The organism is Pseudomonas sp. SMN11 (genome assembly GCF_052041945.1).
Lineage (GTDB): Bacteria > Pseudomonadota > Gammaproteobacteria > Pseudomonadales > Pseudomonadaceae > Aquipseudomonas.
Map to the genome: position 1 here is coordinate 56920 of NZ_JBKGGW010000011.1, position 57038 is coordinate 113957.

The 57038-nt window shown below is 62.1% G+C and carries 51 protein-coding genes and 1 pseudogene (1 of these 52 running past the window's edge); 26 read left to right on the top strand and 26 right to left on the bottom strand.

Annotated features, from left to right (window positions below; genetic code table 11):
- The first annotated feature begins 108 nt into the window (after positions 1–108).
- Complete coding sequence (locus tag ACLEJU_RS12440) at positions 109–1008, top strand: FRG domain-containing protein (protein WP_435422670.1); 900 nt, start codon at positions 109–111, stop codon at positions 1006–1008.
- Positions 1009–1076: 68 nt separating this feature from the next.
- A complete protein-coding gene (locus ACLEJU_RS12445) occupies positions 1077–2246 on the top strand; it encodes a hypothetical protein (RefSeq protein WP_435422669.1) in 1170 nt (389 codons plus the stop codon).
- Positions 2247–2342: 96 nt separating this feature from the next.
- Here the strand turns inward: ACLEJU_RS12445 and ACLEJU_RS12450 are convergent, their stop codons facing one another.
- From ACLEJU_RS12450 to ACLEJU_RS12505, 12 genes are all read right to left on the bottom strand, one after another.
- Positions 2343–2942, bottom strand: coding sequence for a tail assembly protein (locus ACLEJU_RS12450; protein ID WP_435422668.1), 600 nt, complete (start codon positions 2940–2942; stop codon positions 2343–2345).
- Positions 2942–3301, bottom strand: coding sequence for a hypothetical protein (locus ACLEJU_RS12455; protein ID WP_435422667.1), 360 nt, complete (start codon positions 3299–3301; stop codon positions 2942–2944). The genes ACLEJU_RS12450 and ACLEJU_RS12455 overlap by 1 nt, the downstream gene beginning before the upstream one ends.
- Positions 3302–3559: 258 nt before the next feature.
- Complete coding sequence (locus ACLEJU_RS12460; protein WP_241804165.1) at positions 3560–3757, bottom strand: hypothetical protein; 198 nt, start codon at positions 3755–3757, stop codon at positions 3560–3562.
- Positions 3758–3887: 130 nt separating this feature from the next.
- The gene (locus ACLEJU_RS12465; RefSeq protein ID WP_435422666.1) at positions 3888–5048 is read right to left on the bottom strand and encodes a phage major capsid protein; all 1161 of its coding nucleotides are present in this window, start codon (positions 5046–5048) and stop codon (positions 3888–3890) included.
- An 81-nt stretch (positions 5049–5129) separates the two neighbouring features.
- Entirely contained in the window at positions 5130–5360 is a 231-nt protein-coding gene (locus tag ACLEJU_RS12470) for a helix-turn-helix domain-containing protein (protein ID WP_081874717.1), read from the bottom strand.
- A gap of 3 nt (positions 5361–5363) precedes the next feature.
- The gene (locus tag ACLEJU_RS12475; RefSeq protein ID WP_435422665.1) at positions 5364–6653 is read right to left on the bottom strand and encodes a tyrosine-type recombinase/integrase; all 1290 of its coding nucleotides are present in this window, start codon (positions 6651–6653) and stop codon (positions 5364–5366) included.
- A 250-nt stretch (positions 6654–6903) separates the two neighbouring features.
- Positions 6904–7197, bottom strand: coding sequence for a hypothetical protein (locus tag ACLEJU_RS12480; protein WP_177010920.1), 294 nt, complete (start codon positions 7195–7197; stop codon positions 6904–6906).
- Complete coding sequence (locus tag ACLEJU_RS12485) at positions 7197–8726, bottom strand: DUF3631 domain-containing protein (RefSeq protein WP_435422664.1); 1530 nt, start codon at positions 8724–8726, stop codon at positions 7197–7199. The genes ACLEJU_RS12480 and ACLEJU_RS12485 overlap by 1 nt, the downstream gene beginning before the upstream one ends.
- Positions 8719–9750, bottom strand: a complete 1032-nt coding sequence (locus ACLEJU_RS12490) for a toprim domain-containing protein (RefSeq protein WP_435422663.1) — start codon at positions 9748–9750, stop codon at positions 8719–8721. Before ACLEJU_RS12490 ends, ACLEJU_RS12485 begins: the two co-directional genes overlap by 8 nt.
- Positions 9751–9752: 2 nt before the next feature.
- Positions 9753–10055 carry a hypothetical protein gene (locus tag ACLEJU_RS12495; protein ID WP_435422662.1) on the bottom strand — a complete coding sequence of 101 codons (303 nt, stop codon included), beginning with the start codon at positions 10053–10055 and terminating at the stop codon, positions 9753–9755.
- Positions 10056–10550: 495 nt separating this feature from the next.
- Positions 10551–10769, bottom strand: coding sequence for a helix-turn-helix transcriptional regulator (locus ACLEJU_RS12500; protein ID WP_435422661.1), 219 nt, complete (start codon positions 10767–10769; stop codon positions 10551–10553).
- Positions 10770–11901: 1132 nt separating this feature from the next.
- Positions 11902–13323: a site-specific integrase gene (locus ACLEJU_RS12505; protein ID WP_435422660.1), complete on the bottom strand. Its 1422-nt coding sequence runs from the start codon at positions 13321–13323 to the stop codon at positions 11902–11904.
- Positions 13324–13639: 316 nt separating this feature from the next.
- Here ACLEJU_RS12505 and ACLEJU_RS12510 point away from each other — a divergent pair, with 316 nt between their 5' ends.
- From ACLEJU_RS12510 to ACLEJU_RS12565, 12 genes and pseudogenes are all read left to right on the top strand, one after another.
- Positions 13640–14101: an Lrp/AsnC family transcriptional regulator gene (locus tag ACLEJU_RS12510; protein ID WP_435422659.1), complete on the top strand. Its 462-nt coding sequence runs from the start codon at positions 13640–13642 to the stop codon at positions 14099–14101.
- Positions 14102–14270: 169 nt separating this feature from the next.
- A pseudogene (locus ACLEJU_RS12515) lies at positions 14271–14632 on the top strand (toxin).
- Positions 14610–14924, top strand: a complete 315-nt coding sequence (locus ACLEJU_RS12520; RefSeq protein WP_435422658.1) for a helix-turn-helix domain-containing protein — start codon at positions 14610–14612, stop codon at positions 14922–14924. Before ACLEJU_RS12515 ends, ACLEJU_RS12520 begins: the two are co-directional and overlap by 23 nt.
- Before the next feature lie 161 nt (positions 14925–15085).
- On the top strand, positions 15086–16768 hold the full coding sequence (locus ACLEJU_RS12525; RefSeq protein ID WP_435422657.1) for a flavin monoamine oxidase family protein: 1683 nt from the start codon (positions 15086–15088) through the stop codon (positions 16766–16768).
- A gap of 15 nt (positions 16769–16783) precedes the next feature.
- A complete protein-coding gene (locus tag ACLEJU_RS12530) occupies positions 16784–17578 on the top strand; it encodes a carbon-nitrogen hydrolase family protein (protein ID WP_435422656.1) in 795 nt (264 codons plus the stop codon).
- Positions 17579–17746: 168 nt separating this feature from the next.
- Positions 17747–20026, top strand: a complete 2280-nt coding sequence (gene pqqF, locus ACLEJU_RS12535; protein ID WP_435422655.1) for a pyrroloquinoline quinone biosynthesis protein PqqF — start codon at positions 17747–17749, stop codon at positions 20024–20026.
- 169 nt (positions 20027–20195) lie between these two features.
- Positions 20196–20267, top strand: coding sequence for a pyrroloquinoline quinone precursor peptide PqqA (gene pqqA, locus ACLEJU_RS12540; RefSeq protein ID WP_003243383.1), 72 nt, complete (start codon positions 20196–20198; stop codon positions 20265–20267).
- An 80-nt stretch (positions 20268–20347) separates the two neighbouring features.
- Positions 20348–21259 carry a pyrroloquinoline quinone biosynthesis protein PqqB gene (pqqB, locus tag ACLEJU_RS12545; protein ID WP_435422654.1) on the top strand — a complete coding sequence of 304 codons (912 nt, stop codon included), beginning with the start codon at positions 20348–20350 and terminating at the stop codon, positions 21257–21259.
- A gap of 27 nt (positions 21260–21286) precedes the next feature.
- Entirely contained in the window at positions 21287–22024 is a 738-nt protein-coding gene (gene pqqC / locus ACLEJU_RS12550) for a pyrroloquinoline-quinone synthase PqqC (RefSeq protein ID WP_181004558.1), read from the top strand.
- On the top strand, positions 22021–22296 hold the full coding sequence (gene pqqD / locus ACLEJU_RS12555; RefSeq protein ID WP_103448706.1) for a pyrroloquinoline quinone biosynthesis peptide chaperone PqqD: 276 nt from the start codon (positions 22021–22023) through the stop codon (positions 22294–22296). Before pqqC ends, pqqD begins: the two co-directional genes overlap by 4 nt.
- Positions 22268–23416: a pyrroloquinoline quinone biosynthesis protein PqqE gene (gene pqqE, locus ACLEJU_RS12560; protein WP_435422653.1), complete on the top strand. Its 1149-nt coding sequence runs from the start codon at positions 22268–22270 to the stop codon at positions 23414–23416. The genes pqqD and pqqE overlap by 29 nt, the downstream gene beginning before the upstream one ends.
- The gene (locus ACLEJU_RS12565) at positions 23382–25205 is read left to right on the top strand and encodes a S9 family peptidase (RefSeq protein WP_435422652.1); all 1824 of its coding nucleotides are present in this window, start codon (positions 23382–23384) and stop codon (positions 25203–25205) included. The genes pqqE and ACLEJU_RS12565 overlap by 35 nt, the downstream gene beginning before the upstream one ends.
- Positions 25206–25237: 32 nt before the next feature.
- Here ACLEJU_RS12565 and ACLEJU_RS12570 read toward each other — a convergent pair whose 3' ends face one another.
- Both ACLEJU_RS12570 and ACLEJU_RS12575 read right to left on the bottom strand, forming a co-directional pair.
- Complete coding sequence (locus ACLEJU_RS12570; protein WP_009681539.1) at positions 25238–25396, bottom strand: YqaE/Pmp3 family membrane protein; 159 nt, start codon at positions 25394–25396, stop codon at positions 25238–25240.
- A 140-nt stretch (positions 25397–25536) separates the two neighbouring features.
- Complete coding sequence (locus ACLEJU_RS12575; RefSeq protein WP_435422651.1) at positions 25537–26817, bottom strand: aspartate aminotransferase family protein; 1281 nt, start codon at positions 26815–26817, stop codon at positions 25537–25539.
- 212 nt (positions 26818–27029) lie between these two features.
- On the opposite strand from ACLEJU_RS12575, the gene ACLEJU_RS12580 reads away from it, so the two are divergent.
- On the top strand, positions 27030–27953 hold the full coding sequence (locus tag ACLEJU_RS12580) for a LysR family transcriptional regulator (RefSeq protein WP_435422650.1): 924 nt from the start codon (positions 27030–27032) through the stop codon (positions 27951–27953).
- A 237-nt stretch (positions 27954–28190) separates the two neighbouring features.
- Here ACLEJU_RS12580 and ACLEJU_RS12585 read toward each other — a convergent pair whose 3' ends face one another.
- The 10 genes from ACLEJU_RS12585 to bioB form a co-directional block, all read right to left on the bottom strand.
- Entirely contained in the window at positions 28191–29969 is a 1779-nt protein-coding gene (locus ACLEJU_RS12585) for an acyl-CoA dehydrogenase C-terminal domain-containing protein (protein ID WP_435422649.1), read from the bottom strand.
- A 123-nt stretch (positions 29970–30092) separates the two neighbouring features.
- Positions 30093–31376, bottom strand: a complete 1284-nt coding sequence (locus tag ACLEJU_RS12590; RefSeq protein WP_435422648.1) for a diguanylate cyclase — start codon at positions 31374–31376, stop codon at positions 30093–30095.
- 273 nt (positions 31377–31649) lie between these two features.
- A complete protein-coding gene (locus tag ACLEJU_RS12595) occupies positions 31650–33725 on the bottom strand; it encodes a cytochrome-c peroxidase (protein ID WP_435422647.1) in 2076 nt (691 codons plus the stop codon).
- A 581-nt stretch (positions 33726–34306) separates the two neighbouring features.
- Positions 34307–36112, bottom strand: coding sequence for a phenylacyl-CoA dehydrogenase (locus ACLEJU_RS12600; RefSeq protein WP_435422646.1), 1806 nt, complete (start codon positions 36110–36112; stop codon positions 34307–34309).
- Positions 36113–36414: 302 nt separating this feature from the next.
- Positions 36415–36711, bottom strand: coding sequence for a pyrroloquinoline quinone biosynthesis protein PqqE (locus ACLEJU_RS12605; RefSeq protein WP_435422645.1), 297 nt, complete (start codon positions 36709–36711; stop codon positions 36415–36417).
- 124 nt (positions 36712–36835) lie between these two features.
- On the bottom strand, positions 36836–37516 hold the full coding sequence (gene bioD, locus ACLEJU_RS12610; protein WP_435422644.1) for a dethiobiotin synthase: 681 nt from the start codon (positions 37514–37516) through the stop codon (positions 36836–36838).
- A gap of 10 nt (positions 37517–37526) precedes the next feature.
- Positions 37527–38345, bottom strand: coding sequence for a malonyl-ACP O-methyltransferase BioC (gene bioC, locus ACLEJU_RS12615; protein ID WP_435422643.1), 819 nt, complete (start codon positions 38343–38345; stop codon positions 37527–37529).
- The gene (locus ACLEJU_RS12620; RefSeq protein ID WP_103448694.1) at positions 38338–39069 is read right to left on the bottom strand and encodes an alpha/beta fold hydrolase; all 732 of its coding nucleotides are present in this window, start codon (positions 39067–39069) and stop codon (positions 38338–38340) included. Before ACLEJU_RS12620 ends, bioC begins: the two co-directional genes overlap by 8 nt.
- The gene (bioF, locus tag ACLEJU_RS12625; protein ID WP_435422642.1) at positions 39062–40234 is read right to left on the bottom strand and encodes an 8-amino-7-oxononanoate synthase; all 1173 of its coding nucleotides are present in this window, start codon (positions 40232–40234) and stop codon (positions 39062–39064) included. Before bioF ends, ACLEJU_RS12620 begins: the two co-directional genes overlap by 8 nt.
- A 1-nt stretch (position 40235) precedes the next feature.
- The gene (gene bioB, locus ACLEJU_RS12630) at positions 40236–41294 is read right to left on the bottom strand and encodes a biotin synthase BioB (RefSeq protein WP_060512169.1); all 1059 of its coding nucleotides are present in this window, start codon (positions 41292–41294) and stop codon (positions 40236–40238) included.
- An 89-nt stretch (positions 41295–41383) separates the two neighbouring features.
- Here bioB and ACLEJU_RS12635 point away from each other — a divergent pair, with 89 nt between their 5' ends.
- The 4 genes from ACLEJU_RS12635 (at position 41384) to rarD (ending at position 44926) form a co-directional block, all read left to right on the top strand.
- Complete coding sequence (locus tag ACLEJU_RS12635) at positions 41384–42121, top strand: ComF family protein (protein WP_435422641.1); 738 nt, start codon at positions 41384–41386, stop codon at positions 42119–42121.
- 27 nt (positions 42122–42148) lie between these two features.
- A complete protein-coding gene (locus tag ACLEJU_RS12640) occupies positions 42149–42913 on the top strand; it encodes a TOBE domain-containing protein (RefSeq protein WP_435422640.1) in 765 nt (254 codons plus the stop codon).
- A gap of 86 nt (positions 42914–42999) precedes the next feature.
- Positions 43000–43974, top strand: coding sequence for a serine/threonine protein kinase (locus ACLEJU_RS12645; RefSeq protein WP_435422639.1), 975 nt, complete (start codon positions 43000–43002; stop codon positions 43972–43974).
- Positions 43975–44038: 64 nt separating this feature from the next.
- Entirely contained in the window at positions 44039–44926 is an 888-nt protein-coding gene (gene rarD / locus ACLEJU_RS12650) for an EamA family transporter RarD (RefSeq protein WP_435422638.1), read from the top strand.
- 333 nt (positions 44927–45259) lie between these two features.
- On the opposite strand, the gene ACLEJU_RS12655 is transcribed toward rarD, so the two are convergent.
- Positions 45260–45778, bottom strand: a complete 519-nt coding sequence (locus ACLEJU_RS12655) for a glycine cleavage system protein R (RefSeq protein WP_435422637.1) — start codon at positions 45776–45778, stop codon at positions 45260–45262.
- A gap of 451 nt (positions 45779–46229) precedes the next feature.
- Between ACLEJU_RS12655 and ACLEJU_RS12660 the strand changes: the two genes are divergently transcribed.
- Entirely contained in the window at positions 46230–48407 is a 2178-nt protein-coding gene (locus ACLEJU_RS12660; RefSeq protein WP_435422636.1) for a malate synthase G, read from the top strand.
- Between the two features lie 120 nt (positions 48408–48527).
- Here the strand turns inward: ACLEJU_RS12660 and ACLEJU_RS12665 are convergent, their stop codons facing one another.
- Positions 48528–48971: a response regulator gene (locus ACLEJU_RS12665; protein WP_400723919.1), complete on the bottom strand. Its 444-nt coding sequence runs from the start codon at positions 48969–48971 to the stop codon at positions 48528–48530.
- Between the two features lie 213 nt (positions 48972–49184).
- Here ACLEJU_RS12665 and ACLEJU_RS12670 point away from each other — a divergent pair, with 213 nt between their 5' ends.
- The 6 genes from ACLEJU_RS12670 to ACLEJU_RS12695 all read left to right on the top strand — a co-directional run.
- On the top strand, positions 49185–51122 hold the full coding sequence (locus ACLEJU_RS12670; RefSeq protein WP_435424972.1) for a DUF294 nucleotidyltransferase-like domain-containing protein: 1938 nt from the start codon (positions 49185–49187) through the stop codon (positions 51120–51122).
- Positions 51119–51829 carry a 3'-5' exonuclease gene (locus ACLEJU_RS12675; protein WP_435424971.1) on the top strand — a complete coding sequence of 237 codons (711 nt, stop codon included), beginning with the start codon at positions 51119–51121 and terminating at the stop codon, positions 51827–51829. Before ACLEJU_RS12670 ends, ACLEJU_RS12675 begins: the two co-directional genes overlap by 4 nt.
- A gap of 122 nt (positions 51830–51951) precedes the next feature.
- Positions 51952–52470 (top strand): RNA polymerase sigma factor, encoded by a 519-nt coding sequence (locus ACLEJU_RS12680; RefSeq protein WP_159408610.1) that lies wholly within the window; start codon positions 51952–51954, stop codon positions 52468–52470.
- On the top strand, positions 52467–53423 hold the full coding sequence (locus tag ACLEJU_RS12685; RefSeq protein WP_435424970.1) for a FecR domain-containing protein: 957 nt from the start codon (positions 52467–52469) through the stop codon (positions 53421–53423). The genes ACLEJU_RS12680 and ACLEJU_RS12685 overlap by 4 nt, the downstream gene beginning before the upstream one ends.
- Before the next feature lie 235 nt (positions 53424–53658).
- Positions 53659–56091 carry a TonB-dependent siderophore receptor gene (locus tag ACLEJU_RS12690; protein ID WP_435424969.1) on the top strand — a complete coding sequence of 811 codons (2433 nt, stop codon included), beginning with the start codon at positions 53659–53661 and terminating at the stop codon, positions 56089–56091.
- Between the two features lie 82 nt (positions 56092–56173).
- Positions 56174–57038, top strand: the 5' portion of a protein-coding gene (locus ACLEJU_RS12695) for a PepSY-associated TM helix domain-containing protein (protein WP_435424968.1). Its footprint extends 248 nt past the window's final position; 865 of the gene's 1113 nt are visible here — the first part of the coding sequence; the start codon lies at positions 56174–56176; its stop codon lies off the right edge, out of view.

Consider the following 57038-nt stretch of genomic DNA (forward strand, 5'->3'; position numbering starts at 1 on the left):
GGAAGCCTCAACCGACAGCACGCGTGCGCTTCCAGCCATGAGTGTTACGTGGATACAAACGAATCCCCGCCATACATCCTAGCGGGGCTTTTTTGAGCCGGAGGTGACATGCCAAGGAAGCATCTCGCGTTTGTTGAGCGTCATTACGAAACTGCAGACGAGTTGTGGCTCGCTGTCTCACCCACATCAAAGCTAGACACTGGTCCAGAGGACCTGATCTATCGCGGCCAGTCTGATGCGCGCTGGCCGCTAGTGCCATCGATCTTGAGGCCTCGCCAGCATCCTCCAATCTTCTCCAAGCCCGGGCTGGTAGATGCGACTGAGATGGTTTTTTACGAAATCATGATGCTCAACGAGTATGCCCGCCACTGCGATGCTATTGGGATAGCAGTACCTAATGACTCTCCGGGTTTCAGGAGAGATGTAATCGAAGCCCAAACCGCAGACCGTTATTTCAAGAATCCCTCGCTTTGGCCTAATCCTGAAGTACTTGACTTGATGGCGATGGCTCAACATCACGGGGTACCCACCAGGTTGTTGGACTGGACAACCAAGCCTTTCACCTCGCTTTATTTTGCAGCCAGCTCAGCTCTTGCCAGCAATGACACATGGATCCCGGGGCAACGCCTAGCTATTTGGGCAATCAATCGAGCTAAACTTGGGCTACACCCAAAAATAAAGCTTCACACGTCACCTGGCGTCATTAGCAAGCACTTGGCGGCCCAGGGAGGGCTTTTTACCGTACACCCTCACTCGGGATCACGACGCAGCGTGTTTGAGGTGCATGGTCTCGAAAGCTACTTCGAAGACCTCCCGCCTTCCCTGTTTAAGTTAACCCTGCCCGTATTCGAAGCTGGTCGACTTCTAACCTTGTGCTGTCGAGCTGGCTTCAGTGGTGCTGAGATATATCCCACCCCCGATGGTGCTGGGAAAGCAGTGATCGATGGACTTAATATTGAAGGCGCCAGATATCGCTGGAACACTAATGAGATTCACGTTCGAATCTAGTGTTGCATTCCGACTAGACGAATTCCACACCCTAAATATTCCATAGCCCAACCAATGGTGCCATTGCCATGACTCAGAGAGAAGCTCTTCCCACATGCGTTCAAGGCAGTCCAGCACCAATGTTTGCAGGTGATGGGCCAGTGGATCTGAAATGTCGATGCGGCCAAGTTCTCGTTAGCGGCTACCGCCCTCGTCAGCTTTCAGGAATCGCTCTAGAGTGCTTTCAGTGCGGCGCCACTACACTCAGCGAATTTTGGCCCTCCGGCGAACCGCTGCCCCGCACCATCGTTACGCTCGGTAGAACTGGACGCTACCGACTAGCTGGCACTGTTGACATTCGTGGAAAGGCCGGCTTCACGACCGATCAGGAAATCGAGAGGATAGGGCTAGAGACCTCTCCGCGCCCTCACTCAGAAGTTCCCTTAGAGCTATCCCATGAAGCTCTTCATGCTTTTGAGAATGATATTGACTCCATAGCAAATGGCGCGCTAAAAAAGAGCATGGAATCCACCACCCGAGCATTTAAGGGTGGCAATAAGCGTTTCCTCAATTCGCCGCTCGCATGGGCCCTCTGCCACCTGCATCGCTGTATCGACAAAGGTGAATTCGACTTGGATGACGAAGATAGCAGAGTCGCAATATCGTACATCCAGATATCCAAACACCTGATAAGCCGATGGCAGCATCATCCTCTATTTCATACAATGTCTAAAGCATTAGTCCTGGAATTCCCACATTGCATAACACAACTACTAGCGGCCACATATCTGACAGAGCACGGTAATCCAATAGGATTCAATGATCACGTTAAGTTTGATGGGCAGTCCCCTGACCTATTTCTAAATGCCAACATTTTCGAGACTATTTCCATTGAAGTAAAGGCCCCACAAGACCTCCAATGGCCTAATGCAGTTCCAAGTGTGGCTAGCCTCGAAAAGATAATTTGCAAGCAAATTCAAAAAGCCAGCTCACAAATTACCGGGGCACTTGGAGGCGTGGTAGTGATAGGAGCATCTTGGGCGAAGCCTGAGGGGGAGGAAAATTTTGCCAAGGCCCTTTCAAATCTAAACGAACGGAAGAAAATCTCAACAAAGGTGGCTGGAGTTGTCGCGGTTTGCATTAGAATTATGGGTGATTACTATTGGTCGCCTATGCAGCCTATGAGAACTTCTATATCAAGCAACATATTTACCCAAATTAATTTGCGCTTCGCCGGGGAACAGTTTTTGAAGGGGTGAATTCGGTAAGTTAAAACTAATATGAGAGTGTCCTCAGATTTGAGGACACTCCTACATACCCGGGATTCGGAGTATGTAAAGTGATCCAGGCTCACTTTAGGCCTTGTCCTGCGCCTCGATCGATGCCGAGATGATGGCTCCACCCCAGCGGCGATGGCCGATGCAGATCGGTACCGGTAGACCGCTAGCTGTAGTGTTTTTGGCACTGCCGAAGGCGTAGCTCGCCAGGTTCTCGGGCGAGCCGCTATGGCTTAGCCCGCTGGCTTGTGGGCTGAGCATCTGCAAAACCCCTCCCGCCACATTGGCAATGCCGGCTCCCATCAGGCCAGCAGCAAGGCCGCCTGAGGCGAACGAAGCGGCGACGATCAGCGCTACGCCGAGAACCGTCTGCAGTAGACCGCCCCGCTTGCTGCCGTGAATGACTGGGACAAACCAGAGCTCCCGGGCGCCGCCTCGATCGAGGTCACCTTCACCAATGTTCTTGCCGTTCTTGAAGACGGCGAAGCGCAGGCCACGACCCTCTGCTTCAGCCAGGTCGCGGGCGAAGCCAGGATAGTTAGCATCCAGCGCTTTGGCGGCCTCTTTTGCGTCCCCGCGCTCCAGCAGGAAATGATGGTGCTTGCCGTATTTCTTGCCCAAGAAGCCACCCAGGCGGATCTTGGTCTTTGGTGAGTAATCAATCGCGGTCGCAGCCATCACACGGCCTCCTGTGGCATAGCCAGGTGCACGCCCAGGCGACGAGCAAGCATCTCGCGACACTGCAAGGCTTCCAAGCGAATAGCGGCCTCTCGGGCTGGGTCAGGGTTCCAGTGGGGCGCATAGCTCGACATGGAAGCGCGAGCGCCGCGCAGGGTGCCACGCAACAAATCAGCGGATATGCGTGCCTCCTCCTCGGTAAAGAACACGCCATCGAGCTTGACCCTTTGGCCGGCCTGTACATGCTCGACTTCCCACAACAGGTAACAGGGGCCGCCTTTGTCCAGGGTGAAGGTGGCCACGTCGCAGGCTCGGGCGAAACGCTCTTGAAAGGTAGGTGGATCTGGTTGGATGATCACTGCAGGTAGCCTCCAGGTGTTAACTCGTGGGTGTTAAAGCGTTAACTTTTCGAGGTTAAAGGTGTTAACTCGGTTAACACTCAATGAGAGGCTGAACTGACCTCTACGCCGCTATGTACGTGGCTTTCAGCCTCATGCATGTTCGGCATGGTGTTAACGTCGGATTAACATTTTTTGTTAAAGGGGGAAAAAATCTGTACGTGGGGTCGATAGCGGTCTAGGTCTGCGGACCCTCCAAACTTTCGACCCGCCCCCCCCTCAGTAGGTCGGCGCGGTGTACGGCGGCGCCGACCGGATCTGCTCCAGCGCTTCTGCTGCGCTCAGGCCGCTGGCCAACAGTCGATCGATCTCTTTGCTCAACCGCTCACGCTCCTCCATCTGGCGCAACAAGGCGCGGCTGTGGGCGATCTGGTTAAGGGCTCGTTGAACTGGCTTGGGTAGATGGGTATGGCTCATGGTCTTCTCCGTTGTGAATGAAAAGGCCCGCGAGTGCGGGCCAGTGCCGGATCACCCCAGAAAGGAAAGAAGGGCTCCGACTGCTGCGGTTAGGGGCTACGTGGCACTCACAGCTAACCCACGCTTGCGCTTACGGAGTCGGCGCACCGGTCAGCGTCACCAGGCGGGTGGCCGTAGGAGCGAACACCGCCAGGCCGGCGCGCAGCTCGGCCAGAATGGTCACCAGGTTGCGGCGGAAGTTGTCACCGTCGTGGCGGCTGGCCTCGACAGTTACCTGCTGGCGGTCCAACAGCGCGGCGGTGGTGGTGTCGAGGATCAGCGCTTTGCCCTGCGGCATGCCATTGGTGACGACAACTGGTGTACCCCACAGGCTGGGCGGCGCGGGATCGCGTGGCGTGCCGATCACATACTGGCCATCACCATCCTCGGCTCGCTCGCTCTCGATTGCGAACCAGTCACGCGGGTTCATCACGATAACGTTCGGATTCCAGCCTTCGGCCTTGAGGTCAGTGAGCGCGGCGCCGATGCGGTCAACTGGCTGGCCGGTGGTGATCTCTGCGTCGGTGGCCTGGGCGTTGAAGCCGAGGATCTCGCCATCGCCGCCAGCGCCGGTAATCAGTTCAGCCTCCAGCTTCTGACGCACACCCACGCCCAGCAGCAGATCCACTTGGCCACTGAGCTGATCGTTGTCCTGCAGCACCTGCAGGCTTGCTGGAATCCAGGTGGCGATGGTGGCGATCTCAGCGCGCACGGGTTTACCCGCTACTTCACCCTCGGCCTTCTCGTCGCCTTCTTTCTTCTGGTAGGCCGCACCGTTCAGGTAACCATCGAGACGTACGAATTCGTAGGTGGCGCTGGTCACAGGGATGACTGGCAGAACGTCGAGCAAGGTGAGGCGCGGCTGGGGAATGCCACGGATGCCAGCACCGTCACGCTGTGGTGCGGTTGGATAGCTAGTGGAATCGGCACCGCCCTTGTTCGGGTTGGTGATCGCCGCGCGGATGCCCACCTCGCAATTGATTTGGCCGGTGGATTTCTGGCGGCCATTGCGCATTTCGCCCACGCCATCTGCTTCAAGAACGCTAGCGGTGACGACGTTGCGATCAGTGACGCCACCAGGGGCCGCGCTGCCGTGGCGACCAGAAGCGAGCTTCTGCTCAGTTTCGAGCAAACGGGCGCTGAGCTCGGCCTGTTTGGTGTTGAAGCCGTCTTTGAACTCGGTGATCTGCGCACCGATCTTGGTGATGGCTTGATTCAGCTGGGTCATGTCCTGCTGATAGGGATCTGGCATGGGGTTCTCCGGGGTGTGTAAACGATGCCGTCTACCCTATGCGCGCACGCACACCCCGGTCAGCGGTTAACTTCGACGTCCTCAGTCGGTATCCGTCGCAAAGCGCACTATGTCGGCTATTTTGTAGAACCGCCGATTGCCACGGCGCACGAATGGCAGCGGTGACCGACCCTCGGCAGCCAGGCGGCGGAGGTAGCTGGGGGCATAGCCCAGCAGGTCTGCCGTGGCTGGCTCGGGCACCAGGCCACCAATCAGCGGCGTGATGCCGGCCTGGGCTAGCCGCTCGGTAACGTCCTGTTCAACGTCCACCATGATTTACATGCTCCTCTGTGATGCATCCTGAATTTCGCCAGAGGCCGCGTGGTCTGTGGCCTGTGTCAGATTCTGTGAAAATTCGTATCTCGGGTATGTCTCGCCTGTGAGTGAGCTCAACCCGAGCCCGTCTAAATGGTCATGCCAGCGTTCCAGTGCTTGGCGCTTGAGGGCTTCGGCGGTGGTGTGGATGTAGGTGGCGTCCATGTTGCGCAGGGCGTGGTTCACCAGCATCTCGCCCACCAGGTAATCCACGCCCAGGTCCATCCAGCAGGTGCGGGCGACCTTGCGCACGTCGTGGCTGGTCCACTGGCGGTCGCTCAGCTCGGCAAACACCTGGCTTGCTGCCGTGGCACCGAGTGGCCCGCGCCGGCTGGCCGGGAACAGGTAGACCCCTTGGTAGCCTTGGGCGGTCTGCTGGCCCTTATAGCGGCTCAGCAGTGCACAGGCCTGGCGGGTCAGCGGCAGGGTGTGGTTCTGCTTGGTCTTGGTGTCGTCAGCGGGGATGAACCACTGGCCGGCCTGCAGATCGACGTTGCGCCACAGCGCGCTGCGCGTCTCGCCCAGACGGGTGCCGTGGCACAGCATCATCAGCGCCAGCAGGGCGTCACCGGGCCGCGCCTCGCTCCAGCCTGCCAGCTTGGCCAGCAGATCGGGCAAGTCTCGCTCCCGCAGCCGTGACGACTTCGGTTTGATCCGTACCCCGACGAAATCCCCGAAGCGCAGCGAGCCCATGGGGTTCTGCTCGATCATTCCCAGCCGGTGTGCCTTGCGCATGGCCACTGCCAGCACGTTGAACACCAGGCGCACGAACGACAGTGCATAACGCTCTTGCAGTGGCCACATCAGCCGCTGATCGAGCGTGGCCTTGCTCACCTCGGCCAGCAGTAGGTCATGCAGCCGCGGCGTCAGGTGGCAGGTGATGGCCGACTTTGCCCCGGCTTTGCGCTTGGCCGACAGGTTGCGGTCACGCAGCATGCGATCCAGGTACCAGTCCAGCAACTCACCGGTACGGCTCCAGGTGCTGGTCAGCGAGGTGGCCTCGGCGTCGGCGGCACGGCGCCCGAGGATGGCCGGCAGCGCGGTCAGCATGGCCTTGGTGGTCAAGCTTGGGAAGTCGCCGGCCTTGCCCCACTTGCCCCTGACGACAACGTGCCAGGCCCCCCGGGTGCGGTCGACGGTGGAATAGCGGAATCGCAGCTCGGGATAGCGCGGGTCACGCAACTGGCGCACCGGCTGGCCCGCCTGCTTGCGTATCTCGGCGTCACTGAGGGTGATGTGTTTGGTAGTCATGCTTGCTCCTCAAACTGAGGGTGCGGTTTCACCGAACCAGGCCAGATGATCCGAATCAGACCAAATGAGCCGATTCGGATCAGGGCGCCACTGTGTAGAAAGCAACACACCGTGGCGTTTCCTACACAGTGGCGGACGTGGTCAGGCGATCCGGTACGGTGGGAAAATCCCGTGTTTTGCCAAAGCGGGAATTCCCGCCCACCTCGTCGAGCGCTCGCCGATTGCTCGTCTAGGTGTTCACTGAACCTCGTCACGGTCCTACCTCCGCACCTGGCCAGCGCACACGAACGTCGGCCAGCGCTTCGTCGCGGGTGATCGGCTCACTGATCATCGTGAACGGTCGGCACCCAGGCACCAGCACCGTCCAATTGCAGCGGCGCTCTAGGCCGTCATTCGCTGCCAGTTCCGCCAGCAGCGCCAGCCGGTGTGCTTTCACGTACCTACGAATGTCGTCGGTTATCAGCGCCTTGGGGCCGATGATCACGCGCATACCGCGCTTGCGGACTGAAAGGCCCTGATCCCGGAGATAGTCGATGGCAGCCATCACACCTCCTCCTCTTCCGGCCCAGCGGCGTCCTCCACACCCAGCGGGAGGGGTGTTTCATTCGCGACAACGCGACACCCTGCATAGTCCGTGGCTTGCAGCTTTTTTTCATCCGCGACGCGGGGAAAGCCTGTCGCGGGGGAAAAATCGCTAGAAGCCGCATGGCCATTGGGTTGTCGCGCTGTCGCACATGCAACTGCGGATTCGGCGGAAAGGTATCTGGTGAAGGCTTCCGAAAAATCGGCTCGGTCGTACCCTTTCTTGTTGATGGCGCCGATCCGAATGTCCTTCGACTTGATGCCGAACTCGCCCAATTTCGTGGAGAGCTGACGCGCCGTCATCGGCTTGCCACGGTTCCAGGTAGGCCACGGTGCCTCGTCATCCGCCATCAGATGTTCCAGCAGGCCGGCGCTGAACATCTTGTTCGCCTGCTTGCTGTCGAGGATGGTTTTGATATCGTTCAGCAGTTCCACGCCCACGCTCGGGCTATCGTCCTCGATCTCATGTAGTGAGCGCGCCGCCTGGCGAGCGACGGCAGGCCATTCCCCGCCTGCTGCTTCCGCGATCGCCAGCAAAGGCTCCCAGCAGTCGTTAGCGCGGTCGTTCAGCCCGTTGATTGTGGCCGGCCTGGCCTTGCCAATTTGTTCGGCGTGGTCCTGGGCGAAGCGCATCATTCGTGACCGCAGGTTGATCCACAGGTCGGGGTCGGAGTGACGCAATACCTCCGTGGCCTCACCAGGCAGCTTGCGCCGGAGTCGCAGAGGGATGCTCCTATCTGCCAAGGTGTCGGCAATCTTGCCGATACCACAGAGCGCCTTAGCGCCCCACACCCTGAAAGGCGTGGGCATGTGATCATCACCCACACAGCGAATCACTACGGCACTGTCACGAGTGAACCCTGCGTTGAGGATGCCTCGGGCTTCCTCATTGTCACGCAAAAAGGCGTCCACCTCGTCAATCAGCAGCGTGGGTGACCAGAGCTCGATAGAGCGAAACAGCGCAGCGGGCGCGATGTTCGATACTTGCAGCTTGCGGTTCACCAGATTCCCTAGTGCAGTGAGCATGATCGACTTGCCGCACCGCTTCTCCGGGGCCGTGATGTTAGCGATCGGGGCGACCTGTACAGAGTCGATCAACCAGGTGAAGGTCGCCCATAACGCCGCTGCCTGGATCGTGGCTGCGTCGGCAATCACATAGCGCCTGATGGCGCCTGCAATGTCGTCCAGAAGCTCCGCGCCACCGACAGGGCTTGGCCAAGACTCGACCTCGGGAAAGATGCCACCGCCGGCGGAAGCCTTCTCTTCGTCGTCCTGAGCCGTGAGACGGTCGAAGTCGACCATGGACAGAACCTTGGTGTCCTTCACCTGCTGCCGGATTCTCGCCCAAGTGGCTGGCTCCTTGGCACGGACCCGCTTCAGCTCCATGAGAATGATGGGCTCGTAGAGCGCGCCAGCATCGGAGCCTAGGCGCTTGATGGCTTCTTGAACTGGGCTCTTGCTCATCAGCGTGATGACCTTCCCGTCACTCATGGCCCGCACTCCAGACATGCAGGTCGTTGAAGTCGCTCAGCGCCAGCGGGGCATCCTCTGGCCACTCCGGGAAGCTGACTTCGGCACCTGCCGCCAACGCGGCAGCCATGGCCGCCGTGCGTCCTGGATTACCCTGCGTCTGGCGGTCGTCGTCTCCGGCGATCACCAGCTGCGCATCGGGGTACTTCGCCTTCATGGCGAGGGCGACAGGCTTGAGGTTTCCGGCATTCATAGCAGCCGCCACGGCGCAGCCGGTCAGGGCGTAGATAGTGCACGCCGTTGCCCAGCCCTCGGCCAAATAGAGGCGAGCCCCAGGCGCGGGCCTCCCGATCGGGCAGTACGCACCTTTGACCCGGCCGCCAGGAAAGAAACGCTTATCCCCTCTGGCATTGATGCGCTGAAGGTTGACCATCACGCCTTCGGCATACAGAGGAACCAGCAGGTCCTGGCCACGCTGACGGATGCCCCGTGGAGCAACTTGCTTGCGCATCAGGTAGGGGTGGCGAACGTCTGCAGTGAATGCCTCGCTCCACATCGTGATGGCTCGCCCGGCAGCCGCACGCTGGCGGGCCTGGGCTTGCTGTGCTGCTCGCTCTGCCTTCGCAGACGCCTCCTGCGCAGCCTTCTCCAGCCACTGTTGGAGTTGCGCTGACGGCATGCCTGGGCGCCCTTCAAGAATCGGAATGTCGAGGCAGAGGCGCCGGGCGATCCAAGCGGCAGCATCGCTCTGGCTCATGTGCAAAGCCAGAGCCGTTAGGCTGACCAAATCGCTGCCTCGATCGCCGCTGGCGAAGTCGCTCCAGCAGCCATCTTTGAGGTTTACGGAAAAGCTGCCCGCATTGCGGTCTGCTCGCGCAGGGTTTTTAGCCCACCACTCATCACCTCGCCGCCAGCCTTCAGGAAGAAGCTCAGCAACCAACAAATGCGCTCTCGCTTGAGCGAACGCGGCCACTTGGCGGATAGCTTCTACTTTCTTTGGGCAAGCCGATCCCGTCGGCGCAAATGCACCGTTTTGGATTTTCATGATCATGCCCTCGGGAGTTTGGCTTGCAGGTGGTACTCGGCAGCTGCTTGTGTATCGACTAAGTTGCTGATGAGCGTACCCATGCTTTCAAGCATCCAACCGACGCTAGTCACGGCCTGATCGCTCAGGCCGCTTTCACCGTTCGAAGCAGTGCATGCAAGCAAATTACCAATGCCAGATATCCCGTGCGCTAGCGTGCAGGCGTACTCTTTCGTTGAGTCGGCAGTCTTCCGAAGATCATCGATCGACATTTCCTTGATCGCTTCGTGCTTGGGAAGCAGGCCATTCCAATTGCCAAGGCTCATTGGGCACCCCCTTGGGCTTCAAGGGCGCGAGCCTGATCCATGTGGTGGTTGTAGCGCTTCAAGCGGACGGAGAGGGACGAGCTGGCGCGAAGGGCGCTGAGGGCCATCTTGCGGTGGGCAAGGGCGCGGAATCTGGACGGAATGAGGGCGGTCATCGGTGAAGCTCCTATGCAAAGTTGGAGCTGCCACTGATCGTCGCCAAACGATTTAGGGTGGCAGCTGTACGCAGGTTGGCGAACCGGGGCATAGGAACCCGGCAGACCCGAAGGTCTCCCGCGCACAGCCGCCATAACACAGGACGACAGGCACAAAAAAAGCGCCTGCTGTCGAAAAATGGGCGCTTGTGCGCCTATGCATGTCGGGTCGCCAAACCCGGTCGCTGAATTTGCAGCGACACGGCGAAGATACCTCCCGAGTAAGGATGAAACAAGCGCTTTTTTCGGGCCAGCCGTGCCCGTGCCCGCAACAGCGCAGGCGTGATTGGTCATCATGAGGTTACGCCTCCTGGCTGCGCAGGAAGCTTTCGACGGAATCGGGCTCCCAACGCACGGAGCGACCGAAACGGATCGGCTCAGGGAAGCCGGGCGTCTTGGACCAGCGCCACCAGGTCGAACGGCTTACCTGGTACTTGGCGCAAAGCTGAGCAGCGGTTGCGCGGGCGCCTGGGATTGGCAGGCTGGGTGCATCGGTGTTGCTGATGGCGGTTTGGGCCATGTTCGATTTCTCCTTATGAGGAAAAACCGAGGGGATAGACCTGCAAATCATCGGGAACAGGGCAAATGTATGCATACCCAGTGTTGCGCATTATTCCCGTTGGTACTACAGTCCGCCCGAGTTTACCGTTATCGGTAAACCTCTGAAGCCGTCTCAAAAGCTTCTCCCCTCGGGGTTTGTGTGCTGGCCTGGCTGGTATACAGAGGACGTTCCACCGTCCTTTCCCGAATAGGCCCTCGGTATTCCACTACCGGGGGCTTTTCTTTGGTTGCAAACTAGCGATCGCCATTCTGCTTCCATCGTCACAACTTTCATAAGGCAGCAGGATGTCGCAGGCGTGGCCGCATAGTAACGGCTAGATTTGTGATGGCGCAACACCCAAAGAGGCAAATTCGGCAACTCTTCTGGCTATGTACGTGCCTACAGACGTACATAACTATCGAGGTCGAAATGTAATATGGGGGCTCTAGGGGTTTCTAGGGGGCTCCTGCGTACTCATGCGTAGTCATAGCGAAGCGCTGAATCATGACGACCGACTGCCATGACCGTTCATCAGATAAGCTCAAGAGCCCGTAGTACGGGGCCTCAAGGGTCCCTATTGAGGCCCTACTGAGGCCCTATTGAGTCCCCTGCTCATCAATCGCACCGACCAAGCATGCATTGATCTGACGCGTCAGTTTTAGCGGCTAAACAAAAGCTGACGCGTCAGGCACACTTTTTCTGTCAGCCCTATCGGTTGATAGCATGGTGCTCACGACTTCACAGATCGTGAACTTTTCCACTTTAAGTGTAAAAACCAAAAATCCTGTTCGACTGAACAAAAAGTCTGTTCCGCCAAAATGGATTAACTTGTGTTTTTGCAATAGTTTTGGAATCGATAACAGCTATAAGCCTTGTCGTTGCTGTGTTTATACACGGTCTTACGAAGCAAGCCTTCTTTATGAAACCGCGACAGCGCGACACCCCATTAGATTCGCGGCTTCTAGCGATTTTCCTCCCGCGACAGGAAACTACTGCGTCACGGATGAAAAAACACTACAGCCCCCGTATTACGCTGGTTGTCGCACTGTCGCGCATGGAACACCCTGCCAGCGCAACACTGGCCCCCGCCAGAGCATGGGATTCTGTGCGCTCAGTCAGCCGATTTCTTTTTCCGGCGCGAAAGCAGCACCACGTTGTCAGCCTCCCCCTCACCGCTTGCCAGCTTGTCTAGGTAGCGGCCCCACTGCTCCAAGGCAGCGCGTTTCTCAGGCAGGTAGCTGTATCGGTCGTAGTGCTTGGCCTGCACACCGCTACGCCCGTGAGAGAGCAGCCAGGCCCGAACCTCGGCGGACACGCCTTGGTGCGCCAGCAGTGTTTCAGCCGTGACGCGCACGTTCTTCCAACTGAATGGCTGGGTCTTGCCCGATGCCGACAATACACGGCCTGCCTCTACGAACAGTCCGCTGAAGGTGTCAGGGCTGGCGGTGCTGCCGGACGTTAGCGAGAACGGACCAGGGGCGATCCGGTCATCTAGAAGCGGCTGAATGACTTCCCTGATTCGATCAGTGATTGGCAGCAGGTGGTCCCATGCCTGGGCCTTGCGCCCCTTGGCATCGACTAGGCTGATCGTGCTTTCGGTGACGGCATCCCAGGGCACAGCGCAGAACTGGGTGAGCCGCTGGCCACCAAAATAGATGAGTGCCTTGGCGATGGCCGCATATCGAAGCGGCAATGTGTCCAGGTAGCGCAGAAGCTCGCCAAGCTCATCGGGCCTCAGAGACTCAGTGTGGCCACCGCCAGTGCCTTGGGTGACGGGAATGTCGCGCACTGGGTTGCTGCTGATCGCAAACACCTTGCCGTCCTGCGCCAGCCGCTCCGGTGCCAGGTGGGCCTTGGCCGCGTGGCTGAATGCAGCTCGCAGGTATCGCCGAAGCTTGTCGCAGGTGGTCCGCATTCCGTTGAAGGAGCTACCAGGCGCCTTGTTGCCGATACCACGCCCCTTTGGCTTACGCCCCAGCACACCGGCAAGGATCAACTGTATATCTTCTGGCTGAATCTCCGCCGCTGGCCTGGCCACCAGGTCGGGGTGATAGGTCTTCACGTGGAGCTGGAACATTCGGCCAATCTCCTTTGCGCTCACGCGGCCAGCCTCGACCATGCTGGCGGTGTAACTGTCCATCAGATCGGCAAAGGAGCCGCGTCGAGCAGCAACCTCGGCTGCCCGCTGCGCACGCTGCTCCGCTTCGACCTGGGCGGCTTTCTGTCGCTCGGACTGGGCCAGGTAGGCAGCAATACCGCCAGCGGCCTCGACCTCAATCGACAAGCTCATGGCGCGGTGCCGTAAGTCGCTCAGGGAAAACTCATCTGCCCCCGGCCTAGGGCGCTTAGCCAGGGCGCCCAGGGGAAGACGCTGGTCAGTGGTGGGGGTGCGCTCGCGGTAGTAGGCCATCACGACCCCAGACGCCTTTCGCTCGAGCAGCAGCGTGCCCTTGCCACGGGACCCAACCGGCTCAGATTTTCGGGTCTTGACCGCGTGTGCTTCCAGGTCAGTCAGCCGCGTGCGCTTCGCCATGATTTTCCCCGTTCGTTCCCCGTTTCGAGTGAGAACTCAGGGTATCTAGTGAAACGTAGAAAAACAAACGAACCAGGCAACCAACTGATATTGCTGAATTTTATGAATATTGGTGGCTACCCATGAAACGCCCCGAAACCCCTCAAATGATCACTCATAATCCTTTGGTCCACGGTTCGAGTCCGTGTGGGCCCACCAGCTATGACGAAAGCCGCGCCTATGCGCGGCTTTTTTGTGCGCGAAGGATGACAGTTTTGGGGCTTGCCCTGCTTGTCTACGGCTGGCTAGGCTAATGAACCCTCCGTAGAGACTCACCATGTCGGACTCCCGCCCCATCACCCTCGACGAAATCGACCGCCAGCTGATCGCCCTGCTGCAGATCAACGCCCGCGAAAGCGTCGCCACCCTCGCCCGCCAGCTCGGCATCGCCCGCACCACGGTCAACTCGCGCCTGGAACGGCTGGAAAAGAACAAGGTCATCACCGGCTATGGCGTACGCCTTGGCCAGCGCCTGATTGGCGGCGGGCTGCAGGCCTATGTCGGTATCAAGGTGCAGCCACGCTCCGGCAAGGAAGTAGTGCGTCGCCTGGGTGCCATGGGACAGGTGCAGCAGCTGTGCGCGGTGAGTGGCGAGTTCGATTACGTGGCCTGGTTGCGCAGCGATTCGCCAGAGCAACTCGACCAGCTGCTGGACCAGATTGGCAGTGTCGAGGGAGTGGAGAAGACCACCACGTCGATCATCCTCAGCAGCAAGGTTGATCGCGGGCAGCCTGTCTGATCCATCAGACTACCGAAGTCTTACAAGGTGATGCCGACACTTCCTACAGACGTTACAAGCTGCAATTCAATGACGCTCCCTCAGCGCGCCGACGCGTATAGGCTGGAAAGAAAGCCCATTGATGGGCTCCTCCTACCCATCCAAACTATACGCAGATTACGTATACGAAATGGACGCGATTTTTGTTGAGTTGCCACCTTTTGAACGCCACCGTGCCGAGTTTCTCAGCGAAGAACAGTTCCGCTGCCTACAGCAGATCTTGTTGAGCTGCCCAGATGCAGGCGAAGTCATCAGAGGAACCGGAGGGCTTAGAAAATCCGATTTTCTGATCCGCATCGGCACAAGGGAAAACGGGGCGGCATCCGCGTCATTTACTACTACTGGCTATCGGGCATGCAGTTCTGGTTGTTCACTCTTTACGGGAAAGACATGCAGGATGATCTGACAGATCAACAGCGAAAAACGCTGAAAACGATGCTCGAACGCGAATGCCTGATGAGGACACACCATGCCCCGCAACCTCTTCACTGAGCTCAGCGAAGGCTTCGACGCCCTGGCCGAGGAGCGTGCAGGAAAAATGACCCTTCGCTCGCACAAGGTTACTTACCAGGAACTCGCACCACTGGCTCCCAACGAGCTGCTTGAGCTGCGCCAGCAACTGAACATGTCCAGAGCGCTCTTCGCGAACTATCTGCGAACCAATGCCCGAACGCTTGAGAACTGGGAGCAAGGTCGCTCCAAGCCGAATGCCCAAGCCATTGCCTTGATCCGCTTGGTACAAAAATTCCCGGAAACGGTGGAGCACCTTGCCGCTCTAAGCTAATCGACAAAATTGATGCAGCCTTCATCATATCTACGATAAAAACTACATTCCGCCATCATTCTGCATCTTAATTACGAACACCCCGCTTCATAAAATGACCCCCAGCCATCTCCTATACTCAGGCTCCGCCCCTCGCGCAGCCGTTCTGGCAAGGTCACTTCATGAACAAGAAAAACCGCCACCCCGCCGACGGCAAACAGCCCATCACCATCTTCGGCCCGGACTTCCCCTTCGCCTTCGACGACTGGCTGGAACATCCGGCCGGCCTGGGCAGCATTCCAGCCGAGCGCCATGGTGAGGAAGTCGCCATCGTCGGCGCCGGTATCGCCGGCCTGGTTGCGGCCTACGAATTGATGAAGTTGGGCCTCAAGCCCGTGGTGTACGAAGCGTCGAAGCTCGGCGGGCGGCTGCGTTCGCAGGCCTTCAACGGCACCGACGGCATCATCGCCGAACTCGGCGGCATGCGCTTTCCGGTGTCCTCCACCGCCTTCTACCACTACGTCGACAAGCTGGGCCTGGAAACCAAGCCCTTCCCCAACCCGCTGACGTCCGCATCGGGCAGCACGGTGATCGACCTTGAAGGCCAGACCTACTACGCCGAGAAGGCCAGTGACCTGCCGAAACTGTTCCACGAAGTGGCCGACGCCTGGGCGGATGCGCTGGAAAGCGGCGCCAGGTTCGCCGATATCCAGCAAGCGATCCGTGAGCGCGACGTACCTCGGCTGAAAGAGTTGTGGAACAAACTGGTACCGCTGTGGGACGACCGCACCTTCTACGACTTCGTCGCCACCTCGCGCTCGTTCGCCCAGCTGAGCTTCCAGCACCGCGAAGTGTTCGGCCAGGTCGGTTTCGGCACCGGGGGCTGGGATTCGGACTTCCCCAACTCGATGCTGGAAATCTTCCGCGTGGTAATGACCAACTGCGACGACCATCAGCACCTCATCGTTGGTGGCGTGGAACAGGTGCCACAGGGTATCTGGCGCCATGTGCCGGAGCGTTGCGCCCACTGGCCGGCAGGCACCAGCCTCAGCTCGCTGCATGGCGGCGCACCACGCACCGGGGTCAAGCGCATCGCCCGCGCGGCCGACGGGCGCCTGGCGGTCACCGACAACTGGGGCGATACCCGCCACTATGGTGCGGTACTCGCCACTTGCCAGAGCTGGCTGCTGACCACCCAGATCGACTGTGAAGAGTCGCTGTTCTCGCAGAAGATGTGGATGGCCCTGGACCGTACCCGCTACATGCAGTCATCGAAGACCTTCGTAATGGTCGACCGGCCTTTCTGGAAGGACAAGGACCCGCAAACCGGCCGCGACCTGATGAGCATGACCCTCACCGATCGCCTCACCCGCGGGACCTACCTGTTCGACAACGGTGACGACAAACCGGGGGTGATCTGCCTGTCGTACGCCTGGATGAGCGACGCCCTGAAGATGCTGCCTCATCCCGTGGAAAAGCGCGTGCAGCTGGCTCTGGACGCGCTGAAGAAGATCTACCCCAAGACCGACATCGCCGGGCACATCATCGGCGACCCGATCACCATTTCCTGGGAAGCCGACCCGCACTTCCTCGGCGCGTTCAAGGGCGCGCTGCCGGGCCATTACCGGTACAACCAGCGCATGTACGCGCACTTCATGCAGCAGGACATGCCTGCCGAGCAGCGCGGCATGTTCATTGCCGGTGACGATGTGTCGTGGACCCCGGCCTGGGTCGAAGGTGCGGTGCAGACGTCGCTGAATGCGGTGTGGGGTATCATGAACCACTTTGGTGGCCACACCCACCCGGACAACCCAGGCCCGGGCGATGTGTTCGACGAGATCGGGCCCATTGCCCTGGCTGACTGAAACCAAGGAGGCAGCATGCGCATCGCTCTGTTCCAGGGCGCACCCAACCCGCTGGACGTGCCCGGTAACCTGCAACGGCTGCGCCACCAGGCGCAGTTGGCGGCCGAGCGTGGCGCGCAATTGCTGGTGTGCCCGGAGATGTTCCTGAGCGGCTACAACATTGGCCTGGCGCAGGTCGAACGGCTGGCCGAAGCCGACGATGGTCCCTCGGCCATGGAAGTGGTGGAGATCGCCCAAGCGCACCGTATCGCCATCGTCTACGGCTATCCGGAGCGCGCCGATGACGGGGCGATCTACAACAGCGTGCAGTTGATCGATGCCCATGGCCGGAGCCTGTGCAATTACCGCAAGACTCACTTGTTCGGCGAGCTGGACCGGGCGATGTTCAGCCCCGGCGCCGACCATTTCCCGGTGGTCGAGCTGGAGGGCTGGAAGGTCGGCATGCTGATCTGCTACGACATCGAGTTCCCGGAGAACGCCCGGCGCCTGGCGTTGGCAGGTGCCGAACTCATCCTGGTGCCGACGGCGAACATGACGCCGTACGACTTCGTCTGCCAGGTGACCGTGCGCTCGCGGGCGCAAGAGAACCAGTGCTACCTGGTGTATGCCAATTACTGCGGGGCCGAGGACGAGATCCAGTATTGCGGGCAAAGCAGCATCATCGGGCCCGATGGCAGCCTGCTGGCAATGGCCGGGCGCGATGAGTGCCAGTTGCTGGCTGAGCTGGAGCATGAGCGGGTGGTGCGGGGGCGTGAGGCGTTTCCTTATCTGACCGATCTGCGTCAGGAATTGCACCTGCGTCAGGGCTGACAGGGGCCGCCTCGCGGCCCATTCGCGGGCACGCCCGCACAGAGACCGCGTGATCGTGTGGTCAACGCTATTGCTTCGGGAGCGGGCGTGTCGGGACGCCGCACCGCCGCGAATGGGCCAGACCTGCCTTGTAAATGGGTTAGCATGAACACCTGCCCCGGAGTTCCCATGCCTGACACCACCCGCCACCTCACCCTCGCCAACGGCTTGCAGCTGACCCTGCGCCATGCACCGCGCCTGAAACGCTCGGCGGCCGCCTTGAGGGTGCATGGGGGAAGCCATGATGCCCCAGCCGCATGGCCGGGCTTGGCCCACTTCCTGGAACACCTGTTCTTCCTCGGCACCGCACGCTTCCCTCTGGAAGATGGCCTGATGCGCTACGTCCAGGCCTTGGGTGGCCAGGTCAATGCCTCCACCCGCGAGCGCACCACCGACTTCTTCTTTGAAGTGCCGCCCGCCGCATTGGCCGGTGGTCTGGAGCGCCTGTGCCAAATGCTTGCCGAACCGGACCTGAGCATCGAACGGCAAAGCCGCGAGCGGGAAGTCATCCACGCCGAGTTCATTGCCTGGTCACGCAACCCGCTGGCACAGCAGCAATTTGCCTTGTTGCAATCGGTGGTCGGCGATCATCCGCTGGTCGGCTTTCATGCAGGCAACCGCTATTCCCTCGTTTTGCGCAATATTGCCTTCCAGCAAGCGCTCACGGGCTTTCACCAGCGCTTCTACCAGGGCGGCCAGATCACCCTGAGTCTCGGTGGCCCGCAGTCACTGGATGAACTGGAACAACTCGGCAGGCAATACGCCGGGGTCTTCGAAACGGGCGCTCCCGTGCAACAAGCCTTGCCACCCGCCCTGGCCGCCAGCAAACCGCTACTGTTCGCCCACGAGGGCCTGCCCGCAGGTGCAGAGCAGGCGCTGGAGCTGCTGATGGTCAACCTCGGTGACAACCGCCCCGGCAGTTGGCTGGATGCATTGGAGCGACGCGGCTGGCTCAAAGGGTGCAAGATCGAGAAGCTGTATGCCTTCGCCGGGCAACTGCTCTGGCACATCGACCTGAAGCTCACGCCCAATGCCGATCCCGATGAAGCGCTGAAGCTGCTGCACGGCTGGTTCGACTTCATCCGCCAGACAGACCCTGCCCAACTCAACAGCGCGTTTGGCCACTTGCAACAACGTCGCGAACGCAGCGCCAGCGCACTGGAACTGACCCGCCACGACAGTGCCGGGCAGCCGTTTGCAGCGCTGGATACTCAAGCGCTGGGCGCGCTTGAAGCACTGCTTGGACAACTGCCACGTCACGCATACCGGCAATGGCACCTACCTACGCCGGAGTCCTTGTTGTTCGATGAACTGCCCACTGCTCGAACTGCAGAACTGCCGCGTGCGATGGGCATCAGCGACCTGCTTCCACCCGAAAGGCAATACGCAGCACTTTACCTACGGTGGCACGTGCCATCGACCTTGCGCCAGCGTCTGCAGGGTGTACTTGAACGCACCCTGCACCCCATGCAAGTACGTTGCGAGCAGGCCTGCGTGCAACTGCAGTTCAACGCGTCAGGCGAATACTGGCAGCTACACTGCGCTGGCCATCCGGCAGCCGTGGTACGCGCCACAGGCCAGGCCCTGGCGCTGATGCAGGCGCCCTCCAACTGGCAGCCATCGCCAACTGAGGCGATCGCTCTGATACCGATCAGGGCGCTAATCAATCAGCTACCTGACGCCGTGCTCGGCACTCGCCCCGCCCAAACGCCTTCCTGCACACTCGATCAGGCGCTGCTCGACGACGCCTGGCAGCACAGCCACTGGCAGGGCCTGGCCGTGGGCTTCGACACCAGCGCCGTGCAGGCATTGAGCTCAGTGCTGCAGAGCTGCCCAGGACAAGGCGCGGTGCCCAAGCCTGCCGCCCTCTGGACCGCCCATCGCTGGCACCATGCCAAGGTGCCGGGCAGTGAACATGCCCTGCTGCTGTTCTGCCCACTACCCGCCGGGCAGCAAGCCAGTGGTCGCCTGCTGGCCCAGCTGCTGCAAGGCCCGGTGTATCAACGACTGCGGGTCGAGTTGCAACTTGGCTATGCCGTTTTCAGTACCTTCCGTCAGATCGAAGGCATCGGTGGCCTGCTGTTCGGTGTGCAGTCGCCACATGCCAGCCAGGGCGAAATCCTCGATCACCTGCGCGAGCTTCTGGGCCAGGGTGTCACCCTCGATAGCCGTGCTCGCCAGGCACTGGCCGAGCAGTTCGACGAGCCTGCCATGGCCAACGCCGAGGTCGCCGAATGGGCATGGCAGACACACCTGGCCACACAACCCGGCGACCTGCTTGCGCTGCAGCGGTCTATTCTGATGACGCAACAAGCGGATCTGGACGACCTGCTTTGCGACCTGCTCGGCTCCGATTGCGCCTGGCTTTGCCTGGCCAACAGCGCCGCGCCCGATGTGTCCTGGCACTGATCTCGCGGGGATTGTTACGTTTACTGCAAGGGCGCTTATCAAAGAATTAACCTTTCAGTACAAAATTTTCTTGTAAGATAACGCTATCTCAGCCAATGGAACCTCCAGCTCCAGCTGGCACCCAATGAGTAGCTGAAGCACCCCAACCCCATCCGGAAGGAGAACGCCCATGTGGACCAAACCTGCATACACTGACCTGCGTATCGGCTTCGAAGTGACCATGTACTTCGCCAACCGCTAAGCCCTGCTTTGCGGTTCGACGCCTCGGCCCGCCGGGGCGTCGTCGTTTTTCCGATACGGCTTTTCGCAGAAGGAGTGGCCATGTACATCCAGATTCTCGGTTCCGCCGCCGGCGGTGGTTTCCCGCAGTGGAACTGCAACTGCGTCAACTGCAAGGGCTATCGCGACGGCAGCCTGCGTGCCACGGCGCGCACCCAGTCGTCCATCGCCCTGTCCGACGACGGAGAGCACTGGATCCTGTGCAATGCTTCGCCCGACATCCGCGCCCAGCTCCAGGCCTTCGCACCGATGCAGCCGGCGCGTGCCCTGCGCGACACCGGCATCAACGCCATCGTCCTGCTCGACAGCCAGATCGACCACACCACCGGCCTGCTCAGCCTGCGCGAAGGCTGCCCGCACCAGGTCTGGTGCACCGACATGGTCCACCAGGACCTGACCACCGGCTTTCCGTTGTTCAACATGCTCAGCCACTGGAACGGTGGCCTGCAGTGGAACCGCATCGAGCTTGAAGGCAGTTTCGTCATCGATGCCTGTCCCAACCTCAAATTCACCCCCTTCCCGCTGCGCAGCGCCGCGCCGCCCTACTCGCCGCACCGCTTCGACCCGCACCCGGGCGACAACCTCGGCCTGCTGGTCGAGGACACGCGCACTGGAGGCAAGCTGTTCTACGCCCCTGGCCTTGGCCAAGTCGATGCCCAACTGCTGCAGATGATGCACGGCGCCGACTGCCTGCTGGTCGACGGCACGCTGTGGGAGGATGATGAAATGCAGCGCCGCGGTGTCGGTACCCGCACTGGCCGCGAAATGGGCCACCTGGCGCAGAACGGCCCCGGTGGCATGCTCGAAGTGCTCGACGGCTTCCCGCGCCAGCGCAAGGTGCTTATCCACATCAACAACACCAACCCGATCCTCGACGAAGATTCATCCGAGCGCGCCGAAGTCCAGCGCCGCGGCGTCGAAGTCGCCTTCGATGGCATGAGCATCGAGCTGTAAGGAGGCCCCGTGAGCGACGCACTGCCAATGTCACCTGCCGAATTCGAGCAGGCCCTGCGCGCCAAGGGCGCATACTATCACATCCACCATCCGTACCATGTGGCGATGTACGAAGGCCGCGCCACCCGCGAGCAGATCCAGGGCTGGGTGGCCAACCGCTTCTACTACCAGGTCAACATCCCGATGAAGGATGCCGCGATCCTGGCCAACTGCCCGGACCGCGAAATCCGCCGCGAGTGGATCCAGCGTCTGCTCGACCATGACGGCGCGCCCGGCGAGGACGGCGGTATCGAAGCCTGGCTGCGCCTGGGCCAGGCAGTCGGCCTCGACCCCGACCAGTTGCGCTCCCAGGAGCTGGTGCTGCCCGGCGTGCGCTTCGCCGTCGATGCCTATGTCAACTTCGCCCGCCGTGCCAGCTGGCAGGAGGCGGCCAGCAGCTCGCTGACCGAGCTGTTCGCTCCGCAGATCCACCAGTCGCGCCTGGACAGCTGGCCGCAGCACTACCCGTGGATCGATCCCGCCGGCTACGAGTACTTCCGCACCCGCCTGGGCCAGGCCCGGCGCGACGTGGAACACGGCCTGGCGATCACCTTGCAGCACTACACCACCCGCGCGGGCCAGGAGCGTATGCTGGAGATCCTGCAGTTCAAGCTGGATATCCTCTGGAGCATGCTCGACGCCATGAGCATGGCCTACGAGCTGAACCGCCCGCCCTATCACACCGTCACCCAGCAACGGGTCTGGCACAAGGGGATTGCCCTATGAGTTTCGACCGCAAGCAAGTGCCGAACTGGCGCCCCGGCTACCGCTTCCAGTACGAACCGGCACAGAAAGGCCATGTGCTGCTGTACCCCGAGGGCATGATCAAGCTCAACGACAGCGCCGGCCTGATCGGCGGGCTGATCGACGGCAAGCGTGACGTGGCGGCGATCATTGCCGACCTCGAACAACAATTCCCTGGTGTGCCCGAAGTCGCCGACGACATCGAGCAATTCATGGAGGTGGCCCGTGCCGAACACTGGATCACCCTCGCCTGAGGTGCCGGTCGGCCTGCCGCTTTGGCTGCTGGCCGAGCTGACCTACCGCTGCCCGCTGCAGTGCCCGTACTGCTCCAACCCACTGGACTTCGCCGCCCAGGGCCAGGAGCTGAGCACCGAGCAGTGGTTCAAGGTAATGGCCGAGGCCCGCGAGATGGGCGCTGCGCAGATAGGCTTCTCCGGTGGCGAACCGCTGGTGCGCCAGGACCTCGCCGAGCTGATCGGCGAGGCCCGTCGGCTGGGCTACTACACCAACCTGATCACCTCCGGCATCGGCCTGACCGAAGCGCGCATCGCCGCCTTCAAGCAGGCCGGGCTGGACCATATCCAGATCAGCTTCCAGGCCAGTGACGAGCAGGTCAACAACCTGCTGGCCGGCTCGAAGAAGGCCTTTGCGCAGAAGCTGGAGATGGCCCGGGCGGTGAAGGCCCACGGCTATCCGATGGTGCTCAACTTCGTCACCCACCGGCACAACATCGACAAGATCGACCGCATCATCGAGCTGTGCATTGCACTTGAAGCCGACTTCGTCGAGCTTGCCACCTGCCAGTTCTACGGCTGGGCGCACCTCAACCGCCTGGGCCTGCTGCCGACCCGCGCGCAGCTCGAACGTGCCGAACGCATCACCAACGAGTACCGGGAAAAGCTCAAGGCCGCAGGCAGCCCGTGCAAGCTGATCTTCGTCACCCCGGACTACTACGAGGAACGCCCCAAGGCCTGCATGAACGGCTGGGGCAGCCTGTTCCTGACCATCACCCCCGACGGCACTGCCCTGCCTTGCCACGGCGCCCGGCAATTGCCGGTGCAGTTCCCTAACGTGCGTGACCATGACCTGCAACACATCTGGTATGACTCGTTCGGCTTCAACCGCTTCCGCGGTTACGACTGGATGCCCGAGCCGTGCCGTTCGTGCGACGAAAAGGAAAAGGACTTCGGCGGCTGCCGTTGCCAAGCCTTCATGCTGACCGGTGATGCCAGCAAGGCTGACCCGGTGTGCGCCAAGTCGGCCGACCACGGCATCATCCTCAAGGCCCGCGAGGAAGCGGAGACCGCCCAACTCGCCATCGAAGAGATGACCTTCCGCAATGAGCGTAACTCCCGTGTCATCGTCCGCGGCTGAATTCAGCGCCGCCCAGGCCGTTGCCGCCGGCACCGACTTTGCCGAACTCAAGGTCAGTGCCGAGGGGCTGTACTGGAACGAATTCCGCCCGGCCGATGGTGCCTGCCGCATCTGGCAGTGGCGTGACCAGCAGGCGAGCTGCCTCACGCCCGATGGTTTCAGCGCGCGCAGCCGGGTCTACGAATACGGTGGTGGTAGCTTCTGCCTGGGCGGTGATGGGTTGCTGTTCGTCAATGAAAAGGATCAGCAGGTCTATACCCAGCGACTCGAAGGCAGTGCACCACGCGCCCTGACCGACCAGCCCGATTGCCGCTATGGGGATGTGCAGTGGCACGACGGCAAGGTGCTGGCAGTCGAAGAGCGCCATAGCGAAAGTGTCGAACATCGCCTGGTGGCACTGGACGGTTCCACACGCGAGGTGCTCGCCGAGGGCGCCGACTTCTATTCCTCGCCAACGATCAGCGCCGATGGCCAACGCCTGGCCTGGATCGAATGGGACCGTCCGGCGCAGCCTTGGACTGTTACCCGGCTGATGTGCCGAGAACGCAGTCTCAGCGGCAACTGGGGAGCGGTACGCTGCATGGCGGCTGATGACGAATCACTGCAACAGCCCCGCTTCGATGCTCAAGGCCGGTTGTATTGCCTGTCCGATCGCAATGGCTTCTGGCAACCGTGGGGCGAAATCGACGGCCGCTGGCAAGCCCTCCCAGCAGAGCCAGCAGACCACGCCGCTGCACCCTGGCAACTGGGCACCAACACCTGGCTGCCCATGGGGCCGCAGAGCTACCTGGCCAGCTGGTTTGAAGGTGGCTTCGGGCAACTGGGCCTGCGCTCCGACGATGGACGGGTGGAGCGATTCGCCAGCGCCTATACGCGCTTCCGCAGCCTGGCCATGGATACCGAATACCTCTATGCCGTCGCGGCCTCACCGATCAGCCCGCCAGCAGTTATTGCCATTGCCCGCGCCAACCATGAGGTCAGCGTGCTGGCCGGTGGCGCAGAAGTGCTACCTGCAGCGCACATCAGCCTGCCGCAGTCGATCCATTACAAGAGCGGCGACGCGTTTGCCCATGGCTTTTTCTATCCAGCAACCGCCACCAGGGGCCCTGCACCTTTGCTGGTATTTATTCACGGCGGCCCGACTTCGGCCTGCTATCCGGTGCTCGACCCGCGCATCCAGTACTGGACCCGACGCGGTTTCGCCGTGGCCGACCTGAACTACCGAGGCAGCACCGGCTATGGCCGGGCATATCGCCAGGCGCTGCACCTGCGTTGGGGCGAAAGCGATGTGCAGGATGCCTGTGCCGCCGTCGAGTATCTGGCTGGGCAAGGGCTGATCGACCCCGGCAAAGCCTTCATTCGCGGCGGCAGTGCCGGTGGCTACACCACGCTGTGTGCCCTGGCTTTCCACGAAGTGTTCCGTGCGGGTGCCAGCCTTTACGGGGTCAGTGATCCGATTGCCCTTGGCCAGGCCACGCACAAGTTCGAAGGTGATTACCTGGACTGGCTGATAGGTGACCCGCAGAAGGATGCCGAACGTTATCGACAGCGCACGCCGCTGCTGCATGCCTCGCAAATCAAGGTGCCGGTGATCTTCTTCCAGGGTGAACTGGATGCAGTGGTGGTGCCGGGGCAGACGCGCTCGATGCTGGCCGCGTTGCAAGCCAATGGCATCGTGGCCGAAGGGCATTTCTATGCAGAGGAACGGCACGGGTTCCGCAAGGCCGAGAACCTGGCGCACGCGCTGGAGGAAGAGTGGAAGTTCTATTGTAGGGTGTTGGAGGGCTGACAGCCTGGGGCCGCTGTGCGGCCCCGGCATCCTCAGCGTTTGGCGATAATGTAGACCGCATGCACGATCCCGGGAATGTAACCCAGCAGGGTCAAAAGAATATTCAGCCAGAACGCCCCGCCAAACCCCACCTGCAGAAACACGCCAAGTGGCGGCAGGATGATGGCGATGATGATGCGAATGAAGTCCATGCGGGTCTCTCCTGAAGGGGTTACAAGGAAGACCCGTTGCGCTTGCTGGAGGTTCCACAGGCAAAAAAAAACGCCCCGGGCCAAATGAAACAGGCACGGGGCGATGCGCAGAAACGCCAGACGGTTCGTAGAATTCTTGATCAGGCCGGCATTTCGCGGCGGGCCTGTTGTTGCGTATGCAAGCGGGCAAAGGCCCGGGCCAGGCGAAGGAGCATTTCGTCGATGTTGCCCTTGCTCACGGTCAGCGCCGGCGAGAAGCGCACGACATCAGCCTGCGGCGCGTTCAGCAGCAAACCTTCGTGCAAGGCAGCCTCGACCAGTTCCTTGGCCAGGTTTTCCTGCAACTGCAACGCCCACAACAGCCCCTGGCCACGCACTTCGCCCTGGCCATAGCGGCCGGCCAGACGGCTCAGGCCATCACGCAGATGACGACCACTGTCCTGCACTTGCCCGAAGAAGCCGGGCTCCAACAGGGTTTCCAGCACGGCCAGACCCGCGGCGCTCATCAGGGCATTGCCGTGATGGCTGCCCTCCAACTCGCCCGGCTCGGCGCAGCAGGCTGTCCCGCGAGCGAGCAAAGCCGCCAGGGGCACACCGCCACCCAGGCCCTTGCCCAGCGTGATGATGTCGGCACGTACACCGTAGGTCTCTTCCGCCAGCAATGCCCCACAGCGGCCAATACCCGTCTGCACTTCATCGAGAATCAGCAGGATGCCCAGTTCCCGGCAGAGCTTTTCCACGCCTTGCAGGTACTCACGTGTCGCCGGGATCACCCCCGCCTCACCCTGAATCGGCTCGAGCATGATCGCCACGGTGCGCGAATCGACCTCGGCATGCAGCGCCGCCAGGTCATTGAACGGCACCTTGCTGAACCCCGGCAGGCCCGGCTCGCAACGGTTGCACGGCAGTGGATCGGAGGCCGACAGCGCGCCAAGGCTGCGGCCATGGCAGGCCTGGCTGGCAGTGATGATGTGGTAGGCGCCGTTGCGGTGCAGCTGGCCCCACTTGCGCGCGAGCTTGATCGCCCCTTCACAGGCCTCGGCACCGCTGTTGAGCAAGTAGGCCTGGTCGCTACCCGTGCTCTGGCACAGGCGGTGGACCAGCGCTAGCAGGCCACGGCTGTGGTAGCCCGCACCCGGGTTGATCAGCGCCTGGGCCTGATTGCTCAGCGCCTTGACCAGTGCCGTCGGGCTGTGACCAAGGCTGTTGACCGCGCCGCCCTGGGTGAAGTCCAGGTAGGCATGCCCTTCGTTATCCCACAACCAGGAGCCCTGACCCCGTACGAACACTTGCACTGCACGTTCGGTGCTCGGCATAAGGTGCTCGCGCGACAACTGCGGCGCATCCGCCACGATCACCGGCGCACGCTTGGGCTCGGCAACCGCGGCAGAGGCCGAACGGCGCAGGTTGAACAGGTTCATCGGGGCTCCAACCAATCACGGTAAAGGGCGGCCAGGGGTCCGGTCTTGGCGCCGGCGCTGGATAATTTTGCCTTGCCTATCAAAAGTGTTTTTCAAACGCGGTAACAATGAGCTGATTGTTCGCTGTAACCCGTTGGAATACGGCGATAGACTAGGCTTCGGCGGCGTTCGCGGCCATTTCGTTTTCCCAGCTTTTTCGATAAGTGTTACTTATGGATTTTCGCCAACTGCGTTATTTCGTCGCGGTGTATGAAGAAGGCCACGTTGGCCGCGCCGCCGAACGCCTGTCGCTGTCGCAACCGGCTCTGTCACAACAGATTCGCCAGCTTGAGCACAGCCTCGACCTGAGCCTGTTCGAACGCAGCAACAAGCGCCTGCTGCCGACCCTGGCTGCACACACCCTGTACAACCATGCCCTGCCGCTGCTGGATGGCCTGCAACGTGCCCATGAGGCCATGCGCAACTTCAAGGGCCAGTCCTTGCGAACCCTGGCCATCGGGGTGCTGCAGACCGTGCGGCCAAGCCTGGTGCCACAGCTACTGGAACGCGTGCGCAAGGCCCAGCCGCATCTCGTGGTGCAGATCTATGAACTGTCGGGGCTGGAGATCGAACGGCGGCTGCTCAATGGCAACCTGGACATCGGCATCAGCTACCTGCCACCGCGCCAGCCAGGCCTGCACGGTTCGCTTCTGTACGAAGACGAGCTGCAGGTTGTCATCCCGGATACTCACCCTCTGAAGGACTTCAAGAAAGTCTCCATCAAACAGGCTGCTGAATTGCCGATGCTGATGCTCGGCGAGGAGTTCCAGATCCGCCAGATCTGGAAGGAGCAACTGGCGGCACAAGGCCGCAGGCCGCAGGTGCAAGCCGAGATGAACAATATGGCGGGGATTCTCGACAGCCTGGCGCACACCGCATTGGCGACCATCCTGCCTGGGCGGGCCAAGGATGCCGCCGAGCATGACCAGGGTTTGCTGTGGAAACCGTTGAGTGAGCCGCGCGTGCCGCTCAAGGTCGGCCTGGTGTTCCGTGATGCCCAGCGCCAGCAGGCGTCGGTGGAACTGCTGCGCACGTTGCTGGAGGAAGAGGCTGACGCCCGGCAATTGGGTGCTGCGCCGCTGGATGTGCTCGGCTAAAAAACGCAGACAAAGAAAACCCCGCCGAAGCGGGGTTCTCTAGACTGTTTCCCTGTGACATCCCTATCGCCCCGCCATCCTGGCAGGAAATCCTTCGTTGTCCCTGTTCTGTCCTTTGCGCTTCCTGCGCAACGTCCATGTAGAAAGATTAACTGTGGATCCAATCTGGCGCCAGTGGCGAAAAGTCACCACGTCATGTAGGAAAAGGCTTACAACAAGTAATCTTTCGCAAACACTTCAAAACTGTTCGGCATCCAGCAGGTACAGCGACTCACTGCCCGCCTTCACCGAAGCCACCAACGAATTCACCCGTGGCAGCAAGCGCGCGAAGTAGAACCGCGCCGTGCCCAGTTTGGCCGCATAGAACGCCTCGTCGCCTTCACCGGCCTTGGCCGCCCGCGCCATCAGTGCCCACATGTAGGCATAGGCTACATAGCCGAAGGCCTGCAGGTACTCGACCGACGCGGCACCGATCTCGTTCGGATTGCCCTTGGCCTGCTCCAGTACCCACTCGGTCAGCCCGTCGAGCTGATCCAGGTAGGCGCCCAGTGGCTTGGTAAATTCGCCCAGCTGGCCATCAGCGCTGGCGATGAACTGGCGAATCTCGTCAGAGAAGAGCTTGTAGTACGCACCACCGCTGGCCACCACCTTGCGCCCCATGAGGTCCAGCGCCTGGATACCGTTGGTGCCTTCGTAGATCTGGGTGATACGCACATCGCGCACCAGTTGCTCCTGGCCCCACTCGCGAATGTAGCCGTGGCCACCGAATACCTGCTGGCCATGCACCGTGCACTCCAGGCCAAGGTCGGTGAGGAAGGCCTTGGCCACCGGAGTCAGCAGCGCCACCAGCTCTTCGCTGCGTTTGCGCGTGACCGGGTCTTCGCTGTACTTGGCGCTGTCGAGCTGCATCGCCACATAGGTGGAGAAGGCACGACCGCCCTCGATCAGCGCCTTCATGGTTAGCAGCATGCGCCGCACATCCGGGTGGACAATGATCGGGTCGGCGGCCTTGTCCTTGGCCTGCGGCCCGGTCGGGGCGCGGCTCTGCAGGCGATCACGGGCGTACTCCACAGCGTTCTGGTAGGAACGCTCGGCCGACGCCAGGCCCTGGATACCTACGCCCAGGCGTTCGTAGTTCATCATGGTGAACATGGCCGCCAGGCCCTTGTTCGGCTCGCCGATGATGTAGCCGACGGCCTCGTCGAAGTTCATCACGCAGGTCGCCGAAGCCTGGATGCCCATTTTGTGCTCGATCGAGCCGCAGGTGGCCGGGTTGCGTGCGCCGAGGCTACCGTCTTGGTTGACCAGGAACTTCGGCACCAGGAACAGCGAGATGCCTTTGGGCCCTGCCGGTGCGTCCGGCAGTTTGGCCAGCACCAGGTGAATGATGTTCTCGGTCAGGTCATGCTCGCCGCCGGTAATGAAGATCTTGGTACCGCTGACCTTGTAGCTGCCATCGGCCTGGGGCTCGGCCTTGGTGCGAATGATGCCCAGGTCGGTGCCGGCATGCGGTTCGGTCAGGCACATGGAGCCGGCCCAGACGCCGGCGTACATGTTCGGCAGGTACTTTTCCTTCAACGCCTCACTGGCGTGGGCGTTGATCGACAGGCAAGCACCAGCGGTCAGCATCGGGTACAGGCCGAAGGCCAGGCTCGAGGCGTTGACCATTTCCTCGACCTGCGCCGAGATCGCCTTGGGCATGCCCATGCCACCGAATTGCGGGTCACCGCCCACGCCCACCCAACCGCCTTCGGCGTAGGTGCTGTAGGCCTCGATGAAGCCGGCAGGCGTACGCACGGCGCCGTTGTCCCAGTGGCAGCCTTCTTCGTCGGCGGCGCGGCTGAGGGGGGCAATGGTCTTGCTGGTGACCTTGCCGGCTTCTTCCAGCACAGCCATGGCAGTGTCCGCGTCGACCGCCTCGGCCAGTTCGGGCAATTGCGCCCACAACTCGGCCACATTGAAGACTTCATTCAGTACGAAGCGCATGTCGCGCAGGGGCGCTTTATAGTCAGCCATGACAACCTCTCGCTGGTCGGGTCGGGGCGGCTCGTGAAAAAAGCAACCCGGGGTTGAATCCAGTGTAACCGAACAACTTTTGCGAGACATAGGGTCATCACGCGACCATATAGTCTGTTTTGGTCACGCCATCCGCACTGCCCCGCGCTGGGATTGTTGACCATAAACCATTACACAGTTGCGCCCTGCACCCTTGGCGCTGTACAGCGCCTGGTCGGCGGACTTGAGCACTTCTTCCGGGTTGCGATGATCGACCAACCGCTCGGCGACGCCGATGCTGATGGTTACCGAGACCGTACCGCCGGCGCTGCCGCTGCGACGCTGACGCCCGGCGGAATCGTCCTGCGGGCGGCTGTTTTGATCACGCAGGTGCATGGTGTAGTTGGCGATCATCTCGCGTACCGCTTCCACGTGCGGTACGCACTCTTCGGCGGTCTTGCCGGCAAACACCAGGGCGAACTCCTCGCCACCGTAACGATAGGCGCGGCCACCGCCAGTGACCTTGGACAACCGGCTGGCGACCAGCCGCAGCACCTGGTCACCGACATCATGGCCGTGGGTGTCGTTGAATTTCTTGAAATGGTCGACGTCGGTCATCGCGATCACGTAATTGCGACCCAGGCGTTGCATGCGCTCGTTCAACGCACGGCGCCCAGGTAAACCGGTCAGTTCGTCACGGAAGGCCATCTGGTAGGCCTCGTGCGATACCGCGGCGGCAATCATCAGCATTACCTGGCTGCACATGATGTTCAGGGTAAAAGGCAGGATGAACGTCTTGGGCAGCATCCAGAAGATACCGACCAGGCCGATCAGCTGCGCCGCATGCAAGGGCCGGGGCTTGCGCAGGTATTGCACGACCAGCAGCACGAACACCACGAAGAACACTGGGTACACCATCTGGATCAGACTCATCCACTGGCCATGCAGCGACGGCCAGCGGATCTCCGCCAGCCAGGCTAGCAGCGCCTGCGGGAAGCTCTGTTCCAGGGCCACAGCCACGCTGCCGACGGCGAACAGCACGGCGAAGCGGGCCAGCAGGTCCTGGGCCAGGTGAGTACGTTCCTGCCAGGCGCCAAACAGGCCGTACAAGGCAGGTAGCAACAGGCACACCAGGTGGAAGATCACCGCCGCGTCCTCGCGCACGCGGCCGTTGTCACGGTAGTAATCGGTCTGGGTGTCGAGCAGGAAATAAGCGATGTAAACCGTGACCATCAGGAACAGCTCACGCTGGCGTCGATACACGGCGCAGTAGGCACCGCCCAGCAGCAAGACCAGGGTGGGAAGGACGTTGAACAGGGATGTGAAGAAGACACTGAGGTCTCTTACATAGGCCGCCGCAAGCCCAGCCAGCAGCAAAAACAGCGAAGGCAGGAAATGGCTCGCGCGAACAGCGTTTAGACGAAACAAGGGCAATCTCCGACCCGGCAGATCAATAATAGCATTGTGCCTCTACTTCATCGGCAGCACACGTGAATAGATGAGTACACCGGTGGGTTAACGGCAGCGGGCGTGGCGGGCTTGAGCTTTTCTTGTATCAAAAAGCCACCGCGATCCCTGCAGGAGCGGCCTTGTGTCGCGAAAGGGCTGCAAAGCAGCCCCCGGATTTCAGCATTCAGGCTGATAATGCCGGGGCTGCTGCGCAGCCTTCGCGACACAAGGCCGCTCCTACAGGGGACCGTGTTACAGGTCGTTGTTGAATGGCTGCAGTGGCCCCTGCGCAGTCGAGCGACCTGATGCACCCACCGCATTGAGCTGGAATTCCGCATCCAGTGCTTGCCGCGAGGTACTGCCCGGTTTTTGCGTAACCGCGTTTTCATCGCCCTTCTCACCCTGTGGCAGCACCAGTGAAGGGTGATCGAACGGTGCCCGCTCCCAGGCGACGCGCGGGTCGGTCAAGCCCACCTCCATGAACTTGACCAGTGCCTCCACTTCATCGGGGGTCAGGTTCAGCGCGGTCATGTCCGGATCAAGGTTGGAGCCATTGTGTTGATTGACTGCCGGGTGCTCGAAGCCGCTGGTGTTGCTGGCGTCCTCGCCACGCCGGTCACCGCCGCGGTTGTAGAACTCCATCACCTGCTGCAGCGTTGCCCGGCTGCCGTTGTGGAAGTACGGCCCGGTCAAGGCGATGTTGCGCAGGGTCGGGGTCTTGAAGGCGCCATCGACCGAGTCGCGGAAACCGACATTGGGCTTGAGGGTCGGGTCGCAGGGGACCGCTGCGCTCAGCGGCGCCTCGAAGGTGCACACATCGACTTCCAGTGGGTCAGGAATATTCCCGCCCTGCAGCTGAGTGTTGTACTGACGGGTGAAGGACAGAGGATTGCCCCAGGCATCCGAGCCGCCCAGCGCCAGGTCTTCGGAAGTCGGGCGCACACCGGTGTTGTAGAACCCGTTGTCGTAGAGCGTGGTCAGGCCGTCGGCCATGACCATGCGCTCGATGCGCTCATGAGGCTGGAACAGCAGCCGGCTGCCCGCGTTGGTCAACTCGGCACCCCCATGGCAGGCGACACACTTGCCCTTGCCCAGGAACAGCTCCATGCCTTGTACCTGCTGAGCGTTCATGGCGGTATGGTCGCCCTGCAGGTAGGCATCCAGTGGCGCCTGGTCGGAGATCAGCGTGGACTCATACATCTGGATCGCCAGCCCGAAGAACAACGGGAAGTTCGCTTCCATCTGGGTGTAGGGCTCACTGCCCAGCAGAACCTGCTGCGTGGCATTCCACAGGCGGGGCTGGAAGGCGTTCTTGATCAGTTCGCGATAGGTCGGCCGACGGGCACTGGAAACCGGCCCGAGTACCGAGTCGGTCGGCGAGATCTTCTGCCCTTTGAGCATCATGGTGTCGAGCATGCGCCGGCCAATGTCGGCGAAGGTGCGCCCGCCACAGGACATTTCCACCGCGCTGCCGGGAGGCCCGACAGCTTGCGAGGCGGCCGAGGCATCCTTGAGGGCCAGCCGCACCTTGACCGCCACGCCACTGGCATCCTTGGTCACGAAGATCCCTGCGTCAGGGTCGCGGTTACCGAACGGCGAGAAGCCGTTGAACACGTTGTTGGCCCGCCCATCCCAGAAGTTGCGCACATTGAATGCCGCATTGATCACCGACGGCGCGTTGCGCCCGGTGGCGCGGCGTACGTTGATGCCGCCCACCTGGAAAACGCCGTCCCCTTGCTGGGTGCACTTGTCGAAGCGCGATTGACGGGGTTTGACGAAGTTGGCATCGAACACACCTTGCGAGCCGATGACGTCATCACTCGAGTAGACGATCGCCGAGTTGCGATCCAGAGGATTGGCCAGCACGTGGGTCGGGAAGTCGCCTTTTTTCAACGTGTAGTTCGGGCCGCCCTTGCCACCGGAGCGCATGGCGTAGCTCGGCATGTCGCCGGGAATATCAGCGGCCGTGAACGGCTTGTTGAAGATCGACGCGACGTTGGCATTGGTGTTGGCCTGGCCGGGGTTGATCTGATTGGTGACCCGGTGATCGACACCCGCGTGGTAGTGGCAGGAAGCGCAGGCGGTGGCGCCATCGCTGCCGATCGCCATGTCCCAGAACAGGGCCTTGCCCAACAGCACCACCGCCCCGCGGTTGATCACATAGTCGGACATCAGGTCGACCTTGCGGCCACCTTCGGTGCCCGAGGGGTCTGGCGGCGTCATGCCACGCAGTGACTGCAGGCTGGGCACATCCGGCACCACTGGAGCGGTCCCGGCCGGGTCTGCAGCCCGAGCGCTGATCAAAGGAAGGCCGGCGGCGAGCGTCATCGCTATCGCACAGGCCATACGGGGGATTCGCAAGTTAATCAGATAGTCGACCATGATGGACTTCCCGACGGCTCAGGTTTTTTCAGGCTGATCGTTCACGCAACTAAGTGCGCTTAATGCCACCATAGCTGTAACAAAGTATTTCGGTACGAAACATTCAGTGATTTTTTATACCGGTTTATTTAGGCGCTCATACCAATAAATACTGATCACCCAACATACTCAGTTCCGGTGTAGATTCGCCCCCAATAGTGGGTGGCATTCCCCATAATTTCATCACGAAGTGTTCACAGGCGCCACGAAAGCCCAGCCCACAGGAGCCATCCGTTTAGATAGAACCTGGCAACGTATTTGCTACTTCATACTGAAAGGCTGAGCAATAGTTGGAGAAGTGCGGAAAAAGACCAAACTGAAACTAGGAAAACATGCAAGCCGCACGCGCACAAAAGTTGCGCTGCGCCAGCTATGCTTATTTAAAAATCGAAGCAAAGAGACGAACTAAAACAGGCGCAGATAGAAATTAAAGCCCAAAAAAAAGCCGCTCACTAGGAGCGGCGTTTTCTTCAGTACCTCACCCGGGCTTAGTAACCCAGCGAGAAGTCTTCTTCTTTCATGTCCATCAGGTTGTTGGCGCCCGACAGCATGGTGGCCACGTGAGCACGGGTGCGCGGCAGGATGCGCTGGAAGTAGAAGCGCGCGGTCTGCAGCTTGGCGGTGTAGAAGCCTTCTTCGCTGGTGCCGGCTGCCAGCTTTTCAGCCGCCAGGCGGGCGATGTCAGCCCAGAAGTAGGCCAGGCACGCATAACCGGAATACATCAGGTAATCCACCGACGCGGCACCGACTTCCTCGCGGTCCTTCATCGCGGCCATGCCCACTTTCATGGTCAGCTCGCCCCACTCCTTGTTCAGCTCAGCCAATGGCTCGACGAACTCCTTGACCGCGTCATTGCCTTCCTGCGCCTGGCAGAATTTGTGCACGATCTTGGTGAAACCCTTGAGCGCTTCGCCCTGGGTCATCAGCACCTTGCGGCCCAGCAGGTCGAGGGCCTGGATGCCGGTGGTGCCTTCGTACAGCATGGAGATGCGGCTGTCGCGCACGTTCTGCTCCATGCCCCACTCGGCGATGAAGCCGTGACCGCCGTAGATCTGCACGCCATGGTTGGCAGCTTCGAAGCCGACCTCGGTCATGAATGCCTTGGCAATCGGGGTCAGGAACGCCAGCAGGGCGTCGGCCTTCTTGCGCTCTTCCTCGTCCTGGCTGTACTTGACGATGTCCACCTGCTTGGCGGTGAAGTACACCATCGCACGGTTACCTTCAGCGAAGGCCTTCATGGTCAGCAGCATGCGACGCACATCCGGGTGGACGATGATCGGGTCAGCGGCTTTGTCCGGTGCTTTCGGGCCGGTCAGGGAGCGCATCTGCAGGCGCTCGCGGGCGTATTTCAGGCCGCCCTGGAATGCCACTTCGGCGTGGGCCAGGCCCTGCAGCGCAGTACCCAGACGTGCGGTGTTCATGAAGGTGAACATGCAGTTCAGGCCTTTGTTGGCCGGGCCGATCAGGTAGCCGGTGGCAGCGTCGAAGTTCATCACGCAGGTGGCGTTGCCGTGAATACCCATTTTGTGCTCGATCGAGCCACAGCTCACGCCATTGCGCTCACCCACGCCGCCTTCGGCGTTGGGCAGGAACTTCGGCACGATGAACAGCGAGATACCTTTGGTGCCCGCTGGAGCATCCGGCAGACGCGCCAGCACGATGTGGACGATGTTGTCGGCCATGTCGTGCTCGCCGGCCGAGATGAAGATCTTGGTGCCGGAGACTTTGTAGCTGCCGTCGGCCTGTGGTTCGGCCTTGGTGCGCAGCATGCCCAGGTCGGTACCGCAGTGTGGCTCGGTCAGGCACATGGTGCCGGTCCACTCGCCGGATACCAGCTTGGTCAGGTAGGTGTGCTGTTGCTCGGCGGTGCCGTGGGCGGAGATGGTGTTCATCGCGCCGTGGGACAGGCCTGGGTACATGCCCCACGACCAGTTCGAACCACCGACCATTTCGCTCAGGGCCAGGCCCAGCGACTCTGGCAGGCCCTGGCCGCCGTGCTCGACGTCGTGCGCCAGGCTCGGCCAGCCACCTTCCACGAACTGCTCATAGGCAGCCTTGAAACCGGTCGGGGTCTTCACGCCCGACTCGCTCCAGGTGCAGCCTTCCTGGTCACCGACACGGTTCAGCGGCGACAGCACCTGCTCACAGAACTTCGCGCCTTCTTCCAGGATCGCGTCGACCATGTCCGGTGTGGCGTCCTGGCAACCCGGCAGGCTCTGATAGTGCGCCTCGTAGCCGAGCAGCTCGTCGCGGACGAAACGAATATCACGCAAGGGGGCTTTGTAATCAGGCATTGCGATGAACCTCTGTGATGAGTTCGGTAGGGGACCGCTGATACCGACCAGCTCTTGTCGGCTTTCGGTCAAACAGTTGTTTGAAACTTACGTTTAGGACCGCCCGATGTCAAGGAGGGACTATAGTGCCATTTACGCCGCGAAAGATGGCGTTTATGCCAACCACAGAAAAAACAATGCCCCTGTGGGAGCGGGCTTGCCCGCGAAAGGAGCAGGAAGGACAACAGAGTTGCCGGAGAGGACGCATTCGCGGGCAAGCCCGCCCCCACAGGGGCTGTGTATAACTCGAAGAAAGTGGCCGATCAGGCGTAGGTATCGATGAACCGCCCGAGCATTTCGTCGGAAGCCTTTGCCACCTTTGCACCGAGTTCGACCTCGGTCTTGCCCAGGTTCAATTGTACCGTGCTGGTTGCCAGGTCCATCTGCTGGCTGCGGTCGACCCCGCGCAGTCGCTCGGCCTGGAAGTCGCTGGACTGGCTGGTGGCGGCGCGCTCGACCGAGGAATTGGCGATCTGGCCAGCGGCCTGATCGACGCGATTCTGGCCGTTGTAGATGGCGTTGAGGCCGGCGTAGTACGCGGTGCTGCCGGTGATTTCCATGTCAGAACTCCAATGACGCTGGATATGAACAGGGCTAATTAAAGCAGGCCAGGCGCGAAAAGGCCCGTTTAAATCCCTAATGGCCCAGTGCTACTTGATAGGCCATGGGCATACCTGCCAACCCTCAATCCAGCAAGTCGAGTTGCAGGTGCTCCGCCACGGCATCCGCCGTGGCCTGCTTGAGCTTCGGCACCCGCCCCAGGCACGGCGCTGGCAAACGCTCCGCCAAGCTGGCCAGGTTTTCCTCCAGCCGCGAAGTCCGTGGGTCGATGATGTTCGCCACCCAACCTGCCAGCTGCAGCCCGTCACGGGCAATGGCTTCGGCGCTGAGCAGCGCATGGTTGATGCAGCCCAGGCGCACCCCGACCACCAGAATCACCGGCAGCTTGAGCGCGATCGCCAGGTCCGACAGGTTGGCGCGGTCGGACAATGGCACCCGCCAGCCGCCTGCACCTTCGACCAGGGTGAAGTCTGCCCCCTGGTCCAGCACGTGGCGCATCGCCTTTGCCAGTACGGGTACTTCCAGCGCTACACCCGCCTCCCGGGCCGCCACATGGGGCGCAATGGCTGGTTCGAAGGCAAACGGGTTGACCTCCTTGTAGGTGAGCTTGAGCGAGCTTTCGTCGATCAGCGCCTGGGCATCACTGTTGCGCAGACCCTTGGGCGTCATCGTGCAACCCGAAGCCACCGGCTTCGCGCCCAAGGTACTCAGCCCCTGCAACCGTGCCGCATGCAGCAGCCCCGCCGCGATGGTGGTCTTGCCGACATCGGTGTCGGTCCCGGCTATGAAATAGGCCTGGCTCATGTCGCTCCTCTCATGCCTGTGGCTTGCGCATCACACCATAGACCACCTGATAGGTGGCCGGCAGCCCTTGGGGCTGGCGAAACGCTTCATAGGCCTGCAAAAGGCCCTGCATGCGCGCACGACCGGTCAGGCCAGAAGGCCGCCCAGGGTTGAGATTGTGAGCACCGAGCGCCTTGAGTTCATGAGTCAGGCTGCGCACATCGGGATAGTGCAGCACATGGGCCTGACACTGCAGGCTGACCTGTGCGAGGCCACTGGCTGCACACAGGCGCTGATAGTCTTCAAACCTGCGGAAACGATTGACATGCACCATGCCATCCACCGCCTGCCAGCTCGCGCGCAACTCCTCGAGCGTGCCGACACACAGGCTGCTGAAGGCCAGAACCCCACCCGGACGCAATACGCGTCGGGCTTCGTCCAGCACGCTGGCGAACTGGCCGCACCACTGCACCGCAAGGCTGGTAAACACCAGGTCGACACAGGCATCACGCAGCGGCAGGCGCTCGGCATCGCCGGCTACGTAATACCGTGCCCCAGCCGGTTCGCCACGTGCGTGGCAGAGCATGCCTTCGGCGATATCCACGGCAACTCCGGTTGCCTGGGTAAAACGTTCGCCCAGCACCCGGCTGAAATGCCCCGTGCCACTGCCAAGGTCCAGCCAGCGCGTCGGCGCCATGTCGTCCGGCAACTGGTCCAGCAGGCTCACGCCCACCGCACGTTGCAGGGCCGCAACGCTGTCGTAGCTGGCTGCCGCACGGGAGAACGAGGCGGCCACCTGGCGCTTGTCCGGCAGCGCGCCGGGCAGGGTTGGACGGGAAAGGTCAGTCATCGCCACTCTCATGCAGGAAACTCTTGATGCCCGCCGCCAGCTCCTGTGGATATTCCAGCAGGAAGGCGTGCGAACTGTCTTCGACCAGGCCAACTTCCACGTCGGGCAGCAGCTCGCTCAGCGCTTTAGCCGCCTCGGCCGGCACCAGCGCATCGCTGCCCGCGAACAGATGCAACTGCGGGCCGCCATAGGCCTGAAGGGCCTCACGGGTATCGAGCCTGGCCAGCACTTCAAGGCCGGTGGCCAGGTACAGCGGGTCGGTGTCCGGCACGCCGACACCCAGTTGGCGCAGCAGCGTGCGAGGTTGCAGGGCACCATCGCTGCACAGGGTGCGGAAGCGCTTGAGGGTCACTGAGGTGTGGCTGCGGCAACCATCGAGAAACGTGCCAAACGTGTCCTCGGCCATGCCATGTGGCCAATCGGCGCGGGCCACGAAACTGGGGTTGCTGCCCAACGTCAGCAGGCCGCAGCAGTGGTCGCCACGCTTGCGCGCCAGTTCGCTGGCGAGCATGCCGCCGAGCGACCAGCCACCCAGCCAGGTATCGCTGGGCAACTTGCGGTCAAGGTAGTCCACCCACGCCTGCACATCGGCATCGGCCAGTTCCGGCAGGGGCATCAGTTCGACCTGCAGGCGTGCATCCTGGGCCCGCAGGCTGGCGGCGAGCGGCTCGAGGGCGGCAGTGCCCAGCCCCCAGCCGGGAAGAAGGATCAAACGGTTACGCATCGGCGGCCTCCAGCTGTGGATAACACTCGGCCAATGCATTCAACAATAGCTGTACCTGCGCCTCGCTGTGCGCCGCGCTCAGGGTGACCCGCAGGCGAGCACTGCCGGCAGGCACGGTTGGTGGGCGAATGGCGGTCACCAGCAGGCCGCGGTCACGCAGCATGCGCGACAGCTTGAGGGCCTGGGCACTGTCGCCGATCAGGATCGGCTGGATCGGTGTCGGGCTGTCCATCAGCTGCAGGCCAATTTGCGAGGCGCCCTCGCGGAACTGGCGGATCAGCGCGGCCAGGTGCTCGCGGCGCCAGGTTTCGCGGCGCAGCAGCTCCAGGCTCTTGAGCGTGGCGCAGGCCAGCGCTGGCGGCTGGCTGGTGGTGTAGATGTAAGGCCGGGCGAACTGCACCAGGGCTTCGATCAGCTCCTCGCTACCGGCGACGAAAGCGCCGGCAGTGCCACAGGCCTTGCCCAAGGTGCCGATCAGCACCGGCACGTCGTCGATGCCCAGGCCGAAGTGCTCGACGATGCCGCCACCCTGAGCCCCCAAGGTGCCCAGGCCATGGGCATCGTCGACCATCAGCCAGGCACCGCGAGCGCGGGCCACAGCGGCCAAGGCCGGCAGGTCGGCAAGGTCACCGTCCATGCTGAACACGCCATCGGTCACCACCAGGGTGTTACCGGTGGCCTTGCTCAGGCGGCTGGCCAGACTGGCAGCGTCGTTGTGCAGGTAGCGGCTGAAGCGGGCACCACTGAGCAGCCCGCCATCGAGCAGCGACGCGTGATTGAGGCGGTCCTGCAGCACGGTGTCGCCCTGCCCCACCAGCGCGGTAATGGCACCAAGGTTGGCCATGTAGCCTGTGGAGAACAGCAACGCGCGCGGGCGGCCGGTCAGTTCGGCCAGCGCCTCTTCGACGGCATGATGTGGCGAGCTGTGGCCGATCACCAGATGTGACGCTCCACCACCGACACCCCAGCGCTCGGCGCCAGTCTGCCAGGCAGCGATCACTTCAGGGTGGTTGGCAAGCCCCAGGTAGTCATTGCTGCAGAAAGCCAGCAGGCGCTGGCCATCGACCACGACTTCCGGCCCCTGCGGGCTCTCCAGCAATGGCCGCTGCCGATACAGGTCTGCGGCGCGCCGTTCGGCCAGGCGCGCCGCCAGATCGAAGGCCATCTCAGGCCGACGCGGCGTCGTAGAACAGCTCGCTGCTGCGTTGCTCGACCAGGGCCTGCTCGATGGCCGCCTGGTGCACTTCGTCGGCATGCTCTTCGCGGGCTTCAGGCTGGATGCCCAGGCGGGCGAACAGCTGCATGTCCTTGTCGGCCTGCGGGTTGGCGGTGGTCAGCAGTTTCTCGCCGTAGAAGATCGAGTTGGCGCCAGCCATGAACGCCAGGGCCTGCATCTGCTCGTTCATCTGCTCGCGGCCGGCGGACAGTCGAACATGTGACTTGGGCATGAGAATACGGGCGACGGCCAACATGCGGATGAAGTCGAACGGATCGACGTCCTCTTCCTCGGCCAGCGGGGTGCCGGCGACCTTGACCAGCATGTTGATCGGCACCGATTCCGGGTGCTCGGGCAGGTTGGCCAGCTGGATCAGCAGGCCAGCGCGGTCGTCCAGCGACTCGCCCATGCCCAGAATGCCGCCAGAGCAGATCTTCATCCCGGCATCACGCACGTAGGCCAGGGTCTGCAGGCGCTCGCTGTAGGTACGGGTAGTGATGATGCTGCCGTAGAACTCAGGCGAGGTGTCGAGGTTGTGGTTGTAGTAGTCCAGACCAGCCTGGGCCAGCGCTGCGGTCTGCTCCTGGTCGAGCTTGCCGAGAGTCATGCAGGTTTCCAGGCCCATGGCCTTCACGCCTTTGACCATCTCCAGCACGTAGGGCATGTCCTTGGCCGACGGGTGCTTCCAAGCCGCACCCATGCAGAAGCGGGTGGAGCCGATGGCCTTGGCGCGGGCGGCTTCCTCGAGCACCTTCTGCACTTCCATCAGCTTCTGTTTTTCCAGCCCGGTGTTGTAGTGGCCGGACTGCGGACAATATTTGCAATCTTCCGGGCAGGCGCCGGTCTTGATCGACAGCAGCGTCGAAACCTGTACGCGGTTCGGGTCGAAATGCGCTCGGTGCACGGTCTGCGCCTGGAACAGCAGGTCATTGAATGGCTGCTGGAACAGGGCCTTGACCTCAGGCAGGGACCAGTCGTGACGTGTTGTTGCAGTTGTGCTGGCGCTCATCGGCGTTTCCTTGTTTAGGCTGTAGCTGGCGCCGAGGCACAAGTGCCCGCCAGCGCATCACGGTTAGCTCGCATAGTCATGGAAGGCCTATGAACTGTCAACCTTGGTTAAAAACACTGGTTTACAAGTGTATAAATATTAATCACAACTGCCTGCTGTGCGGTGAGTTAGCCGAACAGCGCTACCCGCTGTGTGTCGCCTGCGAGCAGGAACTGCCGTGGCTCGATGAACATTGCCTGCGCTGCGCCCTGCCTTTGCCGATGGCCGGCCTGACCTGTGCCCAGTGCAGCCGCCAACCGCCGGCTTTCGATCAGGTCATCGCGCCTTGGCACTATGGGTTCCCGCTGGACACGCTGATCAGCCGTTTCAAGCACAACGGCCAATGGCCACTGGGCCGGCTGATGGCCGAAATGCTCAGCCTCAATGTGCAGCATCGCTACCTGGATGGCCTGGCTAAGCCAGACCTGCTGTTGCCTGTCCCGCTCGCCCGGCGTCGACTGCGCGAGCGCGGTTTCAACCAGGCCGGCATGCTCGGGCGCTGGCTGTCGAAGGCACTGGCTATCGAGTGGGATGAACGGTTGTTGCTGCGTACGCGTGAAACACCGGCACAACAGCGCCTGGATGCCCGAGCACGCCGAGGCAACCTGCGCCGGGCTTTTGCGCTTGCCGGCGAGGCATCGCTCAAAGGTTGCCACGTTGCCGTGGTCGATGATGTGCTGACCACCGGGGCTACCGCGCAGGCTGTCGCGCAACTGCTGCGTGAGGCCGGCGCACGCAGGGTCGATGTGTATTGCCTGGCACGCACGGCAAAACCGGGGCAAGCTTGACGGCTCAGTTCCCGATAGGCGCCCCCCATGTCCCTGCCCGCACTCCTCACCCAGCACATCGCCCGCCGCCCGCAGCGCATCGCCCTGCTCCAGCACATCGCCGAACAGGGCTCGATCACCCGCGCGGCCAAGGCTGCCGGCATCAGCTACAAAGCTGCCTGGGATGCGATCGATGAACTCAACAACCTGGCCAGCCAGCCCTTGGTCGAGCGCAGTACGGGCGGACGTGGCGGTGGTGGCGCAAGGCTCTCGGCAGAAGGTGAACGGGTGCTACGGCTGTACCAGAAAGTGCAGGCGCTGCAGGCACAGATTCTTGAAGCGGCGGAAGAGTCCAGCGACCTCGACCTGCTGGGCCGCCTGATGCTGCGCACCAGCGCGCGCAATCAGCTGCAAGGGCAGGTCAGCGGGCTGCGCAGGGAAGGCCGGCATGATCGGGTCAGCCTGGCGCTGGGCGGCGGGCTGGAAATCGACGCATTGATTACCCATGACAGCACGGCGCGGCTGGAGCTGACACTGGGGACTACGGTGATGGCACTGCTCAAGGCCGGGTGGGTGCAGTTGCTGGGCGCGGGGGATGAAGCCGAGGCCGGCAGCAATGTGCTGAACGTCACCGTCGAAGAGGTGCTGGCGGATGCACAGGGCGACAGCGAGGTGCGCTTGGCGCTGGGCAACGGGCAGACGTTGTGTGCGTTTGCCGAGGCGTGTTGGCTGGCCGGGCAGGGAGTGGGGGAAGGAAGCAATGTGCGGGTGCAGTTTCATCCGTCCTATGTGTTGCTTGGGGTACCGGTTTAACCCGCGAAAGGGCCGGTGCAGGCAACATCTGGGCTGGCCATGGAATGAGTTACCATGCCAACACGCCGCCCACCCCCGGAGCCCCCATGTCCCACCCCTTCGACACCCTCACCCCCGACCTGGTCCTGGACGCCGTGGAAAGCCTGGGCTTTCTCAGCGATGCCCGGGTCCTGGCGCTGAACAGCTACGAGAACCGCGTCTATCAGGTGGGCATCGAAGACTCGCAACCGTTGATCGCCAAGTTCTACCGCCCGGGCCGCTGGAGCAATGCCGCAATTCTCGAAGAGCACCAGTTCACCGCCGAACTCGCCGACTGCGAAGTGCCTGTGGTCGCTCCGTTGCAACACGACGGCCAGACCCTGTTCGAGCACAAGGGCTTCCGCTTCACCCTGTTCCCGCGCCGAGGTGGCCACGCGCCGGAGCCCGGCAATCTCGACCAGCTCTACCGCCTCGGCCAGTTGCTCGGCCGTCTGCACGCGGTTGCCGCAACCCGCCCGTTCGAACATCGCGAAACATTGGCTGTGGACAACTTCGGCCACGCTTCGCTGCAAACCCTGCTGGAGGGCGATTTTGTCCCGCGTGAGTTGCTGCCTGCATTCGAATCCGTAGCCCGCGAACTGCTCAAACGGGTCGAGGATGTCTACGCACGTACCCCGCATCAGGTGATGCGCCTGCACGGCGACCTGCACCCTGGCAACCTGATGCATCGCGACGACGTCTATCACGTCGTCGACCTGGACGACTGCCGCATGGGCCCGGCCGTGCAGGACCTATGGATGATGCTGGCTGGCAGCCGCGAAGAGCGCCTTGGCCAGTTGGCCGAACTGATCGACGGCTACAACGAGTTCCACGACTTCGACCCACGCGAACTGCCACTGATCGAGCCCCTGCGCGCCCTGCGCCAGCTGCACCACAGCGCCTGGCTGGCACGGCGCTGGGATGATCCGGCGTTCCCGCGCAGCTTCCCCTGGTTTGGCCAACCGCGTTACTGGGGTGACCAAATCCTCGCCCTGCGCGAGCAGACGGCGGCGCTGGACGAACAACCGTTGAAATTGTTCTAGATAGCCGCAAGGGTCTGTCTACAATAGGCGTCGCTGTATTTAGCTACCTAAGCAAGGATTCTGCATGCACGCCGCAAACCCGCGTCGCGGGTACATTCTTGGCCTGTCGGCCTATGTCATCTGGGGTTTGTTCCCCCTGTACTTCAAAGCCATCCAGAGCGTCCCGGCGGTGGAGATCATCGTCCACCGGGTACTTTGGTCCGCGTTGTTCGGCTCCCTGCTGCTGCTGGTGTGGAAACACCCAGGCTGGTGGCGCGAGCTGCGCGACAACCCCCGCCGCCTGGCGATTCTGGCCCTGAGCGGGACACTGATCGCTGCCAACTGGCTGACCTACGTGTGGTCGGTGAACAGCGGTCGCATGCTCGAAGCCAGCCTCGGCTACTACATCAACCCACTGGTCAATGTGCTGCTGGGCATGCTCCTGCTCGGAGAACGCCTGCGCCGCCTGCAATGGCTGGCCGTGAGCATGGCTGCGGTGGGCGTGGCGCAACAGGTGTGGCAGGTGGGTAGCCTGCCGTGGGTGTCGCTGATGCTGGCATTGACCTTCGGTTTCTATGGGTTGATCCGCAAAAAGGCCCCTGTGGCAGCGCTCCCGGGGCTGGTGGTGGAAACCTGGATGCTGGTGCCTCTGGCGCTAGGCTGGTTGCTGCTGAACCCTACTGCGGTCAGTGCCCAGGGTGCGTTCTATACCAGCAGCGAAGCATTGTGGCTGATGGCAGCTGGGCCGGTGACACTGGTGCCGCTGGTCTGCTTCAACGCCGCCGCCCGACACTTGCCTTATACCACCCTGGGCTTCCTGCAATACCTGGCGCCGACACTGGTGCTGCTGCAGGCAGTGTTGCTTTTCGATGAGCATTTGTCTTCGAGCAGCCTGGTGGCCTTCATCTGTATCTGGGCGGGCCTGGCGCTCTACAGCGTCGATGCCTGGCTGAATCTGCGCAAGCGCGCCTGATCAAAAAACGATCAAAACTGCGCAGGCCTCGTCGTTCGTGGCCTGCAGCGACCTCTCCAAAGGTTATCCACACCCTCGTCCCCGTGCTTTGTGCACAAGCGACTGATTTCTGTACGTTTTTTGCTCAAACCTCGGGATCGCTTGCCGTTCCTGGGCTAGCGAGCTGCGCCCCCAGGTTATCCACAGGGCCGTCCCCGTTAAATCGGGATAACCGCAAGGGGCCGCTTCGCAGCCCTTTCGCGACGCAAGGCCGCTCCTACAAGGGAACGCGATCACCTGTAGGAGCGGCCTTGTGTTGCGAAAGGCGCGCGAAGCGGGCCCAGCATTACCAGATCATTCCTCCGGCCGTAACTTCAACTCCACCATCAAGTCATCCGCCAGGCTCTCCAGCTTCTGCTGCAGGTCATCCAGCGACAAGGTCAACGGCAGCGCCAGCAGCGCATCGGCATGGAACAGCGGCTCACTGCTCATCGGTGCCGGCCGCACTTCGGTGGTGAAGCGCTCCAGGTTCACCCCCTGGTCCGCCAGCAGGCGGGTGATATCACGCACGATGCCAGGGCGGTCGTTGCCCACCAGTTCCATGGCAATAGGCTTCCAGGTACATGACGGCTCGATGCCACTCTCGGCGATGAGCACGCGAATATCGTATTGCCCCAGCGCCTGGAGCGACTCTACCAGCTCGTCGTAGTTTTCCGCCGGCACCGCCACCCGCAGGATCCCGGCAAACTGCCCGGCCATCCGCGACATGCGGCTCTCCAGCCAGTTGCCGTTATGATCGGCGATGCACTGGGCAATACGCTCGACCTGGCCAGCCTTGTCCGGGGCAATCACGGTCAATACAAGATGATCCACAGGCCCTTCCTCTGTGTCGGGCCGCCCAAGGCGGCGAAAATACGGGGGATCGACTCAGTATAGGCAAGGCGCGGCAACCTGCCGCAGGGCAATCCGCGCACGCAATCGTGTACTGTTTCAAGATTTATCTGGAACAATCCACTGGTTTTTTGCGAACATACGCTCTCCCAGCGTGACCATACGCGACCAACCGGTCGCACAACGGCGCTTTTAGTCTGATTTTGCCTCGCCTACTGCTTCATGTAGTATCCCGTGGCGCGGACTACAAAACGTCGTTTGGATGTCTGCCAAGGCGCCTGTGAAAATACGCACACTGTCTGCCAGCCTGTCTGGCCGGCTGCACCCAGCCGCCTTCGGGTCTAGTCCGATGGCAAGCACTGGTACGTGTTTAGAGAAGCGCTACAGGCTTAATACAGAAGAGCGAAATAGCTGAGCAGAGGTGAGGCAAGCAATGACTGGATACGTTCAAGTCGGTGGCCTTCAGGTCGCCAAGGCCCTGTACGACTTCGTCAACAACGAAGCGATTCCTGGAACCGGCATCGAAGCCGCGACGTTCTGGGCAGGCGCGGCAGAGATCATTAAAGACCTCGCTCCAAAGAACAAAGCCCTGCTCGCCAAGCGCGACGAGCTGCAAGCCAAGATCGACGCCTGGCACCAGGCACGCAAAGGCCAGGCACACGACGCCGTAGCCTACAAAGCATTCCTCCAGGAAATCGGCTACCTGCTGCCACAAGCCGACGATTTCCAGGCCACCACCCAGAACGTGGACGAAGAAATCGCCCACATGGCCGGCCCACAGCTGGTCGTCCCGGTGATGAACGCCCGTTTCGCCCTGAACGCCGCCAACGCCCGTTGGGGCTCGCTGTACGACGCGCTGTACGGCACCGACGCCATCAGCGATGAGGGCGGCGCCGAGAAAGGCCAGGGTTACAACAAGCTGCGTGGCGACAAGGTCATCGCCTTCGCCCGCGCCTTCCTCGATGAAGCCGCGCCTCTGGCCGCAGGCTCCCACGTCGACTCCACCGGCTACCGCATCGAAGGCGGCAAGCTGGTCGTCGCCCTGAAAGGCGGCAGCAACAGCGGCCTGCGTGATGACGCCCAGCTGATCGGCTTCCATGGCGACGCCAAGGCGCCGACCGCCGTGCTGCTCAAGCACAACGGCCTGCACTTCGAGATTCAGGTCGACGCCAGCACCCCAGTCGGCAGCACCGATGCCGCCGGCGTCAAGGACATCCTGATGGAGTCGGCGCTGACCACCATCATGGACTGCGAAGACTCGGTCGCCGCCGTCGATGCCGATGACAAGGTGATCGTCTACCGCAACTGGCTCGGCCTGATGAAAGGCGACCTGGCCGAAAGCGTGAGCAAGGGTGGCAAGACCTTCACCCGTACCATGAACCCGGACCGCGAATACGCCGCGCCCAATGGCGGCAGCGTAACCCTGCACGGCCGTTCGCTGCTGTTCGTGCGCAACGTCGGTCACCTGATGACCAACCCGGCGATTCTCGATGCCCAGGGCAACGAAATCCCCGAAGGCATCCAGGACGGCCTGTTCACCAACCTGATCGCCCTGCACAACCTCAACGGCAACACCAGCCGCAAGAACACCCGCAGCGGCAGCGTGTACATCGTCAAACCGAAGATGCACGGCCCGGAAGAAGTCGCCTTCGCCGCCGAGATCTTCAGCCGTGTCGAAGACCTGCTGGGCATGAAGCGCAACACCGTCAAGGTCGGCATCATGGACGAGGAGCGCCGTACCACGGTCAACCTGAAGTCCTGCATCAAGGCGGCCGCCGAGCGCGTGGTGTTCATCAACACCGGCTTCCTCGACCGCACCGGTGACGAAATCCACACCTCGATGGAAGCTGGCGCCGTGGTGCGCAAGGGCGCCATGAAGAACGAGAAGTGGATCGGCGCCTACGAGAACAACAACGTCGACGTCGGCCTGGCCACCGGCCTGCAAGGCCGTGCGCAGATCGGCAAGGGCATGTGGGCCATGCCTGACCTGATGGCCGCCATGCTCGAGCAGAAGATCGCTCACCCGCTGGCCGGCGCCAACACCGCCTGGGTACCGTCGCCGACCGCCGCCACCCTGCACGCCCTGCACTACCACAAGGTCGACGTGCAGGCGCGTCAGCGCGAGCTGGCGTCGCGCACCCCGGCTTCGGTCGATGACATCCTGACCATCCCGCTGGCGGCCGACACCAACTGGTCGGCAGAAGAGATCCGCAACGAGCTGGACAACAACGCCCAGGGCATCCTCGGCTATGTCGTGCGCTGGATCGACCAGGGTGTCGGTTGCTCGAAGGTGCCGGACATCAACGATGTCGGCCTGATGGAAGACCGCGCCACCCTGCGCATCTCGGCCCAGCTGCTGGCCAACTGGCTGCGCCATGGCGTGGTCAGCCAGGAGCAGGTGCTGGAAAGCCTCAAGCGCATGGCTGCAGTGGTCGACAAGCAGAACGCCAGTGACGCCCAGTACCGCCCGATGGCGCCGAACTTCGACGACAACGTCGCCTTCCAGGCGGCGATCGAGCTGGTGATCGAAGGTGCCAGGCAGCCGAACGGCTACACCGAGCCAGTGCTGCACCGTCGCCGTCGCGAGTTCAAGGCGCGTAACGGGCTGTAAACCGCACGGGACCGCTTTGCGGTCCTTTCGCGACACAAGGCCGCTCCTACAGGGGATCGCATTCTCCTGTATGAGCGGCCTTGTGTCGCGAAAGGGCTGCGAAGCAGCCCCAGTCCTGCACTACCCGATCTTCAGTTCCTTCTTCACCAGCCCCAGCAGTTTCCCCAGGTCCACCGGCTTCAGCAGAAAATCCACCACCCCCAAATGCATCACGTCCACCGCCTCCTCCACATCGGTGTCGCCCGACACCACGATGATCGACAACGCCGCCCGCTCCGACTCACGAATCTTCCGAATAAGCTCCAGGCCATCATCAGGCTGCATCCGCAGGTCGGTGATCATCAGGGCAATGCGCGGTTCGTAGTGCAGCTTGAGCATCGCTTCCTGAGCCCCGTCAGCGGTCATGCTCTCGATGCCCCTGCTCTTCAGGTACCACTTGAGCGCCTCGCTGTTCACCGGATTGTCATCGACAATCAACACCACCGGACTGGGCGCAAGGGGCGCACTTACCACGGCCAATGCTGCGCGTTCGGCGTCACTCAGGATGTCGTCATGCTCAGCCATGGTCATCTCGTCAAAAAAATCCCGCTCAGTGGTTAGGACCGCAAAAGCCCTGTAACCCCGCTCGCCTTTCGTCGGGTCTTTGACAGCAGCGGCTCACTAGACTTACGTCCAATGGGCACCACCCCGCTGCCAGCCGACCATGGGGACCGAGAACAACAAGGCCGCTCCTATATATAGATATATATAGTTCGGCGTAGCGATACGGTTAGTGTCATGAGCAAAAAGGACGCCTACAGTCAGGCGGGAAGAACGGCAGTACTGCAGAACATCCAGGGCACCTTGCAGTTCCTGCAGCGTTTCCCGCCGTTCAACCAGATGGAGCAGAGCCACCTGGCCTTCCTGGTGGAACAGTGCCAGCTGCGCTTCTATGCCAGCGGCGAAAGCATCATCAAACCCACGGACGGGCCAGTCGAGCACTTCTACATCGTCAAGCAGGGCCGGGTCGTCGGCGAGCGCCAGCACCTGGTCAAGCCTGGGGTGGAAACCACCTTCGAGATCACCGGCGGCGAATGCTTCCCGCTGGCAGCGTTGCTCGGCGAGCGGGCGACACGCACCGAACATTTGGCCGGCGAAGACACCTTCTGCCTGCAGCTGAACAAGGCCGCGTTCATCCGCGTGTTCTCGATGTCGGAAGTGTTTCGAGATTTTGCACTGCGTGGCGTGAGCAGCCTGCTCGACCAGGTCAACCAGCAGGTCCGACAGCGCGCGGTGGAAACCCTCGGCACCCAGTACTCGCTGAATACCCCGCTGGGCGAACTGGCCATGCGTCACCCCGTGGTCTGCGCGCCGGATACACCGCTGCGCGAGGCGGTGCGCCTGATGCATGAACAGCAGGTCGGCAGCATCGTCGTGGTCGACCCACAGCGCTACCCGGTGGGCATCTTCACCCTGCGCGACTTGCGCCAGGTGGTGGCGGCCGCCGATGCCGACCTCGGCGCGCCTATCGAGCAGCACATGACCTCCAGGCCGTTCTACCTCAGCCCCCAAGCCAGCGCCTTCGATGCGGCCATGGCGATGACCGAACGGCATATCGCCCACGTCTGCCTGGTGGACAACCAGCGCCTGTGTGGCGTGGTGTCCGAGCGTGATCTGTTCTCCCTGCAGCGGGTCGACCTGGTGCACCTGGCGCGTACCATCCGCCATGCGCCACGCCTCGACTCGCTGGTGCAGCTGCGCGGCGAGATTGGCCAGCTGGTCGAGCGCATGCTCGCCCACGGCGCCTCCTCGACGCAGATCACCCAGATCATCACCCTGCTCAACGACCACACGGTGTGCCGGGTGATCGAGCTGGCCATTGCCGAACGTGGCGACCCCGGCGTGCCGTTCAGCTGGCTGTGCTTTGGCAGCGAAGGGCGCCGCGAGCAGACCCTGCACACCGACCAGGACAACGGCATCCTCTTCGAAGCCAGCGACGACGCCGAAGCCGAGGCCATTCGCGCACGCCTGCTGCCCTTGGCGCAGTACATCAACCAGTGCCTGGCCCAGTGCGGCTTCACCCTGTGCAAGGGTAACGTCATGGCCGGCAACCCCGAGCTGTGCCTGTCACGCACGGAATGGGCCCGGCGCTTTGCCGGCTTCGTGCGCGAAGCCAGCCCGGAGAACCTGCTGGGTTCGAGCATCTACTTCGACCTGCGCGTGGTCTGGGGCGATGAACAGGGCTGCGAACAACTGCGCCGGCAGTTGCTGGAGCAGGTGGCGGACAACCGCATCTTCCAGCGCATGCTGGCCGACAACGCCCTGCGCCAGCGCCCGCCGGTGGGCCGCCTGCGCGAGTTCGTGCTGACCCGCCAGGGCAACGACAAGGCCGCCACCCTCGACCTCAAGGTCCAGGGCCTGACCCCCTTCGTCGATGGCGCCCGCCTGCTGGCCCTGGCCAATGGCATTGGTGCCTGCAACACCTTGGAGCGCCTGCGCCAGCTGGTCGACAAAGGGGTCATCGAAGCACTCGACGGCGCCGCTTATGAAGAGGCCTACCACTTCATCCAGCAAACCCGCATGCAGCAGCACCAGCGCCAGACCCGCGACAACCTGCCGTATTCCAACCGCCTCGATCCGGACAGCCTCAACCATCTGGACCGGCGCATCCTGCGCGAATCCCTGCGCCAGGCCCAGCGCCTGCAGAGCAGCCTGGCCTTGCGGTATCAGCTATGAGCCTGTTCGCCTGGCTGCGCCCCGCTGCCCCGCTGCTGGACGGTGCCTTGCGTCAGCGCCTGGCACGGCTGCCCAAGGCCAGGCCGTTGGGAGTCTGCTCGTTGCGCGAGCAGCGCTGGGTGGTGCTCGACCTGGAGACCAGTGGCCTGAACCCGAACCGCGACCAGGTGCTGTCGATCGGCGCGGTGGCCATCGAGGACGGCGCCATTGACTTCGCCCAGCAGTTCGAACGCACCCTGCACCGCCCTGAACAGAAAACCAACGCCAGTGTGCTGATCCATGGCCTTGGGCCAAGTGCCCTGGCCGCTGGCTGCGACCCGGCCGAAGCCTTGCTCGACCTGCTCGAATTCATCGGCGACAGCCCGGTGCTGGCGTTCCATGCACCATTCGACCAGCGCATACTTGCCCGCGCCTTGAAGGAAAGCCTGGGCCATCGCCTGCAATTGCCCTTTCTCGACGTGGCGGAACTGGCTCCGATGCTCAACCCCGACACCGTATTGCGCGAGGCCGGGCTGGATGACTGGGTGGCACGCTTCGGCCTGCAGGTGGATGAGCGTCACCATGCCAGCGCCGATGCACAGGTCACGGCGGAGCTGGCGCTGATCCTGTTCAGCCAGGCCCGCCGCCAGCAGCTCGACAGCCCATTGCAGCTGGAGCAGCGGCTGCGGGGTTGGCGCAGGCGCGCAGTACATAACCACGGACTTTGAATAGGCGTGAGCCTTTTCCATGATGGCAATCCGATAAGCGTCCATTGCACCCTACCCCCCGCCTCTGCAACAATCGCGAATAATTATCGTTAGTTAATGCATTCGTTCCGGGGGGACGCTGCGTGTCTTCTGTCCACAGCCCACACGCCGAACTGGTTGGCTCGCTGTACCGCGACCACCGCAGCTGGCTGCTCGCCTGGCTGCAGCGCAGCATGGCCTGCCGCCAACGTGCCGAAGACCTGAGCCAGGACACCTTCGTGCGCCTGCTCGGGCGCGAGCAACTGGACACCCCGCGCGAGCCGCGTGCCTTCCTCGCTGCCGTGGCCAAGGGCCTGATGTTCGACCACTTCCGTCGCGCGGCGCTGGAGCAAGCCTACCTGGCCGAGCTGGCGCTGATCCCTGAAGCCGAACACCCGTCCCCGGAAACCCAGCACCTGATCCTCGAAGACCTCAAAGCCATCGACCGCCTGCTCGGCAAGCTGTCGAGCAAGGCCCGCGCAGCCTTCCTGCACAACCGCCTGGATGGCATGGGCCACGCCGAAATTGCCGAACGCCTGGGCGTTTCGGTGTCACGCGTGCGCCAGTACATCGCCCAGGGCATGCGCCAGTGTTATGTGGCCCTGTACGGGGAACCGACGTGAACAACACACCGGTTTCGTCGCGGGTGCTGGAAGCCGCCATTGCCTGGAAAATGAGCCTGGACGATGGCAGCGGCACTCCAGACGAGCGCAACGAATTCATCCGCTGGCATGCCGCCAGCGAAGAACATGCCCGTGCCTGGCGCCAGCTCGGCGCGCTCGACCACCGCGTCAGCGTCGCTGCCGGCCCGGCTCGCCAGGCCCTGCTGCAATCGCGCGTCAGCTTGCGCCGCCGGATCGGCAAGGCCGGCAGCGGGCTTGCTGGCCTGTTCCTGCTCGGCGCTGTGCTGGCCGGGGTCGGCACACCGTCGTTGGCGCCCAGTTACTGGCTGGCTGATCAACGCACCACCACCGGTGAACTGCGGACCTTGCGCCTGGCCGACGGCACGCTGCTGAGCCTCAATACCCACACCGCCGTGGATATCGACTACGGCGGCAACCAGCGTGTGCTGGTGCTGCATCAAGGCGAAATTTCGGTGGAAACCGGCCACGACGACCCACGCCCGTTGCTGGTACGTACCGACGATGGCCGCCTGCGCCCGCTGGGCACACGCTTCCTGGTGCGCCGCGAAGACAACGGCACGCGCCTGGAAGTCCTGCAGTCGTCGGTAGCCGCCATGCCGCACAACAGCGGTGATGAACAGGTCCTGCACGAAGGCCAACAGGTGCTGATGAACAGCAACGGCCTGGGCCGGATAGGCGCGGTGCAGGCCGGGGCCGACGCCTGGACCCGCGGCATGCTGGTGGTTGACAACGTGCGCCTGGCCGACCTGCTGAAACAGCTGGGCCACTACCGCAGCGGTCACTTGGGCGTGGCTGAAGAAGTGGCCGACCTGCGCGTGACCGGTAGCTTCCCGCTGACCGACACCGACCTGGCCCTGGCTTCGCTGGTGCCGGCGCTGCCGGTGAAGATCGAGCGGCATACGCCGTGGTGGGTGACCGTCGTTCCCAAGTAATCCTGTACCGGCCTATTCGCGGCGGTTCGGCGCCCCGACAAGCCCGCTCCCACAGGATTCCCACAGCCCTTGAATCTGCGACACACCTGTAGGTGCGGGCTTGTCCCGCGAAGAGGCCGGTGCAGGCAAAAGCCAGATTCAAATAATTCTCACTTTTTTTCCGATTCCCCCTGTCACTTCTGGAATCTCGCTCGGCAAGGAAGCAGTTAGCACTTATCCGTCGAGGAACCGCTGCATGTCCCGTGCCGTTGATCGTATCCTGCGTCCCAGCCTGATGGCCCTGGCTATCGCCATGGCCGCGCCATTGTCCAGCACCGCCCTGTTCGCCGCCGAGCAGTCCGCGCCGCGCGCCTACAACCTGCCCGCCGCACCGCTGGCCAGCATCCTGAACCAGATCGCCAGCCAGTCGGGCATCGCCCTGGCCATCGACCCGTCGCTGGTCAGCGGCCGTACCTCGGCCCCGGTCAATGGCCAGTACAACGGCCTCGGCGCCCTGCAGGCCGCCCTGTTGGGCACCGGGCTGCAACTGCAGCAGAGCAGCGTGGGCAGCTACAGCCTGGTGGCCGTGCCGGAGGGTGCCCTGGCCCTTCCGGAAACCACCGTGAACGCCGCCAGCGCTTCCGAGAGCGCCTGGGGCCCGGTCGATGGTTACCTGGCCAAGCGCACCGCCGCCGGCACCAAGACCGACACCGCACTGGTCGAAGTCCCGCGTTCGATCTCCGTGGCCACCCGTCAGCAGATGAGCGACCGCGGCGTGCACAGCCTGGACGACGCTGTGAAATACATGCCGGGTATCGTCTCCGCCAGCTTCGGCAGCGACACCCGCTACGACTGGATGCGCGTGCGTGGTTTCGAACCAACCCAGTTCCTCGACGGCCTGCCGCTGCCACGGGGCGTGTACGCCAACCCGAAAGCCGAAACCTGGAACCTCGACCGCCTGGCCCTGCTGCGTGGCCCGGCTTCGTCGCTGTATGGCCAGACCCCGCCCGGCGGCCTGCTGGACATGGTCAGCCGCCGCCCGCAGGCTGAAAGCGCCCACGAGATCGAACTGCAGTACGGCAGTGACAACCACCGCCAGATCAACTTCGCCAGCACCGGCAAGATCGATGACGAAGGCCGTTTTCTGTACGGCGTCAGTGGTGTGATCCGCGACGGCGGTACGCAGATCGACCATATCGACGACAAGCGCTACAACATCGCGCCAAGCCTGACCTGGAACATCGACGACGACACCTCGCTGACCCTGCTGACCCAGTTCACCCGCGACGATACCGGTGCCACCAGCCAGTTCCGACCGATCCAGGGCACCAAGATCGACATGCCGTTCGGCAAGATCTCCCACCACAAGAACCTCGGTGATCCGGACTACGAGTTCTACGACCGCACCTACTACGCGCTGGGCTACGCCTTCGAACACCGCATCAACGATGTCTGGCAGTTCCGTCAGAACCTGCGCTACACCAAGACGGATCTGGCATTCCAGACCATCACCCCTGGCAGCTATTACGAGCCAGGTGGCCCGGTGAAGGACGATGGCACCGTCAGCCGCATGTCCACCAACACCGATGAAGACATCAGTCAGTTCGCGGTGGACAACAACTTCCAGGCCGACTTCGCCACCGGCGACGTGACCCACACCCTGCTGCTGGGCCTGGACCACCAGCGCGTCAACACCAACTACCTGTCGATCTTCGGCTTCAACGTGCCGGACAGCAATGTGATCAACCCGGTGTACGGGGTACCGATCACCCGCCCGGACCGCTCCACGGCGTTCTACGACTACGACCAGAAAACCCGTCAGACCGGCGTGTACGTCCAGGACCAGATGGCCCTCGGCAACTGGCGCCTGACCCTGGGCGGCCGTGAAGACTGGGTGCACACCAGCACCAAGTACTTCAACCAAGGGGATGCTACCAATACCCAGCGGGACAAGCAGTTCAGCGGCAACGCCGCCATCAGCTACGTGTTCGATTCGGGCTTCGTGCCGTACCTGTCGTATGCCGAGTCGTTCCAGCCGGCCGCCAATGCCTCCGCGTCTGCCACCGAATCGTTCAAACCGACCGAAGGCAAGCAGTGGGAACTGGGCATCAAGTACCAGCCACCGGGCTCCAACACCCTGCTGTCGGCAGCCGTGTATGACCTGACGCAGAAAAACGTCTCGGTCACCAACAACGAAGGCGGTGTGACCTCCACCAGCCAGACCGGTGAAGTGAAAGTCCATGGCCTGGAGCTGGAGGCGGTTTCCGACGTCACCGAGAACCTCAAGCTGACCGCCGCCTACACCCTGGCCAAGTCGCAAGTGCAGGATGGCCTATACAAGGGCAACCGCCTGCAGCTGATGCCCAACCAGCAAGCCTCGCTGTGGGCCGACTACACCTGGCACAGCGGCGTGCTCGACGGCTTCGGTATCGGCGGCGGCGCGCGCTATACCGGCAACACCTACGGCGACCAAGCCAACACCTACCTGGGCAAGGCCAACGCCTACACCGTGTTCGACGCCACCGTGCACTACGACCTGGGGCGCCTGAGCAACAGCCTCAAGGGCGCGTCGGTGGCAGTCAATGCCACCAACCTGTTCAACAAGGACTACCTCTCCACCTGCGATAGCTACTACTGCTACTACGGCGACGAACGCAGCGTCGTGGCCAGTGCCTCCTACAAGTGGTGATGACCTGACTGGCTGAGCATGTCGACCAAGCCGTCCCCCTGGGGCGGCTTTGGTCGTTCTGGACATCGAGAAACATAATGTAATGAAAAGCCAAACCATCCGCCGTTGGTCGGTGATCCACACCTGGAGCAGCCTGGTCTGCACCCTGTTCCTGCTGTTGCTGGCACTCACCGGCCTGCCACTGATCTTCCACCACGAACTCGAACACCTGCTCGGCGATGCTGCAGAGCTGCGCGAGATGCCTGCCGGCACCCCGCACCTGGACCTGCAACAGCTGGTACTGAAAGCTGAGCAGCATCGCCCCGGTGAGGTTGTGCAGTACTTCGGCTTCGACAAGGATGAACCCAACGGGGTACTCGCGATCACCGCTGCCACCGCCGACACCGAACCCAATTCGTCTCATACCTTCATGCTCGACGCCCGCACTGGCGAAGCCGTGGCCATGCCGGCCGCCAATGGCGGTTTCATGATGCTCATGCTGCGCCTGCACGTAGACATGTTCGCCGGCCTGCCCGGCAAACTGCTGCTGGCCTTCATGGGCGTGCTGTTCGTCTTCGCGATCGTCTCCGGCACCGTCCTCTACGCACCGTTCATGCGCCGCCTGGATTTCGCCACCGTGCGCCACGAAAAATCCCGCCGCCTGCGCTGGCTCGACCTGCACAATCTGATCGGCGTGGTCACCCTGGCCTGGGCCCTTACCGTCGGCGTCACCGGCGTGATCAGCGCCCTCTCCGACCTGGTCATTGCAGCCTGGCGCAACGACAGCCTGGCCGCCATGGTCGCCCCTTATCGTGATGCCCCGCCGCTCACCGAAAGGGCGCCAGCCAGCCGTTTGCTGGACATCGCCGAACAGGCCGCACCCGGCATGCGCCCGGACTTCATTGCCTTCCCCGGCACACGCTTCTCCAGCGAGCACCACTATGCGGTGTTCATGAACGGGGCCACTC

What these genes read in the sequence shown, in the direction of transcription:
- ACLEJU_RS12440 (WP_435422670.1), top strand. Translation starts at nt 109, where the DNA reads ATGCCAAGGAAGCATCTCGCGTTTGTTGAGCGTCATTACGAAACTGCA.
- ACLEJU_RS12445 (WP_435422669.1), top strand. Translation starts at nt 1,077, where the DNA reads ATGACTCAGAGAGAAGCTCTTCCCACATGCGTTCAAGGCAGTCCAGCA.
- ACLEJU_RS12450 (WP_435422668.1), bottom strand. Translation starts at nt 2,942, where the DNA reads ATGGCTGCGACCGCGATTGATTACTCACCAAAGACCAAGATCCGCCTG.
- ACLEJU_RS12460 (WP_241804165.1), bottom strand. Translation starts at nt 3,757, where the DNA reads ATGAGCCATACCCATCTACCCAAGCCAGTTCAACGAGCCCTTAACCAG.
- ACLEJU_RS12465 (WP_435422666.1), bottom strand. Translation starts at nt 5,048, where the DNA reads ATGCCAGATCCCTATCAGCAGGACATGACCCAGCTGAATCAAGCCATC.
- ACLEJU_RS12470 (WP_081874717.1), bottom strand. Translation starts at nt 5,360, where the DNA reads ATGGTGGACGTTGAACAGGACGTTACCGAGCGGCTAGCCCAGGCCGGC.
- ACLEJU_RS12475 (WP_435422665.1), bottom strand. Translation starts at nt 6,653, where the DNA reads ATGACTACCAAACACATCACCCTCAGTGACGCCGAGATACGCAAGCAG.
- ACLEJU_RS12480 (WP_177010920.1), bottom strand. Translation starts at nt 7,197, where the DNA reads ATGGCTGCCATCGACTATCTCCGGGATCAGGGCCTTTCAGTCCGCAAG.
- ACLEJU_RS12485 (WP_435422664.1), bottom strand. Translation starts at nt 8,726, where the DNA reads ATGAGTGACGGGAAGGTCATCACGCTGATGAGCAAGAGCCCAGTTCAA.
- ACLEJU_RS12490 (WP_435422663.1), bottom strand. Translation starts at nt 9,750, where the DNA reads ATGAAAATCCAAAACGGTGCATTTGCGCCGACGGGATCGGCTTGCCCA.
- ACLEJU_RS12495 (WP_435422662.1), bottom strand. Translation starts at nt 10,055, where the DNA reads ATGAGCCTTGGCAATTGGAATGGCCTGCTTCCCAAGCACGAAGCGATC.
- ACLEJU_RS12500 (WP_435422661.1), bottom strand. Translation starts at nt 10,769, where the DNA reads ATGGCCCAAACCGCCATCAGCAACACCGATGCACCCAGCCTGCCAATC.
- ACLEJU_RS12505 (WP_435422660.1), bottom strand. Translation starts at nt 13,323, where the DNA reads ATGGCGAAGCGCACGCGGCTGACTGACCTGGAAGCACACGCGGTCAAG.
- ACLEJU_RS12510 (WP_435422659.1), top strand. Translation starts at nt 13,640, where the DNA reads ATGTCGGACTCCCGCCCCATCACCCTCGACGAAATCGACCGCCAGCTG.
- ACLEJU_RS12520 (WP_435422658.1), top strand. Translation starts at nt 14,610, where the DNA reads ATGCCCCGCAACCTCTTCACTGAGCTCAGCGAAGGCTTCGACGCCCTG.
- ACLEJU_RS12525 (WP_435422657.1), top strand. Translation starts at nt 15,086, where the DNA reads ATGAACAAGAAAAACCGCCACCCCGCCGACGGCAAACAGCCCATCACC.
- ACLEJU_RS12530 (WP_435422656.1), top strand. Translation starts at nt 16,784, where the DNA reads ATGCGCATCGCTCTGTTCCAGGGCGCACCCAACCCGCTGGACGTGCCC.
- pqqF (WP_435422655.1), top strand. Translation starts at nt 17,747, where the DNA reads ATGCCTGACACCACCCGCCACCTCACCCTCGCCAACGGCTTGCAGCTG.
- pqqB (WP_435422654.1), top strand. Translation starts at nt 20,348, where the DNA reads ATGTACATCCAGATTCTCGGTTCCGCCGCCGGCGGTGGTTTCCCGCAG.
- pqqC (WP_181004558.1), top strand. Translation starts at nt 21,287, where the DNA reads ATGTCACCTGCCGAATTCGAGCAGGCCCTGCGCGCCAAGGGCGCATAC.
- pqqD (WP_103448706.1), top strand. Translation starts at nt 22,021, where the DNA reads ATGAGTTTCGACCGCAAGCAAGTGCCGAACTGGCGCCCCGGCTACCGC.
- ACLEJU_RS12565 (WP_435422652.1), top strand. Translation starts at nt 23,382, where the DNA reads ATGAGCGTAACTCCCGTGTCATCGTCCGCGGCTGAATTCAGCGCCGCC.
- ACLEJU_RS12570 (WP_009681539.1), bottom strand. Translation starts at nt 25,396, where the DNA reads ATGGACTTCATTCGCATCATCATCGCCATCATCCTGCCGCCACTTGGC.
- ACLEJU_RS12575 (WP_435422651.1), bottom strand. Translation starts at nt 26,817, where the DNA reads ATGAACCTGTTCAACCTGCGCCGTTCGGCCTCTGCCGCGGTTGCCGAG.
- ACLEJU_RS12580 (WP_435422650.1), top strand. Translation starts at nt 27,030, where the DNA reads ATGGATTTTCGCCAACTGCGTTATTTCGTCGCGGTGTATGAAGAAGGC.
- ACLEJU_RS12585 (WP_435422649.1), bottom strand. Translation starts at nt 29,969, where the DNA reads ATGGCTGACTATAAAGCGCCCCTGCGCGACATGCGCTTCGTACTGAAT.
- ACLEJU_RS12595 (WP_435422647.1), bottom strand. Translation starts at nt 33,725, where the DNA reads ATGACGCTCGCCGCCGGCCTTCCTTTGATCAGCGCTCGGGCTGCAGAC.
- ACLEJU_RS12600 (WP_435422646.1), bottom strand. Translation starts at nt 36,112, where the DNA reads ATGCCTGATTACAAAGCCCCCTTGCGTGATATTCGTTTCGTCCGCGAC.
- ACLEJU_RS12605 (WP_435422645.1), bottom strand. Translation starts at nt 36,711, where the DNA reads ATGGAAATCACCGGCAGCACCGCGTACTACGCCGGCCTCAACGCCATC.
- bioD (WP_435422644.1), bottom strand. Translation starts at nt 37,516, where the DNA reads ATGAGCCAGGCCTATTTCATAGCCGGGACCGACACCGATGTCGGCAAG.
- bioC (WP_435422643.1), bottom strand. Translation starts at nt 38,345, where the DNA reads ATGACTGACCTTTCCCGTCCAACCCTGCCCGGCGCGCTGCCGGACAAG.
- ACLEJU_RS12620 (WP_103448694.1), bottom strand. Translation starts at nt 39,069, where the DNA reads ATGCGTAACCGTTTGATCCTTCTTCCCGGCTGGGGGCTGGGCACTGCC.
- bioF (WP_435422642.1), bottom strand. Translation starts at nt 40,234, where the DNA reads ATGGCCTTCGATCTGGCGGCGCGCCTGGCCGAACGGCGCGCCGCAGAC.
- bioB (WP_060512169.1), bottom strand. Translation starts at nt 41,294, where the DNA reads ATGAGCGCCAGCACAACTGCAACAACACGTCACGACTGGTCCCTGCCT.
- ACLEJU_RS12635 (WP_435422641.1), top strand. Translation starts at nt 41,384, where the DNA reads ATGAACTGTCAACCTTGGTTAAAAACACTGGTTTACAAGTGTATAAAT.
- ACLEJU_RS12640 (WP_435422640.1), top strand. Translation starts at nt 42,149, where the DNA reads ATGTCCCTGCCCGCACTCCTCACCCAGCACATCGCCCGCCGCCCGCAG.
- ACLEJU_RS12645 (WP_435422639.1), top strand. Translation starts at nt 43,000, where the DNA reads ATGTCCCACCCCTTCGACACCCTCACCCCCGACCTGGTCCTGGACGCC.
- rarD (WP_435422638.1), top strand. Translation starts at nt 44,039, where the DNA reads ATGCACGCCGCAAACCCGCGTCGCGGGTACATTCTTGGCCTGTCGGCC.
- ACLEJU_RS12660 (WP_435422636.1), top strand. Translation starts at nt 46,230, where the DNA reads ATGACTGGATACGTTCAAGTCGGTGGCCTTCAGGTCGCCAAGGCCCTG.
- ACLEJU_RS12665 (WP_400723919.1), bottom strand. Translation starts at nt 48,971, where the DNA reads ATGGCTGAGCATGACGACATCCTGAGTGACGCCGAACGCGCAGCATTG.
- ACLEJU_RS12670 (WP_435424972.1), top strand. Translation starts at nt 49,185, where the DNA reads ATGAGCAAAAAGGACGCCTACAGTCAGGCGGGAAGAACGGCAGTACTG.
- ACLEJU_RS12675 (WP_435424971.1), top strand. Translation starts at nt 51,119, where the DNA reads ATGAGCCTGTTCGCCTGGCTGCGCCCCGCTGCCCCGCTGCTGGACGGT.
- ACLEJU_RS12690 (WP_435424969.1), top strand. Translation starts at nt 53,659, where the DNA reads ATGTCCCGTGCCGTTGATCGTATCCTGCGTCCCAGCCTGATGGCCCTG.